The 56,817-nt window shown below is 65.0% G+C and carries 50 protein-coding genes; 27 read left to right on the forward strand and 23 right to left on the reverse strand.

What is annotated here, in order from left to right; all coding sequences use genetic code 11:
* Positions 1-188 precede the first annotated feature (188 nt).
* Positions 189-1,676 (reverse strand): helicase HerA domain-containing protein, encoded by a 1,488-nt coding sequence (locus MTR64_RS11835; protein WP_243994070.1) that lies wholly within the window; start codon positions 1,674-1,676, stop codon positions 189-191.
* A 133-nt stretch (positions 1,677-1,809) separates the two neighbouring features.
* Between MTR64_RS11835 and MTR64_RS11840 the strand changes: the two genes are divergently transcribed.
* A complete protein-coding gene (locus MTR64_RS11840; protein WP_243994072.1) occupies positions 1,810-2,676 on the forward strand; it encodes an NTP transferase domain-containing protein in 867 nt (288 codons plus the stop codon).
* Between the two features lie 78 nt (positions 2,677-2,754).
* Entirely contained in the window at positions 2,755-3,363 is a 609-nt protein-coding gene (locus tag MTR64_RS11845; RefSeq protein ID WP_243994075.1) for a hypothetical protein, read from the forward strand.
* A gap of 96 nt (positions 3,364-3,459) precedes the next feature.
* Here MTR64_RS11845 and MTR64_RS11850 read toward each other — a convergent pair whose 3' ends face one another.
* Positions 3,460-3,897, reverse strand: a complete 438-nt coding sequence (locus MTR64_RS11850; RefSeq protein WP_243994077.1) for a nuclear transport factor 2 family protein — start codon at positions 3,895-3,897, stop codon at positions 3,460-3,462.
* Positions 3,894-4,433 (reverse strand): c-type cytochrome, encoded by a 540-nt coding sequence (locus MTR64_RS11855; protein WP_243994079.1) that lies wholly within the window; start codon positions 4,431-4,433, stop codon positions 3,894-3,896. Before MTR64_RS11855 ends, MTR64_RS11850 begins: the two co-directional genes overlap by 4 nt.
* Before the next feature lie 218 nt (positions 4,434-4,651).
* On the opposite strand from MTR64_RS11855, the gene MTR64_RS11860 reads away from it, so the two are divergent.
* The 4 genes from MTR64_RS11860 to bla all read left to right on the forward strand — a co-directional run bounded on the left by MTR64_RS11860 (position 4,652) and on the right by bla (position 9,512).
* Entirely contained in the window at positions 4,652-6,031 is a 1,380-nt protein-coding gene (locus MTR64_RS11860) for an MATE family efflux transporter (RefSeq protein WP_243994082.1), read from the forward strand.
* A 166-nt stretch (positions 6,032-6,197) separates the two neighbouring features.
* Positions 6,198-6,482, forward strand: coding sequence for a co-chaperone GroES (locus tag MTR64_RS11865; protein WP_243994084.1), 285 nt, complete (start codon positions 6,198-6,200; stop codon positions 6,480-6,482).
* Between the two features lie 45 nt (positions 6,483-6,527).
* The gene (groL, locus tag MTR64_RS11870) at positions 6,528-8,180 is read left to right on the forward strand and encodes a chaperonin GroEL (protein ID WP_243994086.1); all 1,653 of its coding nucleotides are present in this window, start codon (positions 6,528-6,530) and stop codon (positions 8,178-8,180) included.
* Between the two features lie 342 nt (positions 8,181-8,522).
* Positions 8,523-9,512: a class A beta-lactamase gene (gene bla, locus MTR64_RS11875; RefSeq protein WP_243994344.1), complete on the forward strand. Its 990-nt coding sequence runs from the start codon at positions 8,523-8,525 to the stop codon at positions 9,510-9,512.
* Between the two features lie 141 nt (positions 9,513-9,653).
* On the opposite strand, the gene MTR64_RS11880 is transcribed toward bla, so the two are convergent.
* On the reverse strand, positions 9,654-9,977 hold the full coding sequence (locus tag MTR64_RS11880) for a hypothetical protein (RefSeq protein WP_243994088.1): 324 nt from the start codon (positions 9,975-9,977) through the stop codon (positions 9,654-9,656).
* 207 nt (positions 9,978-10,184) lie between these two features.
* On the opposite strand from MTR64_RS11880, the gene polA reads away from it, so the two are divergent.
* From polA to MTR64_RS11905, 5 genes are read left to right on the forward strand one after another with little or no spacing between them, the layout of a single operon-like run.
* The gene (polA, locus tag MTR64_RS11885) at positions 10,185-13,025 is read left to right on the forward strand and encodes a DNA polymerase I (protein WP_243994090.1); all 2,841 of its coding nucleotides are present in this window, start codon (positions 10,185-10,187) and stop codon (positions 13,023-13,025) included.
* An 8-nt stretch (positions 13,026-13,033) separates the two neighbouring features.
* Positions 13,034-13,417, forward strand: coding sequence for a ribonuclease HI (locus MTR64_RS11890; protein WP_243994092.1), 384 nt, complete (start codon positions 13,034-13,036; stop codon positions 13,415-13,417).
* A 54-nt stretch (positions 13,418-13,471) separates the two neighbouring features.
* Complete coding sequence (locus tag MTR64_RS11895; protein ID WP_243994094.1) at positions 13,472-14,617, forward strand: mechanosensitive ion channel family protein; 1,146 nt, start codon at positions 13,472-13,474, stop codon at positions 14,615-14,617.
* A gap of 31 nt (positions 14,618-14,648) precedes the next feature.
* Positions 14,649-15,791, forward strand: coding sequence for a mechanosensitive ion channel family protein (locus MTR64_RS11900; protein WP_243994096.1), 1,143 nt, complete (start codon positions 14,649-14,651; stop codon positions 15,789-15,791).
* A gap of 58 nt (positions 15,792-15,849) precedes the next feature.
* The gene (locus MTR64_RS11905) at positions 15,850-16,635 is read left to right on the forward strand and encodes a glutaminyl-peptide cyclotransferase (protein WP_243994097.1); all 786 of its coding nucleotides are present in this window, start codon (positions 15,850-15,852) and stop codon (positions 16,633-16,635) included.
* A 45-nt stretch (positions 16,636-16,680) separates the two neighbouring features.
* Here the strand turns inward: MTR64_RS11905 and MTR64_RS11910 are convergent, their stop codons facing one another.
* The 3 genes from MTR64_RS11910 to MTR64_RS11920 form a co-directional block, all read right to left on the reverse strand.
* Complete coding sequence (locus MTR64_RS11910) at positions 16,681-18,996, reverse strand: CDC48 family AAA ATPase (RefSeq protein ID WP_243994346.1); 2,316 nt, start codon at positions 18,994-18,996, stop codon at positions 16,681-16,683.
* Positions 18,997-19,536: 540 nt separating this feature from the next.
* The gene (locus MTR64_RS11915) at positions 19,537-20,319 is read right to left on the reverse strand and encodes a universal stress protein (protein ID WP_243994099.1); all 783 of its coding nucleotides are present in this window, start codon (positions 20,317-20,319) and stop codon (positions 19,537-19,539) included.
* Between the two features lie 119 nt (positions 20,320-20,438).
* Positions 20,439-21,320 (reverse strand): LysR family transcriptional regulator, encoded by an 882-nt coding sequence (locus MTR64_RS11920; protein WP_243994101.1) that lies wholly within the window; start codon positions 21,318-21,320, stop codon positions 20,439-20,441.
* A 91-nt stretch (positions 21,321-21,411) separates the two neighbouring features.
* On the opposite strand from MTR64_RS11920, the gene MTR64_RS11925 reads away from it, so the two are divergent.
* The 4 genes from MTR64_RS11925 to MTR64_RS11940 all read left to right on the forward strand — a co-directional run bounded on the left by MTR64_RS11925 (position 21,412) and on the right by MTR64_RS11940 (position 24,456).
* On the forward strand, positions 21,412-22,131 hold the full coding sequence (locus tag MTR64_RS11925; protein ID WP_243994103.1) for a CoA transferase subunit A: 720 nt from the start codon (positions 21,412-21,414) through the stop codon (positions 22,129-22,131).
* Positions 22,131-22,766, forward strand: a complete 636-nt coding sequence (locus MTR64_RS11930) for a CoA transferase subunit B (RefSeq protein ID WP_243994105.1) — start codon at positions 22,131-22,133, stop codon at positions 22,764-22,766. The genes MTR64_RS11925 and MTR64_RS11930 overlap by 1 nt, the downstream gene beginning before the upstream one ends.
* A 114-nt stretch (positions 22,767-22,880) precedes the next feature.
* Complete coding sequence (locus MTR64_RS11935) at positions 22,881-23,837, forward strand: NAD-dependent epimerase/dehydratase family protein (RefSeq protein WP_243994107.1); 957 nt, start codon at positions 22,881-22,883, stop codon at positions 23,835-23,837.
* A 73-nt stretch (positions 23,838-23,910) separates the two neighbouring features.
* Entirely contained in the window at positions 23,911-24,456 is a 546-nt protein-coding gene (locus MTR64_RS11940; protein WP_243994109.1) for a glutathione peroxidase, read from the forward strand.
* Positions 24,457-24,462: 6 nt separating this feature from the next.
* On the opposite strand, the gene MTR64_RS11945 is transcribed toward MTR64_RS11940, so the two are convergent.
* Positions 24,463-25,314: a sulfurtransferase gene (locus MTR64_RS11945; RefSeq protein WP_243994111.1), complete on the reverse strand. Its 852-nt coding sequence runs from the start codon at positions 25,312-25,314 to the stop codon at positions 24,463-24,465.
* A 226-nt stretch (positions 25,315-25,540) separates the two neighbouring features.
* On the opposite strand from MTR64_RS11945, the gene MTR64_RS11950 reads away from it, so the two are divergent.
* Complete coding sequence (locus MTR64_RS11950) at positions 25,541-27,592, forward strand: S46 family peptidase (protein ID WP_243994113.1); 2,052 nt, start codon at positions 25,541-25,543, stop codon at positions 27,590-27,592.
* Between the two features lie 83 nt (positions 27,593-27,675).
* Here MTR64_RS11950 and metK read toward each other — a convergent pair whose 3' ends face one another.
* From metK to hisS, 6 genes are all read right to left on the reverse strand, one after another.
* Positions 27,676-28,899, reverse strand: coding sequence for a methionine adenosyltransferase (gene metK, locus MTR64_RS11955; protein ID WP_243994115.1), 1,224 nt, complete (start codon positions 28,897-28,899; stop codon positions 27,676-27,678).
* A gap of 52 nt (positions 28,900-28,951) precedes the next feature.
* Positions 28,952-30,607, reverse strand: a complete 1,656-nt coding sequence (gene lnt, locus MTR64_RS11960; protein WP_243994118.1) for an apolipoprotein N-acyltransferase — start codon at positions 30,605-30,607, stop codon at positions 28,952-28,954.
* 73 nt (positions 30,608-30,680) lie between these two features.
* Positions 30,681-31,490 carry a DUF4167 domain-containing protein gene (locus MTR64_RS11965; protein ID WP_268740882.1) on the reverse strand — a complete coding sequence of 270 codons (810 nt, stop codon included), beginning with the start codon at positions 31,488-31,490 and terminating at the stop codon, positions 30,681-30,683.
* A 233-nt stretch (positions 31,491-31,723) separates the two neighbouring features.
* Positions 31,724-32,575 carry a peptide chain release factor N(5)-glutamine methyltransferase gene (gene prmC, locus MTR64_RS11970; RefSeq protein WP_268740885.1) on the reverse strand — a complete coding sequence of 284 codons (852 nt, stop codon included), beginning with the start codon at positions 32,573-32,575 and terminating at the stop codon, positions 31,724-31,726.
* A 2-nt stretch (positions 32,576-32,577) separates the two neighbouring features.
* The gene (gene prfA / locus MTR64_RS11975; RefSeq protein WP_243994121.1) at positions 32,578-33,648 is read right to left on the reverse strand and encodes a peptide chain release factor 1; all 1,071 of its coding nucleotides are present in this window, start codon (positions 33,646-33,648) and stop codon (positions 32,578-32,580) included.
* Complete coding sequence (gene hisS, locus MTR64_RS11980; RefSeq protein ID WP_243994124.1) at positions 33,645-34,889, reverse strand: histidine--tRNA ligase; 1,245 nt, start codon at positions 34,887-34,889, stop codon at positions 33,645-33,647. The genes prfA and hisS overlap by 4 nt, the downstream gene beginning before the upstream one ends.
* Before the next feature lie 104 nt (positions 34,890-34,993).
* Here hisS and MTR64_RS11985 point away from each other — a divergent pair, with 104 nt between their 5' ends.
* Together MTR64_RS11985 and ppa are read left to right on the forward strand one after the other, a co-directional pair.
* A complete protein-coding gene (locus MTR64_RS11985) occupies positions 34,994-36,937 on the forward strand; it encodes a M61 family metallopeptidase (RefSeq protein WP_243994126.1) in 1,944 nt (647 codons plus the stop codon).
* Between the two features lie 110 nt (positions 36,938-37,047).
* Positions 37,048-37,587 carry an inorganic diphosphatase gene (ppa, locus tag MTR64_RS11990; RefSeq protein WP_243994128.1) on the forward strand — a complete coding sequence of 180 codons (540 nt, stop codon included), beginning with the start codon at positions 37,048-37,050 and terminating at the stop codon, positions 37,585-37,587.
* Positions 37,588-37,723: 136 nt separating this feature from the next.
* Here the strand turns inward: ppa and MTR64_RS11995 are convergent, their stop codons facing one another.
* The 6 genes from MTR64_RS11995 to MTR64_RS12020 all read right to left on the reverse strand — a co-directional run bounded on the left by MTR64_RS11995 (position 37,724) and on the right by MTR64_RS12020 (position 43,877).
* Positions 37,724-38,473, reverse strand: coding sequence for an SDR family NAD(P)-dependent oxidoreductase (locus MTR64_RS11995; RefSeq protein WP_243994129.1), 750 nt, complete (start codon positions 38,471-38,473; stop codon positions 37,724-37,726).
* Between the two features lie 87 nt (positions 38,474-38,560).
* A complete protein-coding gene (locus MTR64_RS12000; RefSeq protein ID WP_243994132.1) occupies positions 38,561-39,481 on the reverse strand; it encodes an alpha/beta hydrolase in 921 nt (306 codons plus the stop codon).
* Complete coding sequence (locus tag MTR64_RS12005) at positions 39,478-40,641, reverse strand: LLM class flavin-dependent oxidoreductase (RefSeq protein WP_243994133.1); 1,164 nt, start codon at positions 40,639-40,641, stop codon at positions 39,478-39,480. Before MTR64_RS12005 ends, MTR64_RS12000 begins: the two co-directional genes overlap by 4 nt.
* Positions 40,642-40,645: 4 nt before the next feature.
* On the reverse strand, positions 40,646-41,464 hold the full coding sequence (locus tag MTR64_RS12010) for an SDR family NAD(P)-dependent oxidoreductase (protein ID WP_243994135.1): 819 nt from the start codon (positions 41,462-41,464) through the stop codon (positions 40,646-40,648).
* Between the two features lie 41 nt (positions 41,465-41,505).
* On the reverse strand, positions 41,506-42,705 hold the full coding sequence (locus tag MTR64_RS12015) for an amidohydrolase family protein (RefSeq protein ID WP_243994137.1): 1,200 nt from the start codon (positions 42,703-42,705) through the stop codon (positions 41,506-41,508).
* A gap of 110 nt (positions 42,706-42,815) precedes the next feature.
* A complete protein-coding gene (locus MTR64_RS12020; protein WP_243994139.1) occupies positions 42,816-43,877 on the reverse strand; it encodes an AraC family transcriptional regulator in 1,062 nt (353 codons plus the stop codon).
* 120 nt (positions 43,878-43,997) lie between these two features.
* On the opposite strand from MTR64_RS12020, the gene MTR64_RS12025 reads away from it, so the two are divergent.
* From MTR64_RS12025 to MTR64_RS12035, 3 genes are all read left to right on the forward strand, one after another.
* Entirely contained in the window at positions 43,998-45,047 is a 1,050-nt protein-coding gene (locus tag MTR64_RS12025) for a hypothetical protein (RefSeq protein ID WP_243994141.1), read from the forward strand.
* Between the two features lie 105 nt (positions 45,048-45,152).
* The gene (locus MTR64_RS12030; protein ID WP_243994143.1) at positions 45,153-45,785 is read left to right on the forward strand and encodes a DUF1326 domain-containing protein; all 633 of its coding nucleotides are present in this window, start codon (positions 45,153-45,155) and stop codon (positions 45,783-45,785) included.
* Between the two features lie 50 nt (positions 45,786-45,835).
* Positions 45,836-46,621 (forward strand): DUF2182 domain-containing protein, encoded by a 786-nt coding sequence (locus MTR64_RS12035; protein ID WP_243994145.1) that lies wholly within the window; start codon positions 45,836-45,838, stop codon positions 46,619-46,621.
* A gap of 4 nt (positions 46,622-46,625) precedes the next feature.
* Here the strand turns inward: MTR64_RS12035 and add are convergent, their stop codons facing one another.
* On the reverse strand, positions 46,626-47,753 hold the full coding sequence (gene add, locus MTR64_RS12040; RefSeq protein WP_243994147.1) for an adenosine deaminase: 1,128 nt from the start codon (positions 47,751-47,753) through the stop codon (positions 46,626-46,628).
* A gap of 188 nt (positions 47,754-47,941) precedes the next feature.
* On the opposite strand from add, the gene MTR64_RS12045 reads away from it, so the two are divergent.
* On the forward strand, positions 47,942-48,268 hold the full coding sequence (locus tag MTR64_RS12045; RefSeq protein WP_243994149.1) for a WYL domain-containing protein: 327 nt from the start codon (positions 47,942-47,944) through the stop codon (positions 48,266-48,268).
* A 9-nt stretch (positions 48,269-48,277) separates the two neighbouring features.
* Here the strand turns inward: MTR64_RS12045 and MTR64_RS12050 are convergent, their stop codons facing one another.
* Both MTR64_RS12050 and MTR64_RS12055 read right to left on the reverse strand, forming a co-directional pair.
* Positions 48,278-49,171, reverse strand: a complete 894-nt coding sequence (locus tag MTR64_RS12050; RefSeq protein ID WP_243994150.1) for a fumarylacetoacetate hydrolase family protein — start codon at positions 49,169-49,171, stop codon at positions 48,278-48,280.
* Between the two features lie 112 nt (positions 49,172-49,283).
* Positions 49,284-50,735 carry an NAD-dependent succinate-semialdehyde dehydrogenase gene (locus MTR64_RS12055; protein ID WP_243994152.1) on the reverse strand — a complete coding sequence of 484 codons (1,452 nt, stop codon included), beginning with the start codon at positions 50,733-50,735 and terminating at the stop codon, positions 49,284-49,286.
* Positions 50,736-50,985: 250 nt separating this feature from the next.
* Here MTR64_RS12055 and MTR64_RS12060 point away from each other — a divergent pair, with 250 nt between their 5' ends.
* Genes MTR64_RS12060 through MTR64_RS12080 form a run of 5 tightly spaced genes read left to right on the forward strand, consistent with a single transcriptional unit; the run spans position 50,986 to position 56,657 of the window.
* Positions 50,986-52,425: an aldehyde dehydrogenase family protein gene (locus tag MTR64_RS12060; RefSeq protein WP_327194274.1), complete on the forward strand. Its 1,440-nt coding sequence runs from the start codon at positions 50,986-50,988 to the stop codon at positions 52,423-52,425.
* A gap of 22 nt (positions 52,426-52,447) precedes the next feature.
* Positions 52,448-53,248 (forward strand): SDR family NAD(P)-dependent oxidoreductase, encoded by an 801-nt coding sequence (locus tag MTR64_RS12065; RefSeq protein WP_243994156.1) that lies wholly within the window; start codon positions 52,448-52,450, stop codon positions 53,246-53,248.
* A 4-nt stretch (positions 53,249-53,252) separates the two neighbouring features.
* Positions 53,253-54,569 (forward strand): cytochrome P450, encoded by a 1,317-nt coding sequence (locus MTR64_RS12070; RefSeq protein ID WP_243994158.1) that lies wholly within the window; start codon positions 53,253-53,255, stop codon positions 54,567-54,569.
* A gap of 8 nt (positions 54,570-54,577) precedes the next feature.
* Positions 54,578-55,603 (forward strand): NADP-dependent oxidoreductase, encoded by a 1,026-nt coding sequence (locus MTR64_RS12075; RefSeq protein ID WP_243994160.1) that lies wholly within the window; start codon positions 54,578-54,580, stop codon positions 55,601-55,603.
* A 31-nt stretch (positions 55,604-55,634) separates the two neighbouring features.
* Positions 55,635-56,657: a DUF2889 domain-containing protein gene (locus MTR64_RS12080; RefSeq protein WP_243994161.1), complete on the forward strand. Its 1,023-nt coding sequence runs from the start codon at positions 55,635-55,637 to the stop codon at positions 56,655-56,657.
* The last annotated feature ends 160 nt before the right edge of the window (positions 56,658-56,817 follow it).

The raw sequence follows: 56,817 nt of genomic DNA on the forward strand, positions 1-56,817 counted from the left end.
TTGTCCGCCGCGCGGGCCCTGGCCTTGCGGGCCATCCTCAGGTTGACGATCTCGGCCATGATGGTTCCTTGGTGAGCGGCACCGGCCCTCGCCCCCACCCGGCCTCCCATGAGAATACCCTGTTGGGAGGCCGGGTGGGGGCGAGGGCCGGTGCCGTCATTCGGCGTGAGCCGAACAGACAAGTGATATTACGCTTCCACCGCCGCCGTTGTCACGCCGAGATCGGGCAGGCCGACCGAGCGCTTGCCCGAAAAGTCGGTGCGCACCACGATCAACCCGTCCTTTTCGAGGTAGTCGAGCAGGCGCTGCACGCGGCGCGGGCTGCTGGTGCCGTAGATCTTCGCGAGTTCCACGTCGTCGGGGCAGGGCTTGCCGTCCATCGCCGCGCGGGCGATCACGTAGAACGGCGCCAGGGCATCGTCGGGCACATGCTTGGCGAGGTTCTGCAGGTCGAACCAGCGCTCGTCGTCCGGGTCCTCGATCCCGGCGATGGCGGCGGCGAAGCCCCGGCGGAACATCGTCGCGTCGAGCCCGCGCACCGAAATGCCCTTCATGCGGCAGCGGATGGTGAAGTCCTGGAACAGCGTGGTGGCGGACTGGAACGTGCAGTCTTCTTCCTGCGCCATCGTGTTCATGATCTCGACCATGGCCGCGCGGTTCTCTTCCGGATCGGCCTCGGCGCGCTGGCGTTCGGCCTCGCGTTCGCGCGCCGGGCCGCCGGTGGGCTCGAGCATTTCGCTGGCGGCGATGCGCCGGGCGACCGATTCGGCATCCTCCACGCGCGGGGCCGGGCGCGGGAACTCGGGGCGCGAGGGTTCGACATGGAGATTGTCGTGCAGCAGCTCCCGCATGTCTTCGGTCGTAGCGGTGGGCAGAGGGACGAGGCCGGGCGTCACGGACTTGGCGCCCGTGCGCACTGCGCCGATGTTCACGGAGACCGGGCGGCGCGCGATGGCAGGGCCAAGGCCGAGGAACTGGCCGCGCGCGAGATCGCGGATCGCCTCGGCCTGACGGCGCTCCATGCCGAGCAGGTCCGCCGCGCGCACCATGTCGATGTCGAGGAAGGTGCGGCCCATCAGGAAGTTGCTGGCTTCCGCCGCGACGTTCTTGGCCAGCTTGGCGAGGCGCTGGGTGGCTATCACGCCGGCCAGCCCGCGCTTGCGGCCGCGGCACATCAGGTTGGTCATGGCCGCGAGGCTGACGCGGCGCGCTTCTTCCGACACTTCGCCGGCGGCGGCGGGCGCGAACATCTGCGCTTCGTCCACCACTACCAGCGCCGGATACCACTGCTCGCGCGGGGCATCGAACAGCGCGTTGAGGAACTGCGCGGCACACTTCATCTGCTGGTCGATTTCCAGCTCGTCAAGCGCGAGCACGACCGAGGCGCGGTGCTGGCGGATGCGCGCGCCAAGCCGGGTGATCTCGGCCTCGCCATAAGCGGCGCCGTCGATCACCACGTGGCCGAACTCCTCGGCGAGGCTGACGAAGTCCCCTTCGGGGTCGATCACGACCTGCTGGACGATCCCGGCGCTTTCTTCGAGCAGGCGGCGCAGCAGGTGCGACTTTCCGGACCCGGAATTGCCCTGCACCAGCAGGCGGGTCGCGAGAAGTTCCTTGATGTCGATCTCTATCGGCTCCCCGCGCGGGGTGTCGCCGATGACGATGGATGCGCTCACGCATCGCTCAGTGCCAAAACCGGGCGGGGAGGCGCAAGGCGCGCCCTCGCTTTTTCCATAGGCTGGCGCGTGGAACGGACGAAATACGTGGATGTTTCACGCGCCTGTCACATGATTGCGCAAACGATGCCGCATGGGAAATCAACTGGCAGCCTTGCCCGATAGCGCCTCCGCTCTGCGGATGGTCGTGCTGGCAGGGCAGAGCAAGGACGCGTCCGATCCGCTGGCCGAGCGATTTGGACAGAGCCACCGCAGCCTGATTCCGCTCGCCGGGCAGCCGATGATCGCGCATGTCCTGCGCACCGCCTCGCTGCACCCGATGGTCGAGAGTCTGGCGATCTGTATCGAGCGCGAGGCATTCGGGCCGGTCTGGGACGTGCTCACCCGCCTGCCCGGGCGCGGCACCGTCGCGCTGGTAGAGGCGCGCGCGAATCTGGCTGACAGCGTGCGAGACGCGGTGCAGGGCTGGGATGGCCCGGTGCTGGTGACGACGGCCGACCACGCCCTGCTGAGCGCGGAGGCCATAGACGCCATGGCGGCCGCGCTGGCAAAATCGGAGGCGGTGATCGCCCTTTCGCCGCGCGATTGCGTGGAGGCCGCGCACCGGTCGGCGCCGCACCGTTTCCTCTCGCTGCGCGATGGCGACTATGCCCCCTGCGATATCTATGGTCTGTCGGGCCCGCGCGCGATCGGCGCGGTCGAGGTGTTCCGCGGCAATGGCGGGTTCGACCGCAGCGGCGCGCGGATCCGCCGTGCGGCGGGCGTGCTCGGGCTGCTGATGATGCGCTGCGGGATGCTGACGCTCGCCGGGGCCGTTGAGTTGGCCTCGCGCCGCCTGGGCTTGCGGCTGGGCGTAGTCGTGCTGCGCGACGGCGGGCAGGCGATCGATGTCGATGATGACCGCAGTTACGCCGTCGTGCGCGACTTGCTCGAAAGCCGGGGATCGGCCGCTGCAGCGCCTGTCGCCCCGGATGCACGGCGCATCGCGGGCAGCAGCTGATCCGTAATCGGGGGTTCAGGTTCGAAGGAGCAGCTTCCCTTCTCGCAATGGGACGAGTCACGAAGGAGGATACCCCCAATGCGAATGCCCCCCCGCAAGTATCTGCTCGGCGCCGCCGCTTTGGCCGTCCTGGGCGCTGGAGTGGCCGAGGCCGCTACGGCAAAATTCCACACCATGAAACTGGATGCCCCGGACGGTTCGGTGGTCGAGGTGCATTACACCGGCGACGTTGCGCCCAAGGTCCAGGTCGTGCCTGCTGATCAAGTCATTATGCCGGTAGCGATGGCGCCGGTCATGGCTGACCCCTTCGCCGAAATGGCGCGCGTTTCCGCCACCATGGACGCGCAGATGCACGCGATGATGCAGCGTGCCGCGCTGCTCCAGCGGCAGGCGGCACAGATGCAGCAGGAAGCCGTTGCGCATGGCAGTGATGTGCAGGCCGCGCCGGGCTTCACCGTCGCGGGAGACATGCCCAAGGGCATGCACGTGACGTATTATTCGTCGTCGACCGATGCGAATGGCTGTACCCGCACGGTGTCCTACAGCTCGGATGGCTCGGGCGCGGCGCCGAAGCTGACCAAGGCGTCGTCGGATGCCTGCGATGCGGCGCAGCCCAAAATGACGGCGATTCCCGCCAAGGTGGAAAAGCCTGCGGCACAGCCCGTAGCGCCCGGTCAGAAAGTCTGACCCTTTGTGTCATCCCCGTGCTCCTGGGGATGACGGCCGAGGGGGCGGTGCCGTCTGCAGTCCGGCGCCGCCCCTTTCCCGTATCCGGTGTGAGGATCAGCCGCGGCCGTGCAGCACGCTTGCCGGGCTGATCCACAAGGTGCGCGGACGCCGGTGGGCGATCAGCCAGGCGCCGTTCTCGCGGCGCAGCTTGTCCACGTAGAAGCCGTTGTGGTCGAGCCCAGCCGCACTCGTTACCAGCCAGTAGGTGCGCGCCGTCGCGCTGTCCGGGCCGGTGAAATCGACATGGCAGGTCGTCAGGTGGTGGCTGATGAAGCCGGGCGTGCCGCCTGCGGGCTGAGGAATGACCGAGGGAGCCGTCATCCATGACAGGATGGCTTCACGCCCTGCAATCGTCTGGTTGTCCAGTTCCAGAATCCCGTCACGGGTAAAGCAGGCGGCGTAGTTTTCCGCCTTGCGCGCATCTCCCGCCTGCGTGCAGGCGGCAAGGCGCTGGTGGATCTCCGCCAGCGCCGATGCGTCTGTTCCGGTCACTTCAGGGTTTCGAGATAGTCGATGATGGCCTTGCGCTTGGCAGCGTCAGGCACGGTGATGACCATCTTGGTGCCGGGCACCATCTTCATCGGACCTTGCAGCCAGGTGTCCAGCTTCTCGCGGTCCCAGACGATCCCGGACTTCTTGAGCGCCGGGCTGAAGGCGTAGCTAGGCACCTCGCCGGCCGTGCTGCCGACAATACCATGCAGCGTCGGGCCGACGCCGTTCTTGCCCGGCTCCACCGAGTGGCATGCGCGGCACACCGCGAATGCGGCGGGGGCCGCTACGGCAGCGGCCGGGGCTGCGGCCGGGGCTGCGGGCGCGGCAGCAGGGGGCGCAGGGGGTGCGGCTGCGGGAGAAGCTGCCGGTTCGGTTGAGGCTGTTTCGGCAGGGGCCGGAACGGCGGCCTCCGGTGCCGGCGCTACTGTCGCGGGGACAGTGCTTTCGGGTGCCGCAGTGTCATCGTTCGCACCCGAACCGCCGCAAGCGGCCAGCAGGGCGATGGGGGCAATGACGGTCACACTTCTGAAATGCATATACCTTCTCTCTCGAACCCGAATTTCCAATTGGCACTGCAGCTACTGCAGATTGCCGAGTTAACGCAAATGCCGGATGGCAAAAAAGCGCAACGGGGCCGGGCGTAGAGCAGGCAGGCGCAACGATCCCGCCTGGCGGCGTGAATATCCGAATACCGGTGACCGGCCGTGCGAATCCGCTTTCGTGCGCGCAGCATTGCCCCTAGGGCTCGCGCGCCATGTCTGCCGCTGTCCTCCATCCTTTCCAAGCCGAATTGCGCGCGACCCTGCGGCTTGCCGGGCCGCTGGCGCTGGCGAACCTGTTGCAGATGGCGGTCTTTGCGACCGACGTGATGTTCGTGGCGCGGCTGGGACAACAGGCGCTTGCGGCATCGAGCCTCGCGGTGGCGCTGATTGCGGTGCTGATGATGGGCCTCAATGGTGTGACGGGCGCCTGCGCCCCGCTGATCGCGGCAGACATCGGGCGGCGCAGCAATGCCGTTCGCGAAGTGCGTCGGTCCACCCGGATGGCCTTGTGGCTGGCAGTGGCGCTGGGGCTGGCGGGGATCGGCCTGTGCCAGTTCGCGACCGGATTCATGCTCGCGACCGGCCAGGAGCCCGAACTGGCACGCGAAGGCGGCAAGTTTCTCGGCATCCTGTCGGTGGCGATGCTGCCGATGGCGGTGGCCAATGTCTTGCGTACGTTCGTCTCGGCGATGGGGCGGCCGGTGTTCGCGACGGTTATCACCGCGCTGTCGATTCTCGTGAACATCGCGGGCGACTACGCTCTGGTGTTCGGCCATTTCGGCGCTCCCCGGCTGGAGCTGACCGGCGCGGCCATCGCGAGCATCATCACGGCTTCGAGCACGGTGGTGGCTTATGTGGTGGCCATCCTCACCGACCGGCGGCTGCGCCGTTTCCATGTGTTCGGCCGCTGGTGGCGTCCCGAATGGCACCGGCTGCGCCGGATGCTGGTGCTGGGCCTGCCGATTTCCGGAACCCTGATTGCCGAGGGCGGTCTGTTCAGCGGCGCGGCTTTCGTAATGGGCCGTGTCGGCGAGGCGCAACTGGCGGCGCATACGGTGGCGCTGCAGATTGCCGCTTTCGCCTTCCAGGTGCCGTTCGGCATCGGCCAGGCGGCGACGATCCGCGTCGGCTATCACTACGGCGCGGGCAACCGCGAGGGCGTCGGCCACGCGGGCTGGGCCTCGATCGCGGTCGGCATGACATTCATGAGCGTGTCCGCACTAGCCATGTTTACCATGCCCCGGCTGATCCTCTCGGCCTACGTAGACGTTTCGGACCAGGCCAACGCGGCGATGGTGGGCTATGCGCTCAGCTATCTGTTCATCGCGGCGATCTTCCAGCTGACCGACGGGCTGCAGGCCGTGGCCGCCGGAGTGCTGCGCGGCATCCAGGATACACGGGTGCCGATGCTGATTGCCCTGACCGGTTACTGGCTGGCCGGCTTTGCGACGTCCGTCGCGCTGGGCCTGTTCACGCGGCTGGGGGGAGTCGGCGTCTGGATCGGACTCGCGGTGGGCCTGACGGTCGCGGCTGCCCTGCTGGTAGCGCGCTGGCACCGGCGCGGGCACTTCGCCGGGCTGGCCGCGGCCTGATTGTCCCGCTTTGGGACCGGTTCATCGCGAAGCCACCCTGCCTTGAAATTTTTTGCACGTGAAGCGCTTGACGGCTCCGGGGGGCAGGACCATATCCGCGCCCGTTGGCACTCTGGTCAATAGAGTGCCAATTACAGTTTTCTTACGTAGGATAAGGGAGAATCCCATGTCATTCCGTCCGCTGCACGACCGAGTTCTCGTGCGCCGCGTCGAGGCTGAAGAAAAGACGGCCGGCGGCATCATCATTCCCGATAGCGCCAAGGAAAAGCCTGCTGAAGGCGAGATCGTGGCTGCCGGCAACGGCGCCGTGGTCGACGGCAAGATTCAGGCGCTCGACGTCAAGATTGGCGATCGCGTGCTGTTCGGCAAGTGGTCCGGCACCGAAGTCAAGGTCGACGGTGAAGACCTGCTGATCATGAAGGAAAGCGACATTCTCGGCGTGATCGCCTGAGACCGATCGCTCTCATCTATCTGAAATCCTGAAAGGAATTATCCAATGGCAGCCAAGGACGTAAAGTTCTCGCGCGACGCTCGTGAGCGCATTCTCGCTGGCGTCGACACTCTCGCCAACGCCGTGAAGGTGACCCTCGGTCCCAAGGGCCGCAACGTCGTCATCGACAAGAGCTTCGGCGCTCCCCGCATCACCAAGGATGGCGTCACCGTCGCCAAGGAAATCGAACTCAAGGACAAGTTCGAGAATATGGGCGCCCAGATGCTGCGCGAAGTGGCCTCGAAGGCCAACGACGCAGCTGGCGACGGCACCACCACCGCCACCGTTCTGGCTCAGGCGATCGTGCGCGAAGGCATGACTGCCGTTGCCGCCGGCATGAACCCGATGGACCTCAAGCGCGGTATCGATCTGGCCGTCGCCAAGGTCGTCGAGAACATCCAGGGCCGTTCGAAGGACGTTTCGGGCACTGCGGAAATCGCTCAGGTCGGCATCATTTCGGCCAACGGTGACACCGAAGTCGGCGAGAAGATCGCCGAAGCCATGGAAAAGGTCGGCAAGGAAGGCGTCATCACCGTGGAAGAGGCCAAGGGCCTCGAATTCGAACTCGATGTCGTTGAAGGCATGCAGTTCGACCGCGGTTACCTCTCGCCCTACTTCGTCACCAACCCCGACAAGATGACGGTCGAGCTCGACAGCCCCTACATCCTGATCCACGAAAAGAAGCTCTCGAACCTGCAGTCGATGCTGCCGGTGCTCGAAGCCGTGGTGCAGTCGGGCCGTCCGCTCCTCATCATCGCCGAGGACATCGAGGGCGAGGCTCTGGCCACGCTCGTCGTCAACAAGCTGCGTGGTGGCCTGAAGGTTGCTGCCGTCAAGGCTCCGGGCTTCGGTGACCGCCGCAAGGCCATGCTGGGCGACATCGCCACGCTGACCGCCGGCGAGATGATCTCCGAAGACCTCGGCATCAAGCTTGAGAACGTGACCCTGAACATGCTTGGCGAAGCCAAGAAGGTCACCATCGACAAGGATAACACCACCATCGTCGATGGCTCCGGCTCGGCTGACGAGATCAAGGCCCGCGTCGAGCAGATCCGTGCGCAGATCGAAGTCACCACTTCGGACTACGACCGCGAGAAGCTGCAGGAGCGTCTGGCCAAGCTTGCTGGCGGCGTGGCCGTGATCAAGGTCGGCGGCGCTTCGGAAGTCGAAGTGAAGGAGCGCAAGGACCGCGTCGACGACGCGCTACATGCGACCCGCGCCGCGGTCGAGGAAGGCATCGTTCCGGGCGGCGGTACGGCGCTGCTCTACGCCACCAAGGCTCTCGAAGGCCTGAAGGGTGCCAACGACGACCAGACCAAGGGCATCGACATCATTCGCCGCGCGATCACCGCGCCGGTGAAGCAGATCGCCACGAACGCCGGCCACGACGGTGCGGTCGTCTCGGGCAACCTGCTGCGTGAGAACGACGAGACCCAGGGCTTCAACGCCGCGACCGACACCTACGAAAACCTCGTGGCTGCCGGCGTCATCGACCCGACCAAGGTCGTGCGCACTGCCCTGCAGGACGCGGCTTCGGTCGCCGGCCTGCTGATCACCACCGAAGCGGCGATCAGCGACAAGCCGGAAGACAAGGCGGCCATGCCGGCAATGCCCGACATGGGTGGCATGGGAGGCATGGGCGGCATGGGCGGCTTCTAAGCCACCCCATCGTCCAACTGACGGAATGCGAAGGGCCGGGGAGCGATCCCCGGCCCTTTTGCGTGACTGTCTCGGCGAGTGATTCGCAGAAACGGCCATCGCAGGTGAATTGCGCGCGCGATGTGTTTGAATCGGTCGGTTTCGGGAAACGAACGTGCGTTTTCCGGCAATTACCGCAAGTTCCCTGCAATTCATCGCGTGGCTCTGGCGTTTTGTCTCCGTGTCGTTAACTTCAACCGAATTCAAATGGGACTACATCAGGACTGCATGACCGGGGCAGATAACCTACTTTCGCGGTGCCGTGCCGGCACCAGGCGTTTCATCGGGCTAGCGGCTGTGACCATGGCTGCGGCTTCGCTGGCGGCGAGCCCCGCGCAGGCCGGGACGGCCGCGCCGATGGCACAGCCCACGCAGCAGGTCGTCGACGTCCAGAATTCCTTCGATTCGGTATTTGGTACCGAGTTGCGTGGTCCGCGCACCTATGCCTCGCCGCTGGGCCAGCGGCTCGCCAGCGTTGCCGAGGCTTCGCAGGGCCGCATCGGCGTTGCCGCACTCGATCTGGCGAGCGGTCGCGAGGTTGACGTACTGGGCGACCAGCGCTTCCCGATGGCCAGCACCAGCAAGGTTGCGATTGCCGCGGCGTTTCTAGAAGGCGTCGATCAGGGCAAATGGAGCCTGACCAGCGAATTTCCGATGATGATCCCGGTGCAGTCGGCGCCTTTTTCGACGGCCGTCGCCCCGGTTCGTCCCGGCGCCTACATGAGCGCAGGCAAGCTGCTCGATCTCATGCTCACCCGGTCCAACAACTATGCCACCGATGCTCTGCTCAAGGTCGTGGGCGGACCTGACGCGGTCAACGCCTGGGTGCGCCGTGCCGGAATCGAGGAGTGGCACATCGACCGTGACATTGCGACGCTGGTGCGTGACGATGGCGCCATCGATCCGGCGCAGGTGATCGACAAGCGCGACAGCGCCACGCCGCTTGCGATGGTCAAGCTGCTGAGCGGCATCTACCAGGGCAAGTGGCTGACCCCGTCAAGCCGCCAGACCCTGCTCGACACGATGAGCCGCTGCCTTACCGGCAAGCGCCGCATCCGCGCGGGCCTGCCGGAAGACGTGCAGGTGCTGCACAAGACCGGATCGCTGCACAACACCTCGAGCGATATCGGTATTATCGAGGCTCCGGATGGGCGCGTGTTTGCCGTCGCCATCTATGTCACTGGACAGGGCAGCCGCCCGAACCGTGAAGCGCGCATCGCCAGCATCGCCCGCACCATCTACAGCGGCTATCTGGCTGAGGGTCCGGCATACCGCCACACCGCCTCGCGCTGAACCGGTGCCTGCCACGCGGGCTCCTCTGATATACAGTCAGCCATGGAAAAAGCGCCCCGAATGGTTCCGGGGCGCTTTTTCCATGGAACGATGGGAAGGGCCGGTCCCGTGCGGTGGTGCGGTCTGACCGGCCTGGAGTCGTCAGTTGGTCTGCTGATTGCCGTCCGTGTGATCCGCCAGCTCGTTGGCGGCGTCGTTGGCGGCGGCCTGAGCAGCGTCAGCGGCGCTTTCGGCAGCGTCCTTCGCGTCGGCTGCTGCATCCGCCATCGCGTCACCTGCGTTGCTGGCGGCTGCTGCTGCGTCGTCGCTCGCGTCGTTTACCGCGTTGGCGGCATCGGTGGCCATGGCGCCCATGTCGTCAGCGGCCGATGACGCTGCAGCCTCGGTCGTGTCCTGCGTCTGCTGCGAGCAGGCGGCCAGCGAAAGGGCGCCGATGGCGGCGGTGGCGATAAGGATCTTGCGCATCTTTCAGTATTCCCTCGTTGCGAGTTGATCTGTCGGCGAAACGCCGCGTCAGCTTTCCAGCCTCGTAAACGGGCCGGGCGTGACGATTAATGATGTGGGACCGGCGTTTCAAGCATAGGGCACAGAACGCAGTGGACCGCGGGCAGTTCCCCGATTTTGTATTCTCCCGTGCTGACGGCCCGGTCCGGCGCTGCTAGGGCTGTCATCATGGAGCCCAAGCAGCATCTCTATCTCGTCGACGGTTCGGCCTATATCTTCCGCGCCTATCACCGCCTGCCGCCGTTGACCGATCCGGAAGGCACGCCGGTCGGCGCCGTTTATGGCTACACCACGATGCTTTGGAAGCTGGCCGACGATCTCCACAAGGCCGACGGGCCGACTCACCTTGCGGTGATCCTCGATGCCAGCGGCAAGTCGTTCCGCAACGAGATCTATGAGGACTACAAGGCCAACCGCCCGCCCCCGCCCGAGGATCTCAAGCCACAGTTCCCGCTGGTGCGCGATGCCACCCGCGCCTTTTCGCTGCCGTGCATCGAGGAGATGGGTTACGAGGCCGACGATCTGATCGCCTCCTATGCCCGTGCTGCGGCGCTGCAGGGGTGGAACGTGACGATCGTCTCGTCCGACAAGGACCTGATGCAGCTCGTCGGCACCTGCGAGCAGGGCGGCGGCAAGATCGACATGCTGGACACGATGAAGAACCAGCGGATCGACATTCCCGAAGTCGTCGAGAAGTTCGGCGTTCCGCCCGAAAAGGTGGGCGACGTGCTCGCGCTGATGGGCGACTCGGTCGACAACGTGCCCGGCGTCTTCGGTGTCGGCCCCAAGACCGCGACCAAGCTGATTCAGGACTACGGTGACTTGGAAAGTGCACTGGCGGCCGCGCCGGAAATGAAGAAGTCCAAGCTGCAGGAACGCCTGATCGAGCAGGCCGAGCAGGCGCGGCTGTCCAAGGTGCTGGTCACGCTCAAGGAAGATTGCGCGCTGCCGATGGCGCTGGACGAGCTGAAGCTCGACGCCATTCCGCCCGACCCACTTGCCGCGTTCCTCGGCAAGCATGGCTTCACCAGCCTGCTCAAGCGGCTCGATGGCGGGCGGGGCAGTCCCGAGCGGGCGACGCAGCTGCATCCGGCCAAGCCCGTCACGGCCGGCGCCGCACCGGGCGAGGGCGCGGCGCGCCAGCCGCTGCCCGAGATGCCGCCGGTGGATTATGCCGCCTATGAATGCGTGCAGACGGTCGAGGCGCTCGAACGCTGGATCACGCGCGCCCATGCCGCGCACCTGCTGGCGGTCGACACAGAGACTTCGGCGCTTGATGCGATGCGGGCGGACCTGACCGGCGTCAGCCTCGCGCTGGGCCCCAACGATGCCTGCTACATTCCGCTGGGCCACGGCGGGTCGGACATGTTCGCCGAAAAGCCCGAGCAGGTGCCGCTCGACACCGCCATCGCCCTGCTGAAGCCGCTGCTCGAAGACGATGCGGTGCTCAAGATCGGGCAGAACATCAAGTACGACCTCAACGTGCTGGCACGCTATGGCATCGCGGTTTCCCCGATCGACGACACCATGATCGAGAGCTTCTGCCTCGATGCAGGCCGTTCAATCGATGGCATCGGTGGCGGGCACGGGATGGACGAGCTTTCCGAACGGCATTTCGGCCACAAGCCGATGGCATTCAAGGATGTGTGCGGCACCGGCAAGAAGGCGATCCCCTTCGGCGAAGTCCCGCTCGACAAGGCCACGCAATACGCGGCCGAGGATGCGGACGTGACCTGGCGCCTCCATGCCGTGCTCAAGCCGCGTCTGGCCGAGGAAGGCGGCATGCGGATCTACGAGCGCGTCGACCGCCCGCTAATCCCCGTCGTCGCGCAGATGGAACGCCATGGTATCAAGGTGGACCGCGAACGGCTGGCGCACTTGTCCGGCGAATTCGCCGAGGCCATCGGCGCGCTCGAAGGTGAGATCCATGCGGTCGCCGGGCAGGAATTCACCATCGGCAGCCCCAAGCAGCTGGGTGAGATCCTGTTCGACAAGCTCGGCTACAAGGGCGGCAAGAAAGGCAAGTCGGGCCAGTATTCCACGGACCAGTCGGTGCTTGAACGGCTGGCGGTCGAAGGCGCGCCGGTTGCGAACAAGGTGCTCGAATGGCGTCAGCTGTCGAAGCTGCGGTCGACCTACACCGAGGCGCTGCAGGCGGCGATCAATCCCGATACCCGGCGCGTGCACACCAGCTACAGCCTTGTCGGCGCGCAGACGGGGCGGCTGTCGTCTACCGATCCCAACCTGCAGAACATCCCGGTCCGCACCGAGATCGGCCGCCAGATCCGCGAATGCTTCGTTGCCGAGTCCGGCAATGTCCTGCTCGCGGCCGACTATTCGCAGATCGAGCTGCGTCTTGCCGCGCACATGGCCGACGTGCCCAGTCTCAAGGAAGCCTTCGCCAACGGCGAGGACATCCACGCGCGCACCGCGACCGAGATGTTCGGCACGGTCGACCGCGACACGCGCGGGCGTGCCAAGACGATCAACTTCGCGATCCTCTACGGCATTTCCCGCTGGGGCCTCGCCGGCCGTCTGGGCGTCGAGGCGGACGAGGCGCAAGCGATGATCGACCGCTATTTCGAGCGCTTCCCGGGCATCCAGAAGTACATCGTCCACACCCTCGAGCAGGTGCGCGAGCGCGGCTATTCGGAAACGTTGTTCGGCCGCAAGACGTGGTTCCCGCGCATCAATTCGAAGAACGGGGCCGAACGACAGGGCAGCGAGCGCGCGGCGATCAACGCGCCGATCCAGGGCACCAGCGCCGACATCATCAAGCGCGCCATGGCACGCATGGGCCCCGCACTCGCCAATGCAGGGCTGGGGCACGTACGCATGCTGCTGCAGGTTCATGACGAACTCGTCTTCGAACTGCCCGAAGGCGACGTCGCGGCCGCTTCCCCCGTGATCGAGCGGGTCATGGCTGAAGCGGCACAGCCCGCCGTGACGCTGGACGTTCCGCTGGGGGTAGAGATCGGCTCCGGCCTCAGCTGGGGCGCGGCGCACTGACGAGCGGCATGGGACGCGGGCGCACAAAGGTCTATTTCGACGGTGGCTGCCGCCCCAATCCAGGCCCGGTCGAGGTGGCGGTGGTGGTGCGCGGGCAGGTCCATGTCTTCGACGATCTTGGCCATGGCACCAACAGCGACGCGGAATGGCTGGCGCTAATCCGGGCGCTGGAACTGGTGCAGGCGCAGGCGATTGCCGATGCTGAACTGATCGGCGATGCGCTGGAGGTGGTACGGCAGGCCAATGCTGCGCTTGCGGCGGGGCAGGCCGCGCCGGGTCACGCCCAAGCCTTCCTTACCCTTGCGGCGGCAGTTCGTCCCGCCCGCGTCCGCTGGATCAAACGCGCGCAGAACCTTGCCGGCATTGCGCTGGTCGCGCGCCATCCCCGGTAGTCCGAAATTTTCTTCGCACTTGCAACTGCTGCACTGCAGCATAGTTTGAAGGGAATGACCGATCTGCTGAGAATGCTGACCGGCGAATTGCCCAGCTGGCTGGAGCAGTCGCTGATCGCCGCTTGCGCCGCCGCCATTGCGGTCGCGCTGGCTCTGCTTGCGCATCATGTCCTGTTCCGGCTGCTCCGGCGCTTTGCCCGGGCCAGTTCGAGCGAGTCGGACAACCTCGTCGTAATGCGGCTGGTTCGGCCCACGCGCTGGGCGTTGATAGCATTGGCTCTGGTCATGGCCGCGCGCGAGACGCCTGCGCTCGACGCCGTGTGGGAACGCATCGGCAGCATCGTGATGCCGGCGCTGATCGGCTGGATGGCGGTGGCGATCCTGCAGGCCTTCGTCGAGGCCATGATCGTGCGCAACGACATCTCCATGGCCGACAACCGCCGCAACCGGCGACGGCGCACCCGGCTGGCGATCTTCGGGCGCATCGCGACGTTCCTGATCGTCTTCGTGACGGTGGGCCTGATGATGCTGTCGATTCCCGGCGTGCGCGACATCGGCGTGACGCTGGTGGCCTCGGCCGGACTGGCGGGGCTGGCGGTGGGCGCCGCGGCGCAGCCCGCGCTCAAGTCGCTGATCGCGGGCTTCCAGATGGCCCTGACCGAGCCGGTGGTGATCGGCGATGCGGTGATCATCGGCGGTGAATGGGGCTGGATCGAGGAAATCCGCACGACCTATGTCGTCGTGAAGGTCTGGGACGAGCGACGCCTTGTCGTGCCCACGGCCAAATTCCTCGACGAGATATTCCAGAACTGGACCAAGACCACTGCACAGCTTCTGGGTACCGTGCTGTTCTATGTCGATCCCACCACCAGGCTCGAGCCGATCCGTCAGAAATTCTACGAACTGGTCGAAGACAACGAGCGCTGGGACGGGCGGGTCAAGCACATGCAGGTCACCGAACTGACCCGCGATGCCATCGAAATCCGCTTCCTGATGACAGCGAAGGACTCGCCTACCCTGTTCGACCTGCGCTGCGACATTCGCGAGGCCTTGATCCAGTGGGTGGCCGAGGCGATGCCCGAAGCCATCGTGCGCAGCCGCATGCTGCCGATGGGGCCGCTCGACGTGAGCGGGATCGGACCGGTCTCGGGCGACGTCATGGCGCAAATGAACGGGCACGCCGCGGCTGCCACGGGTTGAATCTGGGCGGGGTGGCCATACGATAGGCGCCATGGCTGACTGGATCGAACAATTCACCGGGCGCCTGCCCGCTTGGGGCGAGCAACTCATGATCGCCGCTTTGGCTGCCGTGATCGGAATCGCCGTTGCCCTGATCGCCCATCGCGTGCTGTTCCGGATACTGCGCAAGGTGGTCAGCGGCAGCCAGAGTGAGACCGACGACATTCTGGTCAGGCGGCTCGCCCGGCCCGCGCGCTATGCCTTTGTCGCGCTGGGTGTCGCCTATGCCGCGCGCGAGACGGCTGTTTTGGACGTGGCCTGGCAAAAGGTGTCTGGCTTCGTCATGCCCTTCCTGCTCGGCTGGATTGTCCTCGCGCTGATGCGCAGTTTCGTCGAAGCGATGATGGTCCGCACGGACATTACCGTTGCCGACAACCGCAATGCCCGGCGGCGGCGCACGCGCCTTGCGATCCTCAGCCGCATTGGTACGTTCGTGATCGTGTTCATCACTGTCGCGCTCATGCTCTTCGCGATACCCGGAGTGCGCCAGATCGGCATTACCCTGATGGCCTCGGCCGGTCTTGCGGCCCTGGCTGTCGGCGCTGCCGCTCAACCGGCGCTCAAGGCGCTGATTGGTGGCTTCCAGATGGCCATGACCGAGCCGATCGCGATCGACGATGTCGTGATCATCGACGGCGAGTGGGGTCGGATCGAGGATATCCGCACAACTTATGTGATCGTGAAGATCTGGGACGAGAGGCGGCTGATCGTGCCGTCGAACAAGTTTCTCGAAAACACTTTCCAGAACTGGACCAAGCAGAGCGCGCAACTCACCGGCACGGTCATGCTCTATCTCGACCATGCTGCGGACGTGACGCCGGTGCGCGCCGAGTTCGAACGGCAGGTCACGGCCGATCCCCGCTGGGACAAGCGCGCGCAGGGCGTGCAGGTAACCGACATGTCAGATGACTCGATCGAAGTGCGCCTGCTGATGACGGCGCGCAATTCCGGCGATCTGTTCGACCTGCGCTGTGCCATGCGCGAAGGGATGCTTGCCTGGGTCCGCCGCGAAATGCCGGAGGCTCTCCGCCGTAACCGCACTTTGCCGACCGCGCCGGTGGAACTGGCGGCCAGCCCCTCGATGGCCGATGCGATCGCGGTCGCGGGCGAAGGCAAGCACACAGGATCGGGTTGAAAACGCTTTCGTTCGTGCGACTTGCCTCGCGAGCTGTATTTTGCCACCGCTGCCAATGATGGCTCGTTTCTTCTCCGCTTCGCGGCTTGCCCTTGCGGCCCTGTTCGTGGCGGCTGTTTCCGTAGCGCCTGCATCGGGCGCTGCGGCTCCGGTCTGCGGCTATCACGTCGTCAAGACGTACCCCCACGATGCCACGGCCTTCACTGAAGGCCTGTTCTATGCCGATGGTGCCTTGTTCGAGAGCACAGGCAAGCGCGGCGATTCGCGCATCTTCAGGCGCGCTCTGGCGGACACGGCTCCTCTGGTGGAAACCCGGATCGATCCTACGCTGTTCGGCGAAGGCATCGTGCTCTGGAAGGATCAGATCATCAGCCTCACCTGGCGCGACGGGCTGGGTTACCGTTGGGATGCCAAGACGCTGAAGCAGCTTGGCTATTTCTACTATGCGGGCGAAGGCTGGGCGATGACCATCCACGATGGCACGATCTATCAGAGCGACGGCTCCGCCAGCCTGCGCCTGCGCGATCCGGAAACGATGGCGCAGACCGGCACGCTGGCCGTCACCGACGACGGCAAGCCGGTGCGCAAGCTCAACGAGCTGGAATGGATCGGCGGCGAGATCTGGGCGAACGTCTGGCTGACCGATCGCATCGCACGGATCGATCCGGCGACGGGGCAGGTCAAGGCGTGGATCGATTTGAGCCGCCTCGGCGACGAGGCAGGCGCCAGCGACTATGACGCTGTCCTCAACGGCATCGCCTACGACCCGGAAGGCAAGCGCATTTTCGTGACGGGCAAGAACTGGACGAAACTGTTCGAGATCGTGCCCGATTGCGGGAAATGAGTTGATGCGGAAGGGTGCCGCCATCTTGCGGCACCCTTCGCGGCATCAGTCCCCGTGCTTCTTGTCGCGGGTGCTTTCGACCATGCCTGGTGTGATGAACCCGATCGGCGAGACTTCCATGGCGCGCTTCTTCAACTCGCCCTTCATCTTCGCGTATTCGGCTTCCATTTCCTCGGTCACGGTGGCGCGGCTGTCTTCGAGGGCATCCTCGAAATCGCCCATGGTCACCGAGTCCACCCCGGCACCGCGCTTGCGGATGGCGATCAGGCCGGCACGGCGGACCACGTCTTCCAGATCGGCGCCGGTGAAGCGCGCCGTGCGGTCGGCGATGGTGCCGAGCTGCACATCGTCGGCCAGCGGCATGGCCGAGGTGTGGATGCCGAGGATGTGTTCGCGCCCCGCCGTGTCGGGCGTGCCGACATAGACCAGCTCGTCGAAGCGGCCGGGGCGCAGCAGGGCCGGATCGACCAGCGCTGGCCGGTTGGTGGCGCCCACGAGCACGACCGACTGCAGTTCTTCCATGCCGTCCATTTCGGCGAGGATGGTGTTGACGACGCGGGCGGTCACTTGCGGTTCGCCCATGCCGCCGCCCATGCCGCGGGCAGGCACCAGGCTATCGATCTCGTCGATGAAGACCACGCAAGGTGCAACCTGACGAGCGCGGGCGAAAAGCTTCGCGATCTGCTGCTCGCTCTCCCCGTACCACTTGCTGAGCAGGTCTGACGACTTGATCGAGATGAAGTTCGCCTCGGCTTCCTTGGCGACGGCCTTGGCCAGCAGCGTCTTGCCGGTGCCCGGGGGGCCGTAGAGCAGGAAGCCCTTGGCGGCGCGGATGCCCAGCTTGTGGAAGGCCTCCGGGTTCTTCATCGGCAGTTCGATGCCTTCGCGCAGCGTGCGCTGCGCGTCGTCGAGCCCGCCGATATCGGCCCACCCGATGTTCGGTACCTGCACCATGACTTCGCGCATGGCCGAAGGCTGGACCCGCTTGAGCGCTTCGATGAAGTCCTCTCGCGTAACCGAGAGGCTTTCGAGCACTTCGGCCGGGATCGTGCGCGCTTCCAGATCGAGTTGTGGCATGATCCGGCGTACAGCCTCGATTGCGGCTTCGCGGGTGAGCGCGGCCAGGTCGGCGCCGACGAAGCCGTGGGTGGTGCGTGCCAGTTCCTTGAGGTCCACCTTGTCCCCCAGCGGCATCCCGCGGGTGTGGATGGCGAGAATTTCGCGGCGACCCGATTCGTCCGGCACGCCGATCACGATCTCGCGGTCGAAGCGGCCGGGGCGGCGCAGCGCTTCGTCGATGGCATCGGGGCGGTTGGTGGCGGCGATGACGACCACGTGGGCGCGGCTGTTGAGGCCGTCCATCAGCGTGAGGAGCTGCGCGACAAGGCGTTTTTCCGCCTCGCCGTGGACCTGATCGCGCTTGGGCGCGATCGAGTCGATCTCGTCGATGAAGACGATCGCGGGCGCGGCCTTGGTCGCTTCTTCGAAGACCTCCCGCAGGTGCTTCTCGCTCTCGCCATAGCCCGAACCCATGATCTCGGGGCCGTTGATCGAGAAGAAGTTGGCTTCGCTCTCGTTGGCGACGGCTTGCGCGAGGCGAGTCTTGCCGGTTCCCGGCGGACCATGGAGCAACACGCCCTTGGGCGGGGCGACGCCGAGGCGCGTGAACAACTCGGGATAGCGCAGCGGTAGCTCCACCATCTCGCGCAGCTGGCGGATGGTATCGCTCATGCCTCCGACGTCGTCGTAGTTGACGTCGCCGCGCGCATCCTGCGCTTCCTCGAAGGTCTCGCGCAGCTCGACTTCGGTATTCTCGTCGATATGGACGATGCCGCGCGGGGTCGTCGAGAGTACGTTGAGGCGGATCTGCGTCAGCGCATAGGCCGGCGCATTGAACATGCGGCGCAGTTGCGGGGGAATGTCAGCAACCTGCTGTTGGCCCGCTGTGGCCACGAGGTCGCCCTGCACCATCGGGCGGCCGAAGAAGTTGCGCTTGAGCGCGCCGGCGGGGCCCTGAAGGCGCATGTCCTTCTGCGCCGGCGCGAAGACCACGCGTTGTGCGGGGCGCGATTCGGCCTTGCAGACCGTGACGTGATCGCCCGAACCAACTTCGGCATTGCCGCGCTGGAGGCCGTCGAGGCGAATCAGTGAAAGCCCTTCGTCTTCCTCGAACGCGAGAACCGCGCGGGCCACCGTGACCGACTTGCCGGTGATTTCCAGAGTATCGCCTTCCATCGCACCGATGGCCGAGAGCGAAGCGCGAGAAAGGCGGGCAATGCCCTGGCCGCTTTCCTCCTGCCGCGCGGCAGCCACCTGCAGCTTCACCGTGCGCTGTTCCAGCTGGGTATCCCCGTCCGCCATGTCGTTCCTTTCCGGCCAATGGGCCTTGAACCGCGAAGCGGCTCCCGGCGCCTGTGCCATTAGGAACTAGGTATCAGCGATCGGGATTTCAAACGCTCGCACGGCATGCCGATGCGTAGGCCTTGGGAGCTTTGCGCTGGACAAGAAAAAGACCCGGTCGTTGCCGACCGGGCCGTGGAAGTTTTGGGAGAGGATGCCTGAAAGGCACTGTCTGTATGTCTCCCGGCCGGCATTTGTGCAAGTGCGAAATGTTGCTGAATGATTGCGAAAAATACAACTCCAGTTGCATGAAACCACATCGCTCAGACATTTTCCCACGAATACCCCGGAAATCCGTCCTTTCTGAAAGGCGATTCGAATTTACGATTGCATTCAAAGCAAGTGTGAGAAACAGACTTCCCAATACGGAAATCCGCGACCTGCTGCATTGCGCAATTTACTTAGCAAACTGAGTATTCGGTTGGGAAAACAGAAAGGTACGGACAGGCTTGCACCTGCCCGACACCTCAAGAGTGCTGGGCCGTCAGCGTAACCGTGGCTTCAATGGGCGAGAAGCAGCGCCGGCGCGTTCGCTTCGTCAAGGAAGTAGGCGGTCACGCCGCCGAACAGGAACTCGCGCATCCGGCTCTTGCCGTAGGCGCCCATCACCAGCAGTTCCGCGTGCGACTGGGCCACGGCGATGGCGAGTGTTTCCTCGGTCGACCCGCGCCTTTCGTGTTCCTCGTATTCCGCATGAATGCCGTGGCGCGAGAGGTAGCGCAGTGCGTCTGTGGCGGGAAAACCGCCGGGCTTTTCGATGACCGAGATGACTTTCACCATCTGGCAGCTGTCGAGCAACGGCACCGCGGCGCGCAGGGCCGAAGCGGCCTGTTCGCCGCCATCCCACGCAATGCAGGCACGGCGAACGGGCATTTCCAGCGTCTTGCTGTCGGGAAGGGCCAGAACCGGCGTGCGCGAGGCCAGCGCCAGTTCACCGGCAAGACCGCCCGAGCGGGACAGAACCACGAGATCGGCCAGCCGTGCGGCATTGGCCAGCGCGTTGACGGGATCGTCCTCGCTGCGCAGGATATCGAACGGCACGTCGTCGCGGGCCATGCGCGCTTCGAACTTGGCTGCTGCCTCGTCGTCTTCCTTGCGCGCTTCTTCCAGTGCGTCGGAAATCACGTAGCTGCCGCCCATAGGGTCCATCGCGATGTAGCGGGTCACCGGTGTATCGACCAGCACACTGAGGTGGCCGCTGAACCGGCGGGTAATATCGAGTGCCGTGTCGATCCGGGCATCACTGCCCGGTTTGCGATCGGCGTTGACGAGAATCGAGCGCATGATGTGTTTCTCCCTCTGATGCAGCGAAGGTAGCTCTTGGGCGCGCAATGGCCATGACAAAGATCAACCATCGCCATTGTATGGATATTTTGTGGGAGTCGCCCGCCCTTTTTCTGGATTCAATGCGGGGCAGTATCGATTTCCAGCCGGGCGGCGCGGGCGAACAGATCGAGGATCACCGGGTCGCGCTCGCGGCTGCGGATGGCGGCTTCGAAATGCACGGTGCGGCGCGGGCGAGGCAGCACTTCACGTAAAGTGCCGGCAGCCAGGTGTTCGCGCACCATCGTTTCCGGCAGCACGGCGGCGCCGGTGCCATTGGCTACGATCTCGATGAGCGTGCGCACATTGTTGCAGGTGTGAAGGGCGCGCGGTGTCAATTCCTCCGCTTCCAGCGTCGCCAGCGTCACGGCGTGGAGTGGTGAGTGATCAGGTAGCGACCAGACCGGCAAAGGTTGCGAAAAGCCGCCTGCTTCGGCAACCGCCGCGCCCGCCGCCCACACCAGCTCCACCGATCCGATCGGCGCGGTCCGCATGCCAGGGCTGGCGGCGGGCCCGGCGAGGAACACGATGTCGCGCGTTCCGGCGAGCAGCTGCTGCAGCAGCCGGGCTGTGAGGTCGAGTTCGATTTCCATCGTCACGCCGGGGCGTTCGCGCTCGATGGTCTGGATGAAGGCAGGCAGGCAGCTGGCCGCCGCGATCTCGCCCGAACCGATGCGCACCGCGCCGGTGGCACCGGCATAGTCGCTCGCTTCCAGCAGGACTTGTTCCAGCCCCCGGCACAGCGGTTCGCTCGCCTGCACCAGCCGCCGTCCGCGCGCGGTGAGCACCATGCGCCGTCCCTCGCGCTGGAACAGGGCAACGCCCAGCTGCTGCTCGATCTCGCGCACGCGTGCGGAAATGGCCGATTGCGTAGTATTCAGGCGCTGGGCCGCAGCGCCGAAAGTGCCGAGGCGGTCGATCCACATCAGTGTCTCGAGGTGGAAGAGCGCGATCCGTTTCATCGCTATTCCTTGTGAAATTCGATAAAAAATAATCGCTATTCGTAATCATAGGTTCTGTCTAGTTTCGCGCGGACATCCGGAAGGGAGACTCATGAACAAGCTCTATCCCAGTGCAGAGGCCGCGCTTGACGGCCTGCTCAAGGACGGCCTGCTGATTGCCAGCGGCGGCTTCGGCCTTTGCGGCATTCCCGAGCGCCTGCTCGACGCGGTGCGCGATTCGGGCGTGAAGGACCTGACCTTCGCCTCGAACAATGCCGGCATCGACAACGAAGGCATCGGCAAACTGCTGCGCACCAAGCAGGTGAAGAAGATGATTTCGTCCTACGTGGGCGAGAACAAGGAGTTCGAGCGCCAGTACCTTTCCGGCGAACTGGAAGTCGAGTTCTGCCCGCAGGGCACGCTTGCCGAGCGCATGCGCGCGGGCGGCGCGGGCATCCCGGGCTTCTACACCAAGACCGGCGTCGGCACCCAGATTGCCGAGAGCAAGGAAACCAGGGTGATGGAAGGCCGCAGCGGCCCCGAGGAATTCGTCCTCGAAAAGGGCATCTTCGCCGATCTCGCTTTAGTGAAGGCGTGGAAGGCGGACGAGAGCGGCAATGTGATCTTCCGCAAGACCGCGCGCAACTTCAACGTGCCCGCCGCCACGTGCGGCAAGGTCTGCGTGGTCGAAGTGGAAGAGATCGTGCCTACCGGCAGCCTCGATCCCGACGCGATCCACCTGCCCGGTGTCTATGTGCAGCGCCTCGTGATGGGCGCGCCCTACGACAAGAAGATCGAATTCGTGACGACCCGCGAAAGGGAGACCGTCTGATGCCCTGGAATCGCAATGAGATGGCCGCGCGCGCGGCGAAGGAACTGCAGGACGGGTTCTACGTGAACCTCGGCATCGGCATTCCGACGCTGGTGGCGAACTATGTGCCCGAGGGCATCACCGTGACGCTGCAGTCGGAAAACGGCATGCTCGGCATCGGGCCTTTCCCCTATGAGGGCGAGGAAGACGCCGACCTCATCAACGCGGGCAAGCAGACGGTCAGCGAACTGCCGCAGACCGCCTATTTCGATAGTGCTCAGAGTTTCGCGATGATCCGCGGCGGCCACATCGACCTTGCCGTGCTGGGCGCGATGGAGATTGCCGAGAACGGCGACATCGCCAACTGGATGATCCCGGGCAAGATGATCAAGGGCATGGGCGGCGCGATGGACCTCGTCGCCGGCGTCAAGAAGATCATCGTCGTCATGGAGCACACCTCCAAGGCCGGCGATCCCAAGTTCATCCCGGCCTGCACGCTGCCGCTTACCGGCAAGAACGTGGTCGACATGATCGTTACTGACCTCTGCGTGTTCCAGCGCCCCGATCACAACAGCCCGTTCAAGCTGGTCGAACTGGCGCCCGGCGTCACCGCCGAGGAAGTAGCGGCGAAGACGACGGCGCACTACGTGAGCTGACCTTTCGGCAGGCTCAGGGTGAGCGGGGGGCTGGTAATGGAACTCCGCTCGTGCTGAGCTTGTCGAAGCACGCTTCCGGCACCGGGCTGAAGCGGCGATCGCAAGGGAGGCGCCATGAAAATCCTGCTGACAGGCTCTTCCGGTTGGCTTGGCAGGCATCTGGTTCCGCTGCTGCAGTCGCGCGGGCATGAGGTTACCGGGCTCGATGTCGCGCCCGGCGAGTACACCCGTATCACCGGCTCGGTCGCGAACCGTGATCTCGTGTTCCAGGCGGTCGCGCATTACGGCATTGAGGCGATCATCCACGCGGGCGCGTTGCACCAGCCGGACATCGCCCGTTTCCCGCGCCAGGCCTTTATCGACGTCAATGTCAGCGGCACGCTCAACCTGCTCGAAGCGGCTGCCGAGGCGGGGCATTCGCGCTTTCTCTACACCTCCACCACGTCGCTGATGGTGCGCGCCGATGTCCGCGCCGGAGCGGGCGAGGCCGGGGCGTGGTGGATGGATGAAGACTTCGGCCCGCTGGAGCCGCGCAATATCTACGGCGTTACCAAGCTGGCGGCCGAGAACCTGTGCCGCCTGATGGCGCGCGAGAGCGGCATGGCCGTGGCGATCCTGCGCACCGGGCGCTTCTTTCCCGAGGACGATGACATCCTCGCCGTCCCCTCCGGCCCCAATCTCAAGGTCAACGAACTGCTCAACCGGCGGCTCACCGTGGGCGATGCGGCGCTGGCGCATCTCGCCGCGCTGGAACGGATCGAGGGGTGCGAGACCTTCGTGCTTTCGGCCCCGCCGCCGTTCGCGCGAGAGGATGCCGCCGCTCTTGCCCGCGACGCGCGCGCCGTGATCGCGCGGCGCTTTCCCGAGGCGGCAGCGCTCTATGACCGGCAGGGCTGGGTACTGCCCGAAAGGATCGAGCGGGTCTACGATCCGGCCAAGGCGGAGCGCTTGCTCGGCTGGCGGGCGCAGACGGACTTCGCCGCGGTTCTCAGGGCCTTGCGCGAGGGGACGGATCTGCCATTCGCGCACGATTCGGACTGGATCTCGCCGGTGCTCATGCGATCGTCCTGACGCTGCGGGCGGACTTGCCGCCGTCATGCGGCCGCCCCATACTCTCCTGCAAACAGCACGGGAGAATCCGAAAATGACCGACATCGCCGCCATTCCGCTGACCCGCATCGACGGCGCGTCCGACAGCCTTGCCGGGCACAAGGGCAATGTCCTGCTGGTCGTCAACGTCGCCAGCAAGTGCGGCCTCACCCCGCAGTACGAAGGGCTCGAAAAGCTCTACAACGAATACAAGGACAATGGCTTCGAGGTTCTGGGCTTTCCCGCCAACGACTTCGGCGCGCAGGAGCCGGGCACCCATGAAGAGATCATGGAGTTCTGTTCGGTCAACTACGGCGTGTCCTTCCCGCTCTTTGCCAAGGCCGATGTGACCGGCGAGGGCAAGCAGCCGCTCTATGCCGCGCTGACCGAAGCGCAGCCGGATAAGGTCGGGCCCTCGGCGGAATTTCGCGAGCGGCTCAAGGGTTATGGCATGACCCCGACCGAGGACCCCGAAGTGCTCTGGAACTTCGAGAAGTTCCTGATCGCCAGGGATGGCACGGTCGCGGGCCGCTTTGCGCCGGGCGTCGAGCCCGCCGCGCCCGAACTGGTCGGCGCGATCGAGGCCGAACTGGCGAAGTAAGCGTTCTCAGCCCTCGCCCGTCTCGACCGGACGGGCGGGGTCACAGATCCATTCGCTCCACGAACCCGGATAGATGCGGGGGCGCGGAAGGCCCGCAATCTCCATGGCTAGGGCGTTGTGGCAGGCTGAAACGCCTGATCCGCAGCTCAGGACGGCGGGTTTGCCGTCCAGCAGCGCAGTGAACGCGGCCGCAAGTTCGCTGGCGGGACGAAAACATCCGTCGGCCCCGACATTGTCGGCGAATGGGCGGTTGCGCGCGCCGGGTATGTGCCCGGCAACGGGATCGACCGGGTTCGGCTCACCGCGAAAACGCGCAGGCGCACGCGCATCGAGCACCTGGAATTCGGCGCTCCCGATATTGGTCAGGACTTGTGCCACCGTGACCGGCGCGGCGACAAGCGGTTCGTCTGCTTCGAAGTCGCCGGTCATGGCAGGGCCGGGCACGGCCGTTTCGAGCGGCAGGCCCGCCCGAACCCAGGCCGGTTTGCCACCGTCCAGCACCGCGACCTGTGCGTGGCCCAGCCAGCGCAGAAGCCACCATGCCCGTGAAGCCCACACGCCGCCGTCGCTGTCGTAGGCGACGACCTGCTGCCCCTTGCGCAGCCCCATCGAGCGTAGCCATGCAGCCAGAGCCACGCGCGCGGGTAGCGGATGGCGGCCATTGGTGCCGTCAGGCGGGCTCGCCAGATCGTCGTCGAGATGGGCATAGTGCGCACCGGGCAGGTGCCCTTGAGCATAGATTGCAGGGCCCTTGCCGGGATTGCCCAGTTCGAATTCGCAATCGAGCAGCAGCACATCGCGGCCCGACGCCAGCAGCGATTGCAGTTCGGGAACAGTGATCAGGGTTTCAAAGGACATGGGGCCGTCTCTGCCGGGTGCCGGGAAGTCGGCATTCTAAACCTTGAAGCTAGTGTCAGAATGCGCCGAAGCAAGCCTAAGCTTGTTGCTTGCAGAAGGGTGTGCGGCGTTCATCGATAACGTGGGCGGTGTGAATTCGGCAACCTTTTAAGGCCGGTCTGAATTTGGCTGGACAGTGCGGATTTCCTTGGGAAAGTCGCCGCAATCGGAACACAAGGTTACCGTCATGACCCCCCGTTCACTCTCGTTGCTAGCTGGCACTGCTGCATCGCTGGCGCTGGTTTCGTCCCCTTTACGTGCCGATGAGGGCATGTGGACTTTCGACAGCTTTCCCGCCGCAAAGATGAAGGCGGACTATGGCTGGGCACCCGATCAGGCCTGGCTGGACACCGTTCGCAATGCCGCAGTGCGTCTTACGGGCGGCTGCTCGGCCAGCTTCGTCTCGGGGCAGGGGCTGATCCTCACCAACCACCACTGCGTGGCCTCGTGCCTCTATGACAATTCGACCGGCGAAAACGACCTGCTCGATCACGGCTTCGTTGCGGCAGCGCTCAACGACGAGAAGAAGTGCCCCGGCCAGCAGGCCGAAGTGGTGACGAAGATCGCCGACGTCACCGCCGACGTGAAGAAGGCCATCGGCTCACTTACCGGTGAGGCGCTGACCAAGGCGCGCGACGCCCGGATCGCCGAGATCGAGGCCGCCAACTGCACCGACCGCGAAAAGACCCGCTGCCAGGTCGTCACCCTGTTCGGCGGCGGGCAGTACAAACTCTATACCTACCGCAAGTATTCCGACGTGCGGCTGGTCTGGGCCTCGGAAGACCGCGCCGCGACCTTCGGCGGCGATCCCGACAACTTCAATTTCCCGCGCTACGACCTCGATGGCGCCTTCCTGCGCGCATACGAGAACGGCAAGCCGGTCAAGACGCCGGACCACCTCAAGTGGAACCCCCGCTCGCCCGAGGAAGGCGAAGCCACGTTCGTTGTGGGCAATCCCGGCTCGACTTCGCGCCTTTTCACGCAGAGCCAGATGGCGTTCGAACGTGAAGTGCGCTTGCCGGTGATCGTTACCACCTATTCCGAACTGCGTGGCCGCCTGATCCGCGCGATGGAGGAAAGCCCCGATCATGAGCGCGAGGGGCTCGACATGCTCAACGGCGTGGAGAACAGCCTCAAGGTCTATATCGGCCGCATGAAGGCGCTGAACGATCCGGCGTTTACCGGCAAGCTCGCCGAGGCCGAGGCGGATCTCAAGGCCAAGAGCGCCGGCAACGCGGCGATCGGCGATCCCTGGGCGGAGATGGACAAGACCGTGCAGGCCTACCGTGCGCTCTACATGGCCTATCGCTTCATCAATCCGTCGGGTGAACTCTATGGTTATGCCCATACGCTGGTGATGGCGGCGGCCGAGCGTGCCAAGCCCAATGCCGAGCGCCTGCCCGGCTATACCGAAAGCGCCTTGCCGCTCACCGAAAAGCGCCTGCTCGATGCGGCGCCGGTCTATCCCTGGCTCGACGAGCTGCGGATGGAATGGAGCCTGTCTAAGGCGCGCGAATACCTCGGCGTCGATGATCCGGACAGCAAGCTGCTGCTCGGCAAGGAAAGCCCCGAGGTGCTGGCGCAGCGGCTGGTCTCCGGCACCAGGCTGGCCGATCCGGAATTCCGCAAGCAGCTTTGGGAAGGCGGCCTTGCCGCGATAGAGGCTTCGGACGATCCGATGATCGTCTATGCCCGCAAGCTGGAGGCGCGCCAGCGTGAGCTGGAGAAGCAAGTGGACGAGGCCTACTCCGGCCCGGCCACGGCGGCCGCCGCCAGGCTGACCGACGCGCGCTTCGCCGCTTATGGCGACACGCTCTATCCCGACGCGACCTTCACCCTGCGCATCAGCTACGGCAAAGTCGAAGGCTGGCCCGAGCGCGGCCAGCAGGTGCCGTTCGAGACGACCATCGGCGGCACCTTCGAGCGCGCGACCGGCGCCCCGCCATTCGATCTCGCCCGGGCCTTTGCCGCGAAGGAAGCGCAGATCGACAAGTCGGTGACGTTCAACTTCGTGACCACCAACGACATCATCGGCGGCAACTCGGGATCACCGGTGATCGACAAGGCAGGCACCGTGATCGGGGCTGCCTTCGACGGCAATATCCACTCGCTGGGCGGCAATTACGGCTACGACCCGGTGCTCAACCGTACCGTTGTGGTCTCGGCCGCCTCGCTGCAGGAAGCGCTGGAGACGATCTACCCCGCGCCGCGTCTGGTGAAGGAACTGTCGGTGAAATAAGCGCTGGTTCCGGACAAGGCTAAACAAAAAGGGCCGGGGTTATTCAAACCCCGGCCCTTTTTAAAACGGTGGCTGGCTTGGTCTCAGGCCAGCGCGGCCTTCAGCGCCTCGCCGAGGTCGGTGCGCTCCCACGGGAACAGGTCGCCTTCGGGCTTGCGGCCAAAGTGGCCATAGGCGGCCGTGGTGCCGTAGATTGGCTTGTTGAGGCCGAGGTGCATGCGGATCCCCCGCGGGGTCAGGCGCACGAGGCCGGGCAGGATTTTCTCCAGCTTCGCCTCGGTGGCACCGTTCTTTTCGGTTCCATGCAGGTCGACGTAGATCGACAGGGGCTCGGCCACGCCGATCGCGTAGGACAGCTGGATCGTGCAGCGGCGCGCGAGGCCGGCGGCGACCACGTTCTTGGCAAGATAGCGGGTGACGTATGCGGCCGAGCGGTCGACCTTCGTCGGGTCCTTGCCGGAGAAGGCGCCGCCGCCGTGCGGGCTGGCGCCGCCATAGGTGTCGACGATGATCTTGCGTCCGGTCAGACCCGCGTCGCCGTCCGGTCCCCCGATCTCGAAACGGCCGGTAGGGTTGATGTGATAGACCGTGTTTTCGGTCAGCAACTCGGCGGGAAGGACCTGTGCGATCACCGACTTCACATGGTCACGCAGTACGGCGTACTTGGCCTCGTCGCCTTCGCCGTTGTGGAAATAATAGTCCGGCGCGTGCTGGGTCGAAACCACGATGGCGGCTGCCTCGACGGGGCGCTCGTTCTCGTAGCGCAGCGTCACCTGACTCTTGGCGTCAGGCTCGAGGAAGGGAGCGGCGCCCGACTTGCGATCTTCAGCAAGGCGCTGGAGGATCTTGTGGCTGTAATCGAGCGTGGCCGGCATCAGGTCGGGCGTTTCGTCGGACGCATAGCCGAACATGATGCCCTGGTCGCCCGCGCCTTCGTCCTTGTTGCCCGAGGCATCGACGCCCTGCGCGATATGGGCCGACTGGCCATGCAGGCGGTTGATGAACTCGAAGGTTTCCCAGTGGAAACCGTCCTGCGCGTAGCCGATTGCCTTGACGACATCGCGCACGGTCTTCTCGATTTCCTCGAGCGCGCCCGGCGCCCATTCACCGTTTTCGTAGACGCCCTTGCAGCGGATTTCGCCGGCCAGGACTACCAGCTGGGTGGTCGTCAGCGTCTCGCAGGCGACACGCGCCTCGGGGTCCTTGGCAAGGAAAAGGTCGACGATCGCATCGGAAATCTGATCGGAGACCTTGTCGGGGTGGCCTTCCGAAACGCTTTCGGAAGTGAAGACGTAATCACTGCGCATGCATCACACCTGACATCAACATATAAAGAAATCTTTATGTCCGGTGTCCGATCTACCCGCGATGGCGATTCAGTGCAACCACGGAAAGGCACGCGAGGAACAAGATCCCGGCCAGAGCGAGCGGCAGCGCATTGCCATGGCGGGCGAAGGCGGTGGGCTCGTGCGGCGGTGGGATGCGTCCGTCGATGCGACCGGCCGTATGGTAGGCCACCGCGTTGCGTACGAGGCCGTCAGCGTCGATCACTGCGCTGATCCCGGTCGTGGTCGAGCGCAGGATCGGCAGGCCTTCCTCGATCGCACGCAGGCGAGCCTGCGCCAGATGCTGGGGTGGGCCCCATGTGCCGAACCAGCCGTCGTTCGAAGGGTTGTAGATGTAGTCGGGCCGGTTCAGCGGATCGACGACTTCGCCGCTGAAGACGATTTCGTAGCAGATCTGGATGCCTGCCTTGCCCCAGGTGCCGAAGTCGTAAGTGCGCGCGCCGGGGCCCGGCCAGAAATCGAGTGCACCGGCCACAAGACGCGAGGCGCCGAGTGGTTCGAGCAGCCAGCGCATCGGCAGGTACTCGCCGTAAGGAACGAGGTGCGCCTTGGAATAGCCGGCGAGGATACTGCCCCGGCCGTCAATGGCGGTGACGGAATTGCGTGCGGCTATGGCGTCGCCATCCTTCATCACGAGGTCTACCGCGCCGGTGAGCAGCAGGCCGTAGGGACCAATTACCCGGCCGATGCGCGCGCGGGCGATCTCAGGATCGGCAGCATAAGTATAGAGGCGATAGAGGTAGAGCGGATAGCCGTCGCGCAAGTAGTCACCGAGGCCCGATTCCGGCCAGAAGACCATGCGCTTCTGGCCTGGATCGCGCGACAGCGACAGACGCGCCATCTTCTGGAAACTGGCCTCGTACCAGCGCGGATCGTCGATGATCTCCTGCCGCAGGTCGGGCTGGATCAGGGTGAAGCGGACAGCACCTTCCTCGCGCCGGACCCACGGGTCGGACACAGTCATCAGTGTGCCCAGCGCGGCAGCAGCGGCCAGCACAGGGATGGCCCAGAGCCAGCGCTTCGCGCCTGCGGCGCGCGCGCCCGGCCGGGCGAACAGCCCCGGAACCCCGGCCAGCAGCACCAGCACGCCGGATAGCCCGTATGTGCCGATCCACGGCGTCAGCAGCGCGAGCCCGCGTGTCTGGAACTGGCCGAGAAGGGCGATCCCGAGAGGGTTCCAGGCAAAGCCTGTGAACACCCATGCGCGCATCCACTCGGTGATGATCCACGCTGATCCGAAAGCGAGCACGAAGGCGGAGAATGGCGTGCGGGCTCGGTCCGGCCGCGCCAGAAGCCAGGCCGCGAGCGTTGCCAGTGCCGGAAAGACAGCGAGGTAGAGCGAGAGCAGCGCGACTGCGATGGCGCCCAGCCACACCGGCATGTTCGCCTGATAGGTGAAAGCCGTTGCGATCCAGTTGTTGCCGAGCGTGAAATGCCCGAGGCCGAAGTACCAGCCGATCAGAAAGGCCCCGCGTCCCGTGCGCGCCCGCATCACGAGTTCGATCAGGAAGGCCACTGCCAATAGCGTGAGGGGCCAGAGCGAGAGGGGCTGAAACCCGCATGCGGCCAGCGCACCGCTGCCGGTGGCGGCAACGGCTACGGTGAGCCGGGGGCGCTCAAGGGTTTTGGGGATCTTGAGGAAGGGCATAGGGCGCCGGAGAGACTGCATCGGCGCCGGTTTGTAAGCTCGCCCGGCAGCGACGCAAGCGAAGTTGCGCGCGCCGGGCAAACTTGTCGTATTGTCAGCCGTTCACGGCTTCGAGCGAACCGTTCGCGTCGTCTGCCGGTGGTGCCGCCTTGCGGGTAGTCCGGCGGCGCTTGGGCTTTTCCCCGGCGGCCTCGTCACCAGCTGCGGGCTTTTCGGACGCCTTTGCAGAAATCGAGGGCGGTAGCGTGGCGGGGTCGAAATTGCCCGAGCCGGCTTCCTGATCCGATTCTCCGCCATCCGAGGCTTCACCATCGTCGTCGCGGGATTTGCGGCGCGGCTTGCGGGCCTTGGGTGCGCGGGTGCTGGTGCGGTTGTCGCGAACGAAGGGATTTTCGTCAGGTTCATAGATCGAGCGCGGCTCGGAACCCGTTTCATCCTGTCCGGTGTCAGTGGCTCCGGCGCTTTCGGGCTGCTCTTCTGACGATCCCCTGGCGCGGCTTTCGCGCTCGCCGCGCGGTGCACGGTCTTGATCGCCGTTGCCGCCCTGATGACCGCCTTGCTGGCTGCCGGAATGACCGTTGTCGCCGTAGGTGTCATCGTCAGAGCCGTAGTCGTCGCTGCTGTCCTGCTGCTGCCGGTCGTCGCGGCGCGGCTGGCGGGATTCTTCCTGGCGCTGCTTCTGGTCGGCAAGGACGCGGAAGTAGTGATCCGCGAACTGGAGGTAGTATTCCTCCTGGACACGGTCGCCGTTGAGGTGCGCGTCATGGGCGAGCTTCCGGTACTTCTCCAGCAGCTGCGGAGCATTGCCCCGCGCCCTGCTGTCGATGCGATTCATCTGCTGGCCGCCCTGCTGACGGTTATTGCCGCGGCCACGCCTGCGGTTATTACCACGATTGTTATTCAAGGATTACTTTCCTCAAAACCCCTGGCACGCGTCCGAACGCTGAGCCCGGACTGCCGTATGTCTATGATCACGGCTAACCCCCCGGCTGCCGAGACTTCCACATCTGCCTTGTCACGGCGCCCCGACCGCGACCGCATGCAAATAATGGAGGTGGACCGGGAATGGGAAGTTCCGTCCATTAACCGGTACCACTTAATCCTTAGGGTCTCCGGGGGCGGATTCCAAGCGAAAACTTACGCGGCCGCGCCATTATCAACCGAAAATGCGATGATTCTCGGGCGTCCGCCCAGGTCATGATGGATTGCGGCAGCCAGTCCGGCGGCTTCGCCGATGGCGCTGACCGCCTCCGCTTGCCGGTAGCCGATTTCGACCAGTGCCAGACCGGAAGCTGCCAGAAGGCCAGGCAACTGGGGGATCAGAATCCGATAGGCGTCGAGTCCTTCCGGCCCTGCGAAAAGCGCGCCGTGCGGCTCATGATCGCGCACGCCCGGTTCGAGCGACGCGTCGTCTTCGATGTAGGGCGGGTTGGCCAGGATCAGGCCGAAAGGCGCGCCAAGGCCCTCGGCCCAGCCCGGCTCGCCCCAGTCCCGCAGGTGGAATTGCGCACGGTGGTCCAGCCCGAGCTTTGCCGCGTTGCGCATCGCGACCGCCAGTGCCTCGCTGCTGCGGTCGATGGCGGTGCCACGGGATTCGGGAAAGAGGCTGAGCGCGGCGAGCAGCAGGGCGCCGGACCCGGTGCCGCAATCGAGGATGCTTGTCGGCGCCGTGCCATCAAAGGCTTCGCGGGCGGTCTCGATGGCGGTTTCTGAATCGGCGCGGGGGATGAGGACGGCCGAATCGACCTCGAATTCGAGGCCGTAGAACTCGGCCGTGCCGACGATGTAGGCCACGGGCTCGCCTGCAAGGTGCCGCGCGAGCAGGTCTTCGAACGCTTCGGGGGCAGGATCGCGCATGTGCCGCAGCAGCAGATCCGAACGGCGGCAACCGAGAGCGGCCGCCATCAGAACTTCGGCATCGAGGCGCGCGGTGGGATTGTCCGCCCCGAACATCTGCGCGGCTTCGCGCAGCCGCGCGCCGACAGTCAGGGTCACGAATCCATCGCCGCGAGGCGCTTGGCTTCGTCCTCGGCGATCAGCGCGTCGATCAGTTCGGCAAGACCCGGCCCCTCGAGCACTTCGGGCAGGCGGTGCAGGGTCAGGTTGATGCGGTGGTCGGTCACGCGCCCTTGCGGGAAGTTGTAGGTGCGGATGCGCTCGGAGCGATCGCCCGAACCGACCATGGCCTTGCGGGCCTCGGCTTCGGCGCCCTGCGCCTCGTCGCGCATCTTTTCGTAGAGGCGCGCGCGCAGGACCTGCATCGCCTTGGCCTTGTTCTTGTGCTGGCTGCGCTCGTCCTGACAGATCACCACAAGGCCGGACGGCAGGTGGGTGATGCGCACCGCCGAATCTGTGGTGTTGACGTGCTGCCCGCCCGCGCCCGATGCGCGGTAGATGTCGATCTTGAGGTCCTTGTCCTCGATCTGGACATCCACTTCGCTGGGTTCCGGCAGCACGGCCACGGTCGCGGCCGACGTGTGGATGCGCCCGCCCGATTCGGTCACCGGCACGCGCTGGACGCGGTGCACGCCGCTCTCGAACTTCAGCTTGGCGAAGACGCCGGTGCCCGCGACGTTGGCGACCACTTCCTTGAACCCGCCGAGGTCATTGGCATTGGCGGAGATCATCTCGACCTTCCAGCCCTGCTCGGCGGCATAGCGTTCGTACATGCGGTAGAGATCGGCTGCGAACAGCGCGGCTTCGTCACCGCCGGTGCCTGCGCGGATTTCGAGCATCGCCGGGCGCTGGTCCGCGGCGTCGCGCGGCAGCATGGCCACGGCGAGCTGGCGTTCGAGTTCGGGCAGCTCTTCCTTGATCCGCGCGATTTCCTCGGCCGCGAGCGCCCGCATCTCGGGATCGGGATCGTCGAGCTTCTGCAGGTTGGCCAGTTCGCTGCGCATGTCTGCGACTTCGCGGGCCACCTTCGCGACCGGTTCCAGCTCGGCGTAGTCACGGCTTGCCGCCACGAAGGCATCGCCTTCGAGCGTACCCGAGGCAAGACGCGCCTCCAGTTCGGAAAAGCGGTGCCCGATCTGGGCGAGGCGTTCGTCGGACAGGCTCACGACTGCAGCGACTGGATGACCTGCTCGACGGCAAGGTATTCGGCGGTGGGCTCTGCTGCGCGCAGGTTGGCGACGGGCACGCCGTCACGCATCACGAACGAGACGAGGACCTTGGCGCCCAGCTTCACCGCCTTGTCGAAGCGCTTGCGGGGCGAACCGGTGGCGATCATCTCGGCATCGATGCCCTGGTGGCGCAGTGCAGTAATGGTCTTCTGCGCGTAGCCCAGCGCGGCATCGTCCTCGACCGCGAAAATGCAGGTGAGCGCAGGTTCGCTCGAAATGCCCGCATCGGCGACCAGCATTGCCAGCCGCTCGATCCCAGCTGCCCAGCCGACTGCCGGCGTGTGCGGGCCGCCGAGCGCCTCCAGCAGACCGTCGTAGCGGCCGCCGCCGAGCACCGTGCCCTGTGCGCCGAGCCGGTCTGTTACAAATTCGAAAGCAGTGTGCCGGTAATAGTCGAGCCCACGCACAAGGGCCGGGGCACGGACGAAGTCCACCGAGGCAGCCTCGAGCCCTTGTGTCACCGCACCGAAGAAGTCCTGCGCTTCGGCCGACAGGAAGTCGTCGATCCTCGGCGCATCGGCCGTGAAGGGTTTGTCGCGCGGGTCCTTGGAATCGAGAATGCGCAGTGGATTGCGCTCCAGACGGTCCTGCGAGTCTTCGCTGAGTGCATCCTTGTGGTCGCGGAAGTACTCGATCAGCGCGGCGCGCCAGGCTTCGCGGCTCTCTGCATCACCGAGCGTGTTGAGCTGCAGCGTCACGCCTTCGGCAATGCCCAGTTCCTTGAGCAGCTGATCGGCCATGACCAGCAGTTCGACATCGGCCATCGGCTCGGCTGCGCCGATGATCTCGGCATCGATCTGGTGAAACTGGCGGTAGCGGCCCTTCTGCGGGCGCTCGTAGCGGAACAGCGGCCCGTGCGTCGCCACCTTGAGCGGGGCAAACTGCTTCCAGCCGTTGGTCAGATAGGCGCGGGCGATCCCGGCGGTGAACTCGGGGCGCAGGGTCAGCGATTCGCCGCCGCGGTCGTCGAACGAGTACATTTCCTTGGACACGACGTCGGTCGTCTCGCCCAGCGAACGGGAGAACACGGCGGTCTTCTCGAACACCGGCATCTCGGTGCGGCGGAAACGGTAGAGCTTGCGGACGCGCTCGAAGGTCTCGACGACGTGCGCGAAAGCCTCGGCATCGGCGCCGAAAATGTCCTGGGTTCCGCGAATGGCCTGTGGTGTACTGCTCATGACGCGCGCGCTTAGCCCGAATGCGCGCCGCGATAAAGTGGTCCCCTCGCATCGTTCCTATTGGATGGTTGCCAAATCCGGTAACGCCCGCATAGATACGCGTAATGAAATATCTTTCTGCGGTTGCGACGCTCTCTGCCCTCCTGTCCCTTGGCGCTTCGGCCATGGCGCAGGATCCCTCCCGAACCACACCGATGGCGCCCGCGCTGCCGCCAGCCATCCCGGCTGCGCAGGACGTGCCTTATCCGGGCACGATTGCGCTGCAGATCGATGCCAGCGACACCGGGCGCGGCGTGTACCGCGTGACCGAGCGTATTCCGGTAACACCCGGAACCGGCACGCTGACGCTGCTCCAGCCTGGCTGGCTGCCCGGCAATCACTCGGAAACAGGCCCCTATTCGCTGCTCGCCGATTTTCACTTCTATGCCGATGGCAAGGAAATTCCCTGGGTGCGCGATACCGTGGCGGTGAACGCATTCCACCTTTCGCTGCCGCAGGGCACGACGGAAGTGACTGCCAAATTCGCCCACACCTCGCCGGTGCGGACCAGTGAGGGCCGCATCACGATGACGCAGGAAATGCTCAACCTGCAGTGGGAGAAGATGAGCCTCTATCCTGCCGGCCATTACGTGCGCGGCATTCAGGTGAAGCCCACTGTCACATTCCCCAAGGGCTGGACGGTTTTTACCGCGCTCGACGGCATGGCGCGGCAGGCCGATACTGTCACCTGGACCGCGACCGACTACGAACGGCTGGTCGATTCGCCGATCTTCGCCGGTTTCCACGCCAAGCGCTGGGACCTTGGCCATGACGTGCATCTGGACGTCGTGGCAGATGAGCCCGAACAACTCGCCATAGAGCCTGAGCATCTCAAGACTTACCGCAACCTTGTCGATCAGGCGCTGCTGACCTTCGGCGCGCGGCACTTCGATCACTACGACTTCCTGCTGGCACTGACCGACCGCATGGGCGGCATCGGGCTTGAGCACCACCGTTCCAGCGAGAACCAGTACGAGCCCAATTCCTGGACCGACTGGGACAGCATGGACTGGGACCACAACGTGATCCCGCACGAGTTCACGCACAGCTGGAACGGGAAGTACCGCCGCCCGGCCGACCTGTGGACGCCGGACTACCAGCAGCCGATGCAGAACACGCTGTTGTGGGTCTATGAAGGCCAGACACAGTTCTGGGGTTACGTGCTGGCCGCGCGCTCGGGTGTGCAGAAGAAGGACACCGTGCTCGGCATGTTTGCCAGCGCAGTGGCCAAGTACGCCGAAGGCACGCCGGGCCGCGGCTGGCGCTCGGTGGAGGACACCACCGCTGCACCGCAGCTCGCCCGCCGCCGTCCGCTGCCCTATGTTTCGCTCACCCGCAGCGAGGACTACTACGTCGAAGGTGCGCTGACATGGCTGGAAGCCGATCAGATCATCCGCAAGGGCACCGGCGGCAGCAAAGGGCTCGACGATTTCGCCAGGGCCTTCTTTGGCGTGCGTGATGGCGACTGGGGTGAACTGACCTATGACTTCGACGAAGTCGTGCGCACGCTCAACGGCGTTTACGCATATGACTGGGCGAACTTCCTGCGCACCCGGCTCTATGAGACCAACCAGCCCGCACCGATGAACGGCGTGCGCATGGCCGGGTACAAGCTGGTGTGGAAGGAAGAGCCCAACGCTTTCGAAAAGGGTGTGTCCGATGCGCGCAAGACGCTGGACCTTACCTATTCGCTGGGCTTCTCGCTGAACAAGGACGGGGATGTCACGTCGGTGTTGTGGGATGGACCGGGCTACAATGCCGGGATCGTCAACGGCGTGAAGATCGTGGCCGTCAATGGCCGCTCCTATTCCAAGGCAGGCATGCAGAACGCGATCAGCGCCGCGAAGGCTCCATCGAAGCAGCCGGTCACCCTGCTGGTGAAGCGGGGTGAGCGCTACGATACCATCGCGATCGACTATTATGGCGGGCTGCGCTGGCCCTGGCTGGAGAGCGCGACACCGGGCAAGGATACCGGCCTGGACCGCCTGCTGGCGCCCCGGCGCAACTAAATTTCACGGGCACCAGAAGGCTGTTGCGGTGCAATAAAGTCAAGGCTAAGTCGCGCGCATCTTGATCCCATCGGCAACTATTCAATGCTTGCCAATAGAGAAGGACCATCATGCGCATCGACAAGATTCCCGTTGGCGATAACCCGCCGGAAAGCCTCAATGTTATCATCGAGGTTCCTGTCGGCGGCGAGCCGGTCAAGTACGAGTTCGACAAGGAATCGGGTGCCCTGTTCGTCGATCGCATCCTGCATACGCCGATGCGCTATCCGGCGAACTATGGCTTCGTGCCGCACACGCTCTCTCCCGACGGCGATCCGCTGGATGCACTGGTTGTCGCCCGCTCGCCGTTCATCCCGGGCTGCGTGATCCGCGCCCGTCCGATCGCGGTGCTCAATCTGGAAGACGAGCACGGCGGTGACGAAAAGTTGATCTGCGTGCCCGTGGATAGTACTTTCCCGTACTACTCCGACGTGAAGGAAAAGGACGATCTTCCGGAGATCGTCTTCAAGCAGATCGAGCACTTTTTCACCCACTATAAAGATCTTGAAAAGGAAAAGTGGGTACGTATCGGTACATGGGGCGGTGCGGACGATGCGCGCCAGATCGTTGTCGAGGCGATCGAGCGGTATCAGGCCACGAAAACCGCCTGATTCGGGTTACCTATCGATGAGGTCCACTCCCCCATGTGGATCGGGGGCCGGCGGTGAAAGTCGCCGGCCCCTTGTCAATTGACCCGGAAACATTGGCCGGAAGTCATTTGATCTGCCGCAGGGGGAGTGAGACCCGTCAGGTGACGACGCGGCCGCCGTTGACGCCGATCGTCTGGCCGGTGACATAGCCGCTGCGTTCGTCGCACAGCCAGGCACAGGCATTGGCAATATCGTCCGGCTCGCCCATGCGGCGCACGGGGATCGTCTGCAACAGCACTTCGGTCGGGATCTGGAACCGCTCGCGGTTGGCTTCGGACATGATCGTGCCCATCACCGAACCCGGCGGGATATTGTTCACGGTGATACCCCAGGGGCCGAATTCCTGCGCCATCGAGCGGGTCATCGTGACCACCGCGCCCTTCGACGAGCTGTAGGGGATCATGTTGATCGCCCCCGTCTGCGCGCTGGATGACGAGATGTTGACGATGCGGCCCCAGCCCGCGGCCTTCATGTCGGGCAGGCATTCCTGCGTCAGGATGAAGATGCCGCGCACGTTGACCGCGTAAATGAAGTCCCAGCGCTCGTCGGTCAGTTCCTCGAACGGCGTGAAGTCGGTGACCCCGGCATTGTTGACGAGGATCGAGACCGGGCCGAGCTGCTCGCGAACCTGCTCCAGCGCAGCCTTGACCGAGGCCCGGTTCGATACATCGGCGCCGACTGCAATCGCCGTGCCGCCCGCGTCCTTGATGACCTTGACGGTATCGGCGCAGCGCTCGGCGTCGAGGTCGAGCACGGCGACGGCCACGCCCTCTTTCGCGAGGCGCCTGGAACAGGCCGCGCCGATCCCGGCGGCGGCGCCGGTGACGATGGCAACTTTGTAGCTCATGGAAATGCTCTCCCGGTCACGTCAATTGAATGCCCAAGGGCTAGGCGACAATGCGGCCGTGAGAAAGACGGTATTTTGAACGCGTGTTCAGTCTTCGCCGGGGCGGGGTGCGCGCTCGAGAATGCCATCCACGAAACTGGTGATTGCAGCGAAGGTCTCCGCCGAACCGGGCAGATCCCGCCCGCGCACGACGGCGACGTGCTCCATACCGTCGAGCGCCACCAACCGGCTGTCTCGTCCCAGAGCATTCAGCCGCGCGTGGAAGCGCCACGAATCGTCCAGAAGGACCTCCCCGGTTCCCACGCTGATCAGGCAGGGCGGGTAGTCCTGCAGATCCCGGTCACCGGCAAAGACTGGTGAGGCAAGCGGGTGTTGCGGGTCGAATCCCTGAAGATAAAGGTCGGCTGCCACTCGCGCGGATTTGGTGCCGAACAGCGGATCGCTGGCGGCATTGGCGGCGAAACTGGGTGCGGTGACGGTAAGGTCCAGCCAGGGTGAGAGCAGCACGAGGCCGTCCACTCGCGAGGTGAGGCCTGCAGCCGTCATCAAACCGATGCTGGCGGCAAGTCCGGCGCCCGCGGAATCGCCCGAGACGATCAGCGGCGCCTCGTCCGCCTCCTCGCTCAGCGCCTGCAGCGCCTGCAGCGCCGCGAGCGCATCGTTGAGACCGCCGGGGAAGGGTGTCTCCGGCGAGAGCCGGTATTGCGGCACCACAATCGTCACACCGCATCGAGCCGCCAGTGCTTCGGCGAAAGGTCCCTCAAACTCGGGGCGCCCGATCCGGAAGCCGCCGCCGTGGAGTTGCAGCACATAGCCGCGCGGAGTCCCCGGCGGATCGAAGCGCAATGTGCGCAGGCCCGCCAGTTCGGTTTCCAACGGCGGCACCATGGTGGCGAACATGCCTGCGGCGATCCCCGCCGCCATCTGCGCGCGCCGCTCGGCCAGATCGGGCGGCGCCGGGTAGCCGGGCCGCTCGATAGAGAGTGCCAGTCCGGTCTTCAGCGTCATTCGGCCGCCTGCAGGGCTATGGCCTGTTCCAGCCCTTGAGCAGTGCGCTGCGCGCCCATCGCCTTGAGTTCAGGGATTACGTAGTCGCCCAGCAGGGTGATCGCTTCCAGCACCGCTTCCTGCGGCAGATAGCCGAAGTTGACGTAGCACAGCACCTGATCGACACCGGCGTCCTCGTACTTGAGGAACTTCTTCAGGCATTCCTCCGGCGTGCCGATGATCACCATGTCCTGCTCATCGAAGGAATGAATGTCGAAATCGCCATCGGCCTGCTTCTTGAGCAGGGGGAAGGCCTTTTCCTGCGCCTCCTTCGGCAGGTGCGCCATTTCCCACTTGAGGATGAAGGCCGCGCTTTCGCGGTACCACCACCACATCGAATCCCAGACACGGTTGGTCTCGAACTTGCTGCGGCTCTCGGTGCAGTGGACGAGCGTATAGACGCCGACCTTGTTGGTGTGGACGTGGCTGACCGGCACCGCGTTCTTCTGTTCCTCGCGGTAGATGTCGATCAGACCGGCCAGCTTTTCGAGCGGCTGCATGATCGAGAAGCACAGCAGGCCCAGGCCGTTTTGGCCGGCCATGCGAATCGTTTCCTCGGATGATGCCGCCATCCAGCAGGGCGGGTGCGGATACTGGTAGGGCTTGGGCGTCACCATACGCTTGGGGAACTGCAGGTACTCGGAGTCTTCCTCGTAGTATTCCTCGGCCCACATGCCCGACACGGTCTTGCAGGCCGCCAGCATCTTCTTCTTCGATTCGGCTGCATCGACGCCGAAAGCGATCTGCTCCATCGGCGTGGAACGGCCCATGCCCCACTCCGCACGGCCCCGGCTGAGCAGATCCACCGTCGCAACCTTTTCGGCGACGCGCACCGGGTGGATGAACTCGTGCGGCATCAGCGTGACGCCAAAGCCGAGGCGGATGTTCTCGGTGATCTGCGAGAGCGCGCCCAGCACCACGTCGTTGCAGGGCATGTGGCTGCGCCCTTCGCGGAAGTGGTGCTCGACCAGCCAGGCGGTGTGGAAGCCCTTCTTGTCGGCCAGCGCAATCTGCTCGATGCAGTTCCTGTAGGCCTGTCGCTCCTTGGTGCGCTGGCCCCAGGGGTGTTCGCCTTCCCAGGGCTTGGGGGCTTCGAATTCATAGAGAAGTCCGAGTTCCATGGTGTCAGGCCTCCTGCTTTTCGGCTTCGATCTGCTTGCGACTCTTGCGTGCGCCGGCGCAGAACTTGGTGGAAAGCGAGCGGTCGACCGTCAGGCTCTGGCCCGAGATGCCGCTAGCAAGGTCGGAGAGCAGGAAGACGATCGCGTTAGCCAGCTCTTCGGGTGGGCAGAAATTCTGTTCGCTGCCCTGCACGACGTTCTCGGACACGACGCGGGTTAGCACGCGTTCAGTCGCCACCGCGCCGGGCAGCACCGAATTGGCGCGGATGCCGAATTCGTGCCACTCGTTGGCCATGGTCCGGGTCAGTGCGGTGATCCCCGATTTTGCCGCACCATAGGGGCCGTGCCAGGGCGCCGAGGTCAGCGAGGAGACCGAGGAGACGTTGACGATGGCCCCGCGCTCCCCGCGATCGATCCAGGTCTTCGCGGCATCGCGGCATAGCGCGAAGATATAGCCGAGATTGAGCTGGAAGGTCTGCCAGAAGGCGTCGGTCGGCGTCTCGTCGAGCGGCATCCATTCGCCCTCGCGCGTGCCGCCCGCGACATTGGCAAGGCCGTCCAGTCCGCCGAAGGTGCCGAATATCTGCGCGATGACGCCTTCGCAGGCGGCCTTGTCCATGAGGTCGACCACCATCGGATGGATGGTGCCGCCCAGCGCTTCCACATCCTCAACAGTTGGCGCGATCAGCGCCGCATCCTTGTCGAGCGCGATAATCGTCGCGCCCGACCTTGCCAGTTGGCGGCACGTGGCGCCGCCGATCCCCCCGCGCGCGACGCCGCACACGAGGATGGTGCGACGGGTCAGGTCGATGGCTAGAGTCATGGCATTCTCTCCCCTTGCCCGCTCTTGCGGCGGGCCTCTGGTCAGATGTCGATGCGATAGAGTCTGGCCGCATTCCCACCGAGCACCTTGGCTATTTCCTCGTGCGTCAGGTCGCCGTAGCGGGTGTCGAGATTGTCGATCGGGTAGAGCCCGGTCGGGTGCGGGAAATCGGTTTCGAACAGCACGTTGTCGACGCCCACCTTGCGCACCATGTCGGCCGCGGCCTGGCCCTGCTCGAACCAGAAGCAGGCGAAGAAGTTGCTCTGGAAGTATTCGCTGGGCTTCTTCTCGAAGCTGCGTCCCTCTGCGATCTCGGTGAGCTGGTAGTCGAGCGCTTCCATCATGAAGGGCACCCAGCCGATCCCGCTTTCGACCGAGACGAACTTGAGGCCCCGGAACCGGTCGAGCAGGCCCGAATAGATCAGGTTGGCGACGACCTTGCCATTGTTGAAGAACAGCATTGCACCCGAAATGCCCGAGCGCAGGTCGCGCGTGAGCGAGGGCCAGCCCTGCTGGCCCATCCAGTCGATCGAGGTTTCCGAAGCGCCGATGTGGAAGTTCACCGGCAGCGCCATGTCCTCGCAGACTTCCCAGAGCGGATACCAGTGCTCATGGCCGAGATCGGGCAGGCGCTCTCCGCCCAGATCGACGAGGTGCGGGTCCGAATTGATGTTGACGCCGCGAAGGCCCATCGCCGCGCAGCGTTCGATTTCGGCGATGGCGAGTTTGACGTCCCACCAGGGCAGCAGCGCCATCGGGAAGAAGCGGCCATTCGATTCGGCCTGCATTTCCGCGACAGCATCGTTGTAGATCTTTACGCAGGACAGGCGCAGGTCGGCATCGACCTTGGCCGCCGCCTGTCCGCCGAAGCCGAGGATGTTGGGATAGACGATCTGGGCGTAGATGCCGGTCTCGTCCATCACCTGCAGGCGTTCCTTCAGGGAGGATGAGCCGGTGTGGACGTCCTCGAATTGCAGTTTCAGGAAATCGTCGAGCACGCGGACCTTGCCGCCGTCCTTGAGGATCGCGCTGTTGGGGTGAGCGCCGGTGCCGATCGACTTGTCGCCGTCGATCACCCAGCAGCGCTGTCCGTTCAGCATCTTCACCTGCGGCACGCGGTCTCGGATCGAGGCCGGGGCGCGGCTGGTCCACATGTCGTGGGGTTCGGTCAGGTGCGTGTCGGCGTCGATGACCTTGTAGGCGCTCTTCGCACCCGGCCGGTCGAGGCTGGCAGTGGCCATGGCAGGTTCTCCCGTGATTTGGTTCTTGGGAGGATTGGTCGCTCAGGTGCCGGGCCTTGGGAAGCCCCGCGTCTCCACCTGCCTTGCTCGATCGTCCACGCCTCACCGTGTCAGTCGCGGCGTCCCTGCGTGAAGAAGATCTTGTCCGAAGGGATTGTCCCGGTGGTGGTGGCCGGTTCGGCGGTATTCTCCGACGCCCGAACGGCCCGGCTACGCGCGCCGGCGAGCAGGGCGCGAAAGCGCGGCATGGGCACAGCTTCCTCGCGCACGGCGCGTGCCTCTTCGCGCATCTGGCTGGGGGTGATCCCGAAGTGGCGGCTGAAGCGGCGGCTGAACGCGGCTTCCGACCCATATCCCGCCATTTCGGCGATCTCGGCGACTTTCATCCGGCCCTGCCGCAGCAGGCTGGCGGCATGTTCCATGCGGCGTTCGGCGACCACTTCCATCGGGGCCTTGCCCACTGCCTGCGTGAAATGCGCTGCAAAGTTGGAGCGGCCCATGCCTACCGACCGGGCGAGCGATTCAACCGTCCATGCTTGCGCGGGGCTGGCGACGATCAACTGGAGCGCGTCCTCGATGGGATCGCGCGTCTCTGCGGACAGGATGCGGCGGCAGCCCGGATCGGCGCGCAGGGCCGCGATCAGCAGGGTTTCGGCGATCCGGGTCAGGAGCGCCGCCGATCCCGCGCCCATGCCCGACAGAGGCATGGCATCGGACTGGAACAAGGTGGTGCCCGTCCTCAGCAGCGAGGGCAGGGCGGCACGCGAAACGTCTCCGGGCCACTGTGCCTGCAGGCGCCCGCTCAGCACCCGCGCCGTGACGCGCGGACCGTCTCCGAAGGCCATGGCGGGCGGGACATCGCACCCGGCGGAACGGCGCAGGCCCTCGTGTGGCTGGGCTCTGGCACCCGGTGCGGTTCGCAACGCATGGGCTTCGCCCGAAAGCACCATGGCCACATCGCCCGGACCCAGTTCGGCCATGGCGCCACCGGTGCACGCCAGCCGCAACTCGCCATGGATGACGGCGTGGATGAACACGGCATCGCCTGGAGCCACGGCGCAACCGGCTTGCCCTGCGAAGTCGCCATAGACCCAGGTCTGGCCTGACAGGCGTACGTCGGCAAGCAGGTCCGAAAGGCTGCGCGAAACCGCTTTTGGGGGCTTGTCCGGCACCTGACGTATTACTCCCGTTATGCCGATCCTCTGGACGATCGATCATGAGGAGCCGAGAATATGGGATTGCCCCGGCTCGTCAATCCACGCATCAAGCGCTTGATTGGGAGAAGACAAACATTGCGGCAGATAGAACTTGCCATCGACGTCAGTGATGCCGTGGGACTGGGCATGCCAGCCCGGATCGCCGCGACCGTCGTCCTGCCCGAACCGGAGGCCCTGCCGGATCAGGCCGTGGTTTGCGTCGCGCTGCCGAGCAGCAGCTATGCGCGCGGCTATTACACCTGCGACTTGCCGGGCGCGGGCAGCGGGGCACAGGCAGCGTTTCATGTGGAGCGCGGCTGGATCGTCGCCGCGCTCGACTGGCTCGGCTGCGATGACGCCTCGGGCCTTGATCCCGAAGACCTCGGCTATGCCGCGCTGACCGCTGCCGCGCACGCAGCGCAGGCGGAAATCCTGTTGCGGCTGGAAAACGGCGTGCTGGCGCCCGGCTATCCGCCGGTGGGGCGGCCCTGCGTGATTGGTATCGGCCAGTCGCTGGGCGGCGGGCTGCTGATCTACCAGCAGGCCCGGCACGGCAGCTTCGACGGGATCGGCGTGCTGGGGTTCAGCGCGATCCGCTCGCATCCCGCGACTCCACCGGGTGGCGAGCCCGTCGTAGTAGCCTGGTATCCGCGCGATGCCGGGTTGGAGGAATGCCGCGAGCCGCTCAATGCGGCAGCCCTCTCGGGCTCGCAGTCGGCGCAGGAGCAGGCAGCGTGGGAAGCCGTGGCCTGGGGCTTCCACTACGACGACGTGCCTGCCGAGGTCGTCGAGCAGGACCTTGCCCATTACGAAGGCATCGCACGCGGGATCGACCCAGATGCGCCACTGCCGCCCTGGTATGCCCGCCGCACGCCTCAGCGCGCTGCCCGCTCGTCGCTGACGCCCGGTGTGGTGGCGTCGGAGGCAGCTTCGGTCACGGTGCCGGTGCTGGCGGCGATGGGCGTGCGTGATCTCGTGCCCGATCCGCGCAGCGAGCCGCGCGCCTTTGCCTCCGCGCGCAGCGTTGATCTCTTCGTCTGCCCGCGCATGGGGCACATGCACAACATGGCCGGAACCCGCGCTCTGCTGTGGGAGCGCATCCACCTGTTCGGCGAATGGTGCGCAGCGCTGAAAACTCAGGGGTGAGCATGCGCGGAAATCTGGCCTCCGGCCGCTCGAAATGTGCTATAGGAGTCACATCATAGTCGCATTTCAGACGACTCAATGCGTTGCTCATGGGGAGATGAGACAATGGCATACTGGAAACTCAAAGGGCGCGAACTCGCCAACTGCAATTGCGAATATGGCTGCAACTGCCAGTTCGGGGCACTGCCGGACAAGGGGCATTGCCAGGCTGTCTTCGGGATGGCGATCGACGACGGCTTTCACGGTGACACGGACCTTTCGGGCCTGAACATCGCCGCGGTGTTCCATTGGCCCGGGCCAATCCACGAGGGTCACGGTGAATGCGCGGCCTTTGTCGATGAACGTGCGAGCGAGGCGCAGCGCAATGCCCTGCTCACGATCATGACCGGCGGCGATACCGACCCGTTCGCGACCGTCTTCGCGGTTTTCGCCTCGACCATTGAAACGATGCACGAGCCCCGCTTTCTGCCCATCGAATTCGACGTTGATGTCGAGGGGCGGACCGGGAGGTTGCGCATCGAGGGTCACGTCGAGATGGATGGCGAACCGATCCGCAGCCGCGTCGACGGCAGCGAGATTCGCGCCCGGATCAATCTGCCGAACGGCTTCGAATATGAAATCGCGGAAATCGGTTCGGGGACCAGCCGTTCGTTCGTGCCGATGCAGCTCGATCATAGCGCAAGCTATGGCCAGTTCGCGCACCTGCATCTCGACAGCCACGGGGTCGTGCGCGCCTGATGGCGCCCGCGGAGGCGATACTCAGGCGGAATAGGGCCGTATCCATTGCCATGCTTGCCGTCCTGACACTGCTGGCATGGGCCTGGCTGTCGCTGGGAGCCGGGATGGGCATGGCGCCAGGGCTTTCCCTGCCAGCGCTCTTGCCGCATCATGCCGGCCAGCCAGCTGTCATGCCTGCCATGGAAATGGGCGGTATGCCGATACCGTCGCATGATCTCGCACCGTGGTGGACGGCATCGCGCTTACTTCTCACGTTTTCCATGTGGTGGGTGATGATGGTGGCGATGATGCTGCCATCCGCAGCACCGATGATCCTGCTTTACGCCCGGACTGCGGTTGCGGGCGGTGTCACGGTCTCCCCTGCGACCGGCAGTTTCCTTTCTGGCTACCTGCTGGTCTGGGGCCTTTTCTCGTTTGCAGTTGCTGCGCTGCAGATGCTGCTCGAACATGCGGGCTTGCTGGCCGGGATGGACATGGTGTCGGTCAGCCGTCCGTTCTCTGCAGCCGTGCTTGCCGCTGCGGGCCTGTACCAGCTCTCGCCGGTCAAGGAAGTGTGCCTTCGGCATTGCCGCAATCCCGCGCAGTTCCTGGCACTCCACTACCGGGCTGGCCGGAGAGGCGCGTTGCAGATGGGGCTGCGGCACGGGGCCTTCTGCGCCGGTTGCTGCTGGTTGCTGATGGCGCTGCTGTTCGTCGGCGGAGTGATGAACCTCGTCTGGATCGCGTTTCTGACGCTGCTCGTGGCGGCCGAAAAGATGCTACCCGTAGGCCGCTGGATTGCGGTTGCAGGGGGAATTCTCTGTCTTGTGGGGAGTGGCTATCTGTTTCTGGCCTGAGGGCCTAGGCCGCCGCACCCCACGTCTGCGCATAGGCATCCAGCTTTGCCAGATAGCCATCGCGCTGCTGCGCAGGAATCCACGCCGTCCCGAAGGCATTGCGCTCGATGCGGACGAGTTCTGCGGGTGTCAGCGCGCTGTCTTTCTGCGCGCGGATCAGCACTTCCGTGATGTATTCGCTGCCCATGTAGGCCGGATCGTCGGAATTGACAGAAACCTTGAGCCCGGCATCGAGCATTTCGCGCAGGGCATTGATCGGCTGCCCGTTCTCCATGACCTTGCCCGAGAACGTGGGGCAGACGGTGAAGGGAATGCCCAGGCTCTTCGCCAGCGCCACCAGTTCGGGGGACTGCACGATGTTGCCACCGTGGTCGATGCGCTCGGCCTTCAGGTCCAGCAGCGCGGTGCGGATGTGCTCGAGCGTGTTCTCCTGATTGACGTCGCAGTGCATCGTCACGTGGAGCCCCGCCGCGCGCGCCTTGGCGAAGTGCTCGGCGAACTTCTCGGGCGGATTGCCTTTTTCGTCCGAATCGAGCCCGACGCCCACCAGTTTGTCCTTGAAGGGCAGCGCGGCATCGAGTGCTTCCATGGCCGATTCGGCGCTGAGATCGCGCATGAAGCACAGGATCAGCTGAGACTGGATGCCCAGTGCCTTCGCCGCATCGCCGCGCGCGCGGGTGATGCCGCCGATCACCGCCCCGATCGGCACGCCGCGCTTGAGATGCTCCTGCGGGTCGAAGAACATCTCTGCATAGAGCACGTTCTGCGATGCGGCCTTGTTCAGGTAGCCAAAGGCCAGATCGTAGAAGTCCTGCTCGGTCAGCAGCACCTGCATCCCGTCGTAGTAGATCTTCAGGAAGCTCGGCAGGTCGTGGTAGATATAGCTGCGCTTCATCGCCTCGACATCGGCATAGGGCAGCTTCAGCCCGTTGCGCTGGGCCAGCGCGAACTTCATTTCCGCTTCCAGCGTGCCTTCCAGATGGACGTGGAATTCCGCCTTGGGCAGCCCGGCGATGAAACGGGCCATGGTGGCCTCGTCCGCAGGCGGGGTGGCCGCGCGGGCCCAGGCCGGAAGTGCGCCAGCCAGCGGCGCGGCCATTGCGGCGCGGATCAGCATTCTTCTGTCGAGCATGTGCGGTCCTCTGGCGCCGAAAGGACACCCCGGCGCGACAGGAACACTATCCCGCCCAGACCATGACGCTGTCCAACGGTGAAAAGTCTACAGACTGTTCCAAAAATTGCAGCAGTTTAGCCTTTTCTGGCCGCAGACTAGCAGTTTTCCGGCTTGCGGGACGCGCGCGGTCCCGGCATTGTGCTGCGATGCACAATGCTTCTGATGCCCTGGTTTCCCCTGAGCGCACGATAATCGAGGCGATTGCCCTCAAGCGTGCGATCAGTGCCCGCTATAACAGCGCAGAAATGCTGCTGGCCCCCCACCGCCTGTTTTCGCGGCATGGGGAACTGTTCCTCAGCGCTCTCAACTTGCGCAAGAACTGGCGTTCCGAAGAGGAACGGCGCCTTGGCCATTTCAAGCTCGATGGCCTGTCGGACACGGCGATTACCGAAGACGTCTTTGAACCGCTGCCCGCAGATGACAATGGCCTGCCGCGCGAAACCGATCAGGAAGTGTTCTCGATCTACTCCTGACGGGCGGAGCTAACCTGTTGCCGTTTCCGCTGGCTCCATGCCGTCGAGAGGGGTCTTGCGGCCCGGGCCGCCGCGCACCTGCACGGTCATTTCGCCCAGGCCTTCCATTGCCGCATGCATGACGTCCCCGGGTGCGACAGGCCCGGTTGAACGAGGCAGAGTGCCGGAGAAGATCACGTCACCGGGGTATAGCGTCATCACCGAGGCGGCATGTTCCACCAAGCCGGCAATGCCAAGCACGAGATTGGCGGTGGAATCGACCTGCCGGTCCTCGCCATTGACCTTGAGGCAGTAGGACAGGTTGTCCGGATCGGCGATCTCGTCGCGGGTGGTGAGCCAGGGCCCCATCACACCGTAAGTGTCGAAGCTCTTGCCGAAGCTGGGGAACTCGCTGCCCTGCATGGTCATGTCGAGGCCGATGCAGTACCCGGCGACGTAGTCGAGCGCCTCGCTGGCCGGGATCTCGGTGCCCTGCTTCCCGATGACGATGGCGATTTCCATTTCGTGGAAGGTGGTGCGCTCGGGCCAGCGCAGGGTGACGCCATCGGCGGGACCAGCGGCGGCGTTGGTCATCTTGAACAGCAGGCCCAGACGGCGGGGGTGGCCGCCCATTTCGAGCACGATCTTGTGATTGCCCGCCCCGCACAGGAACTTGCCCGGATTGGCGACGGGATTGCGGAGCAGGACTGAGGCCACGGGCACGTCGGGGGTCTTTTCGGCAAGGTCCTCCATCACCGGCCGCAGGCGTTCGAGATTCGTGATGAAGAGGTCGCCCGGCGGGTAGGGCCAGCGCACATCGGGCAGCATGTCGGCCACGGACGATACGTCGTGCACCCGGTTACCGCGCACCACGCCGATCTTCACCGGGCCGTCCGGCGTGTCCTGATAGCGGCAGATCTTCATGCGATGTCCTCTCCCTGTGTGTTTGGGAGAGACCATCGGCCTGCCGGACGCCGGCTGCAAGAACCGGCTGTCCGTCAGGACTGCCCGAGCGTCCAGCCGGACACTCCGAGTGTCAGGCGGGGTCGATGCCCATGCAGAGGTACTTCACCTCCATGTAGTCATCGAGGCCGTAGTGCGAGCCTTCGCGACCGAGGCCCGACTGCTTGACGCCGCCGAACGGCGCGACGGCGGTCGAGATCAGGCCGGTGTTGATGCCCACCATGCCCGCCTCGATCGCTTCGGCCACGCGCCACACGCGCGACAGATCCTTCGAGTAGAAGTAGCTGGCGAGGCCGAACTCGGTATCGTTGGCCATGCGGATGGCGTCGGCTTCCTCGGTGAAGCGGATCACGCCTGCGAGCGGGCCGAAAGTCTCCTCGCGCGCCAGTTTCATCTCGGGCGTCACGTTGGCAACGACGGTGGGGCAGAAATAGGTGCCGCCCAGCTCGCTGCGCTTGCCGCCTGCCAGCAGGGTGGCGCCGCCGCCCAGCGCGTCCTCAAGGTGTTCCTCGACCTTCTCGACCGCCTTTTCGTCGATCATCGCACCGATCTGCGAGCCCTCGTCCATCGAATAACCGACCTTCATCGCATTGACGCGCGCGGCGAGCTTGGTGACGAACTCGTCGTAGACGCCGTCCTGCACGTAGAAGCGGTTGGTGCAAACGCAGGTCTGCCCGCCATTGCGGAACTTGGAGATCATCGCGCCTTCGATCGCAGCATCGACGTCGGCATCGTCAAACACGAGGAACGGCGCGTTGCCGCCCAGTTCCATCGAACACTTCTTGATGGTCTCGGCGCACTCGCGCAGCAGGTCGCGGCCGATCTCGGTTGAACCGGTGAAGGTGACCTTGGCGACTTTCGGGTTGCGGGTGAGTTCTGAACCGATCTGGCCCGCGCTGCCGGTCACCACGTTGACCACGCCCGCCGGGATGCCCGCCATCTCGCACAGCTGGGCGATGGCAAGCGCCGAATAGGGGGTGGCCGAGGCCGGCTTGATCACGACGGTGCAGCCCGCGGCCAGTGCCGGGCCGAGCTTGCGGGTGATCATTGCGTTGGGGAAGTTCCACGGTGTGATCGCGGCGACGACGCCGACCGGCTGCTTCAGTACGACGATGCGCTTGTCGCCCTGATGGCTGGGGATCACGTCGCCATAGGCGCGCTTGCCCTCTTCGGCGAACCATTCGATGAAGCTGGCGCCATAGACGATCTCGCCCTTGCCCTCGGCGAATGGCTTGCCCTGTTCGCGGCTGAGCAGTTCGCCCAGTTCGTCCTGGTGCGCCATCATCAGGTCGAACAGCTTGCGCATCATCCCGGCACGTTCGCCGGCAGTCCTGGCGCGCCAGGCGGGAAGCGCGGCTTCGGCGGCGTCGATCGCGCGAGCCGTTTCGGCTGCGCCCATCTTCGGCACCGTGCCCAGAACCTTGCCCGTGCCGGGATCGACGACGTCGAACGCGGCTCCGGAATCGGCATCGCACCACTTGCCGTCGATGTAGCACTGCTGCTTGAGGAAGTCGGTGTAAGCCATGTCTCGCGGGTCCTCTTCTGATTCCTGCCCACCCATCCTTTGCGGGATAGCGGTTTCGGCGATTGGCATAGGGATGACCCCTTGCCGTGACAACTGCCCAACTAGGGTGAGCCGGTCTCTCCTGCATCCCCTGACAAGCGAGAGGTTCGCCGATTGACGTGTGGCCGCAGCTCGGCTAGTCTCCCATCCGAATAATAATTCACAATCCCGAATTAATTGAGGGAGAGGACCTCTGGATTACGCAGCCTATATTGACGGTGCCTTCGTCAAGGGCGAGGGGACGCGCTTCGTGGTCGAAAACCCGTCGGACGAATCAGTCGTGGCCGAAGTGCAGGGCGTCTCCGCCACACAGGCCGATGCGGCGATTGCCGCCGCGCGCCGGGCTTTCGATGACGGTGGCTGGTCCGGCCTCCCGATGAAGGAGCGCGCCGTTTACATGACGCGCTATGGCGAAGCGCTGCGCAAGCGTACCGACGTGCTCAGGGACTGTGCCGTTGCGGAAGCCGGGTGCCCCGTTTCGTCGATGGTGATGGGCGCGCAGGTTCATGCGCCGCTGCGCATGACCGACGAGATCATCGACCTGTTCCTGCGCCTGCCCGAGCATGAAGAAAACCCGCTGCCGATGCACGAGCGGGCGAATGCCTATTTCACCGTCCAGAGCCTGAAGCGCTGGACCCCGCTCGGCGTGGTCTCCGCGATCAGTGCCTACAACGTGCCGTTCTACACCGCCTTCTGGAAAGTCGTGCCCGCGCTGATGGCGGGGGATACCGTGATCCTGCGGCCCAATCCGCTGACGCCGATTTCCTCGATGGTCTTCGCCGAGGCCGCGGACGAGGCGGGCCTGCCCAAGGGCGTGCTCAATGTGATCGTCGAGCAAGGCCTTGAAGGCGGGCTTGCCATGACCACGGACGACCGCGTCGATATGGTCAGCTTCACCGGATCGTGCACCGTGGGTGCCAAGGTGGCCGAGCAGACCGCGCCCACGCTCAAGCGGCTGGTGCTCGAACTGGGCGGCAAGTCGGCACAGATCTACTTGCCCGATGCAGTGGGGCGGGCTGCGTCGGCTGCGTTTTCGGTCTGCACGGCGCACGCGGGGCAGGGCTGCGTGCTCGGCACGCGCGTCTTCGTGCCGGAAGAGAACAAGGCAGAGGTGCTCGACGGCATGGCGAAGATGCTCTCCGGCGTGAAGATCGGTCCGGCCAGCGATCCCGCAACCCAGCTTGGGCCGGTTATCAGCGCCGCCCAGCGCGACCGCTGCGAACACTTCACGAACGCGGCTGTCGCGGCGGGCGGCAAGGTCGTCTGCGGCGGCAAGCGGCCCGAAGGCCTGGACAAGGGGTACTATTGGGAACCCACCGTGCTCGACCTGCCCGACAACAGGAACCCCGCCGCGCAGGAGGAGATCTTCGGCCCGGTGATCGGGGTGATCGGCTACCGCGATCTCGACCATGCGGTGGAGATGGCCAATGACAGCAAGTTTGGCCTGTCCGGCTGGGTGCACGGGGCGGACAAGGTGAAGTCACTCGAAGTCGGCCTGAAGATCCGCAGCGGCGCGGTGAACGTCAACGGCGCGGTGATGTCGAGCTATGCCAGTGGCGGCGGGATCAAGATGAGCGGCATTGGCCGCGAGCGCGGCATCGAAGGCCTGCGCGAATTCCAGATGATGACCACGCTGAACATCGGCGGGTAACAACACAACAAGGGATGGGATGATGGAAGGACTGGTTCAGGGCAAAGTGGTGCTCATCACGGGCGCGGGCTCGGGTGTCGGGCGTGCAGCGTGCCTGCTGTTCAGCGAGCATGGCGCAAAGGTCGTCGCGGCTGACATCAATGGCGGCAACGCCGGGGAAACCGCGCAGGCAGTGCGCGGTGCGGGCGGCGAATGCGTTGCCGTGACCTGCAACGTGGCTGATCCGGCTTCGGTCGATGCCGCCGTGGCCAAGGCCGTGGACAGCTTCGGGCGGCTGGATGCGATCTACAACAACGCGGGCATCACCATTCTGCCGGTCCCGGGCAAAGGCATGAAATCGCTGGTCGATTGCGATCCCGAAGAGATGAAGCGGGTTGAGGACGTCAACATCAACGGCGTCATCTACGGCAGCCAGGCGGCGATCCGCCAGTTCGAGAAGCAGGGGACCGGCGGAACCATCGTGAGCACCGCGTCGGTGGCCGGCCTCATGGGCTATGGCGGCGTGCTTTATGGCACCACCAAGGGCGCGGTCGTGCAGTTCACCCGCGCGCTGGCCATCGAAGTCGCCGACAAGGGCATTCGCGTCAACGCGGTGTGTCCGGCGGGGATGCTCACCCACTATGCAGGGATGGACCCCGACAGCGAGCACCGCGACCGTATTCTGGAAGGCATGGGCAAGGCCCATCCGCTGGGCAAGGCGATCGACGCGCGCGACACGGCGGCGGCGGCGTTGTTCCTCTGCTCGGATCTCGCATCGAATATCACCGGCGTGAACCTGCCGGTCGACGGCGGTCTCTACGCGGGCCGCAAGATAGGAGGCTGAAGCCATGGCAAGCTGTCCGGTAACCGGGAAGAACTCGAACGCGCTCGCGTCGCTGATGAGCGACAACCCGCGCTATGCCGAAATGTTCGACGTCGACAAGGAAACCGCCAACAGCGGCGTGGACCTGACGCGCGATTATACCGATGACATGAACCGGCTGCGCGACAAGGCGCCGGTGCAGAAAGGCTCGCTGCGGGCGCTGCTGGGCGCGCAGGACATCGACCACAACGATGTCCCGCGCGATCAGTACACCTTCTTTTCCTACCGCGCCTGCGAGATCGGCTTCCGCGAGAACCAGCTGTTCTCCTCGGAAGGGTACAACGAAAGTCCGGGCGTGCGCACGGTCGGCACCACGATCCTGTCGATGATCGGCAAGCCGCACAAGCGCCTGCGTTCGGCCGCGCAGCCGCTGTTCAAGCGCCCCAAGGTGCTCGACTGGTGGAACAAGCGCTGGATCGGGGAGACGGTCGATGCCCTGCTCGACCGCCTGCTTGACGAGGACGCGGTCGATCTCAACACCGAGCTGTGCGCGCGGCTGCCGATGGCGATCGTCACGCGCGCGATCGGCCTCGAAGGCGAGGACGTGATCGAATTCCGCTACCAGCTCACCCGCGCCACTTTCGGCGCGGCGAAGCTGCCGCCCGAGGAAGCCGCGGCGTCGCGGGCGCTGGTCGACAAGACCCTGCGCGATCTCATCGCCGACAACGCGCGCCAGCCCGGCGACAACCTGATCGCGGGGCTGATCGCCGCCGAAATCGTCGACGAGGATACCGGCGACAAGCGCAGCCTGACCGAGGACGAGATTTTCGGTTACTGCAAGCTGGCGATCTTCGCGGGCGGCGGCACCACCTGGCGCCAGCTCGGCATCACCATCGATGCCCTGATGAACCACTACCAGTTCTGGGAAGCCTGCCGCGAGGACCGCAAGCTGATCGATCTCGCGGTCGAGGAATCGCTGCGCTGGCGCGCGACAGACCCGGTCTTCCCGCGCGTCTGCACGGCGGATACCGTGGTGGAGGGCGTGCCCGTGCCCGAAGGCGTGCGCGTGAACCTGTGCCTGGGCGCGGCGAACCACGATCCGACGGTGTTCAAGAACCCGGAAGCCTACGATATCTTCCGCAAGAAAGAGCATCACATGGGTTTCGGCTTCGGGCCGCACCGGTGCCTGGGCATGGATGTCGCCCGGCAGGAGATGATCGTCGCCATAAATGGCCTGATGGACCGCTTCCCGCACATGAAGCTCGACCCGGACAAGCCGAAGCCGGAATTCCGCGGCCTCGACCATCGCGGCATGTCGGCGGTCACGGTACGGCTCAAATGAACGGCACAATGAAGCAGGTCGTTCTGGCCGCCTACGCAAAAGGCAATCCCAAGCCCTCCGACTTCCGTATCGAGCAGGTGCCGGTTCCCGAAGCGGGCGACCGGGAAATCCTGCTCCGGACGCTCTACATTGCCGTCGATCCGCTGATCCGCTTTTCGCTCGATGAAAGCCTGTTGTCGGGTGCGAGCCGGATGGAGCTGGGCGCGGTGATGGTCGGTCCGGCGGTCTGCCAGGTCGTGGCGTCCAACCACCCTGACTACGCGCCCGGCGACTTCGTGGAAGGGCGCACGCCCTGGGCAGAGCAGGCTGTCGTTGCCCCCGACCAGTCGGACTATCGCGGGCCGCCGCGCAAGCTCGACCCGTCGCTGGCGCCCGTCTCGACCGCGCTTGGCGCGCTGGGCGGGCCGGGGCAGACCGCCTATGAAGGCGTGGTCAATGTCGGGCGGCTCAAGGCGGGCGAAACCATTGTCATTTCCGCCGCCGCCGGGGCGGTGGGATCGATGGCCGGGCAGATCGCCAAGGCACTGGGCGCCCGTGCGGTCGGCATTGCCGGAGGCGCGGCCAAGTGCCAGGCGCTGCTAGATCTCGGCTTCGATGCCGTGGCCGATTACAAGGCGCCCGATTTCGCAGACCAGCTCAAGGCGGCACTGCCCGAAGGCGCGGACGTCTATTTCGAGAATGTCGGCGGCGACGTGACCCTTGCCGTGCTGCCGCTGCTCAAGCGCGGGGCGCGGATGCCGATGTGCGGCTTCATCGCCTATTACGGTATCGGTATGGAAGGGCCAGGACCGGACCATCTGCCCGGCTTCTACCGCCACATCATGTCGAAGGGGCTCGAGATAAAGGGATTCGCCGGAATTTTTGCGGGCCAGAAGGGGCTCGACGATATCGCGGGCTGGATGAAAGAAGGCAAAATCCGCTTCCCCGAGTCCGTCGTCGAAGGCATTGACGCGGCTCCGCAGGCCTTCTCCAGTGTGTTTTCGGGGCATGACCACATTGGCAAGCTGTTGGTGCGTGTTGCACCGGACACTTGATTGACATTCGTCCAGGGGCCAGCTTGGCATGATGGATATCGAGACTCTGCCCCCGCCGCCGCGTTCCACGGCCAATCCGGCGCCGGTTCGTGCGGCCAATTCGGTGCGCCGCACTACCAGCATCGACGTGTCCTGGCCCGACGGGATCGATGGCCAGCGACTCTTCATTGGCGCCGCCCGCGACGTGCTGACCCCTGCCGGCGGCGGCGTGCCGCGCGTGGTTGCTCAGGGGGGCTATCGGGCGCGGCTCAAGGAAGACAAGACGATCACGGAGATCAGCACGGATCCCATCCACGAGGGCGTTCCGCAGCTGGTGGGCGCAAAGGCAGGCGGTCACTTGCGCATGCTGCTGGGCGAAGTGATGCCCGACCTGATCGCGCAGACCCATCCGCTCTATCTGGTGCTGGACGACTTGTCGGGCTCAGCGCTGGTTTCGGCCTTCGCCTGGTCGCAGTGGTATCCCGACTGGGCCGAGAAGATCCGTCAGCGCATTGGCGAGGAAGAGCACGCCAGACTGATGACCCAGCGCGTCAATGTCTGCTGGGGCCTGCAGGAAGGCCACAGCGGGGTGCAGCCCGGTGGGCCGCCGAAGAACGTTGCGGATGCCGACGCGGGCGATGTGCGCAATCCCGAGGACCCGCACGGCTGGCACGACCTGTCGGACAGCGAAGGCCCCGGCTTCCGCCGCGCGCGCCGCATTGACGTGGTGCGTGACGAGGCCGCGGGCGTCCTGCGAATCGACTCCGCCTTTCAGGACAGCGCCACGAAGCCCGATGGCGGACGCATCGCCATCCACGAATACCTGCTGCGCGCCACCGTCGATATCGACACGCTGGAAGTTCTCTCGATCGAGCCCGAGGCGCGCATTTTGCCGTTCTCCGAATGCCCGGGCGCGATTGCCAACACCCAGCGGCTGGTGGGCCGCAAGCTGCCTGACATTCGCGATGAAGTGTTGGCGCAGCTGCGCGGGCCGGAAGGCTGCACGCACCTCAACGACGCTCTGCGTGCACTGGCCGATGTGCCGGAACTGGCGGCGGAACTTCAGACGCAATAAACCCACCTCCAATCCCTCTCGCAAGCGGGAGGGGAGTGAGACTTGCCGAGCCGCAGGTGAGGCTAGTCGCGACGGGGTGGGCTTTTGCGCGCGCGTTCGCGCTCATTGCCGCAACCCCTTTTGACCGCCACGGCGCAAGGTCCGTGCAGCCCTTGCGCAC

It is taken from the genome of Novosphingobium album (ex Hu et al. 2023) (genome assembly GCF_022832385.1).
GTDB lineage: Bacteria > Pseudomonadota > Alphaproteobacteria > Sphingomonadales > Sphingomonadaceae > Novosphingobium > Novosphingobium album.

Bases quoted from the DNA above. Each gene is read 5' to 3' on its own strand.
- MTR64_RS12075 (WP_243994160.1), top strand. From the start codon at position 54,578: ATGAAGCAGGTCGTTCTGGCCGCCTACGCAAAAGGCAATCCCAAGCCC.
- MTR64_RS11915 (WP_243994099.1), bottom strand. From the start codon at position 20,319: ATGCGCTCGATTCTCGTCAACGCCGATCGCAAACCGGGCAGTGATGCC.
- MTR64_RS11950 (WP_243994113.1), top strand. From the start codon at position 25,541: ATGACCCCCCGTTCACTCTCGTTGCTAGCTGGCACTGCTGCATCGCTG.
- MTR64_RS11890 (WP_243994092.1), top strand. From the start codon at position 13,034: ATGGGACGCGGGCGCACAAAGGTCTATTTCGACGGTGGCTGCCGCCCC.
- MTR64_RS11930 (WP_243994105.1), top strand. From the start codon at position 22,131: ATGCCCTGGAATCGCAATGAGATGGCCGCGCGCGCGGCGAAGGAACTG.
- hisS (WP_243994124.1), bottom strand. From the start codon at position 34,889: ATGAGCAGTACACCACAGGCCATTCGCGGAACCCAGGACATTTTCGGC.
- MTR64_RS11920 (WP_243994101.1), bottom strand. From the start codon at position 21,320: ATGAAACGGATCGCGCTCTTCCACCTCGAGACACTGATGTGGATCGAC.
- MTR64_RS12005 (WP_243994133.1), bottom strand. From the start codon at position 40,641: ATGGAACTCGGACTTCTCTATGAATTCGAAGCCCCCAAGCCCTGGGAA.
- MTR64_RS11910 (WP_243994346.1), bottom strand. From the start codon at position 18,996: ATGGCGGACGGGGATACCCAGCTGGAACAGCGCACGGTGAAGCTGCAG.
- MTR64_RS12035 (WP_243994145.1), top strand. From the start codon at position 45,836: ATGCTTGCCGTCCTGACACTGCTGGCATGGGCCTGGCTGTCGCTGGGA.
- MTR64_RS12045 (WP_243994149.1), top strand. From the start codon at position 47,942: ATGCACAATGCTTCTGATGCCCTGGTTTCCCCTGAGCGCACGATAATC.
- MTR64_RS11945 (WP_243994111.1), bottom strand. From the start codon at position 25,314: ATGTCCTTTGAAACCCTGATCACTGTTCCCGAACTGCAATCGCTGCTG.
- MTR64_RS11995 (WP_243994129.1), bottom strand. From the start codon at position 38,473: ATGAGCTACAAAGTTGCCATCGTCACCGGCGCCGCCGCCGGGATCGGC.
- MTR64_RS12000 (WP_243994132.1), bottom strand. From the start codon at position 39,481: ATGACGCTGAAGACCGGACTGGCACTCTCTATCGAGCGGCCCGGCTAC.
- MTR64_RS11855 (WP_243994079.1), bottom strand. From the start codon at position 4,433: ATGCATTTCAGAAGTGTGACCGTCATTGCCCCCATCGCCCTGCTGGCC.
- MTR64_RS12070 (WP_243994158.1), top strand. From the start codon at position 53,253: ATGGCAAGCTGTCCGGTAACCGGGAAGAACTCGAACGCGCTCGCGTCG.
- MTR64_RS11860 (WP_243994082.1), top strand. From the start codon at position 4,652: ATGTCTGCCGCTGTCCTCCATCCTTTCCAAGCCGAATTGCGCGCGACC.
- lnt (WP_243994118.1), bottom strand. From the start codon at position 30,607: ATGCAGTCTCTCCGGCGCCCTATGCCCTTCCTCAAGATCCCCAAAACC.
- MTR64_RS11900 (WP_243994096.1), top strand. From the start codon at position 14,649: ATGGCTGACTGGATCGAACAATTCACCGGGCGCCTGCCCGCTTGGGGC.
- MTR64_RS11840 (WP_243994072.1), top strand. From the start codon at position 1,810: ATGGGAAATCAACTGGCAGCCTTGCCCGATAGCGCCTCCGCTCTGCGG.
- MTR64_RS11880 (WP_243994088.1), bottom strand. From the start codon at position 9,977: ATGCGCAAGATCCTTATCGCCACCGCCGCCATCGGCGCCCTTTCGCTG.
- MTR64_RS11865 (WP_243994084.1), top strand. From the start codon at position 6,198: ATGTCATTCCGTCCGCTGCACGACCGAGTTCTCGTGCGCCGCGTCGAG.
- MTR64_RS11925 (WP_243994103.1), top strand. From the start codon at position 21,412: ATGAACAAGCTCTATCCCAGTGCAGAGGCCGCGCTTGACGGCCTGCTC.
- metK (WP_243994115.1), bottom strand. From the start codon at position 28,899: ATGCGCAGTGATTACGTCTTCACTTCCGAAAGCGTTTCGGAAGGCCAC.
- MTR64_RS11935 (WP_243994107.1), top strand. From the start codon at position 22,881: ATGAAAATCCTGCTGACAGGCTCTTCCGGTTGGCTTGGCAGGCATCTG.
- MTR64_RS12015 (WP_243994137.1), bottom strand. From the start codon at position 42,705: ATGGCCACTGCCAGCCTCGACCGGCCGGGTGCGAAGAGCGCCTACAAG.
- MTR64_RS12055 (WP_243994152.1), bottom strand. From the start codon at position 50,735: ATGGCTTACACCGACTTCCTCAAGCAGCAGTGCTACATCGACGGCAAG.
- MTR64_RS12065 (WP_243994156.1), top strand. From the start codon at position 52,448: ATGGAAGGACTGGTTCAGGGCAAAGTGGTGCTCATCACGGGCGCGGGC.
- MTR64_RS12080 (WP_243994161.1), top strand. From the start codon at position 55,635: ATGGATATCGAGACTCTGCCCCCGCCGCCGCGTTCCACGGCCAATCCG.
- MTR64_RS12050 (WP_243994150.1), bottom strand. From the start codon at position 49,171: ATGAAGATCTGCCGCTATCAGGACACGCCGGACGGCCCGGTGAAGATC.
- MTR64_RS12010 (WP_243994135.1), bottom strand. From the start codon at position 41,464: ATGACTCTAGCCATCGACCTGACCCGTCGCACCATCCTCGTGTGCGGC.
- groL (WP_243994086.1), top strand. From the start codon at position 6,528: ATGGCAGCCAAGGACGTAAAGTTCTCGCGCGACGCTCGTGAGCGCATT.
- polA (WP_243994090.1), top strand. From the start codon at position 10,185: ATGGAGCCCAAGCAGCATCTCTATCTCGTCGACGGTTCGGCCTATATC.
- MTR64_RS11845 (WP_243994075.1), top strand. From the start codon at position 2,755: ATGCGAATGCCCCCCCGCAAGTATCTGCTCGGCGCCGCCGCTTTGGCC.
- MTR64_RS11905 (WP_243994097.1), top strand. From the start codon at position 15,850: ATGGCTCGTTTCTTCTCCGCTTCGCGGCTTGCCCTTGCGGCCCTGTTC.
- MTR64_RS11940 (WP_243994109.1), top strand. From the start codon at position 23,911: ATGACCGACATCGCCGCCATTCCGCTGACCCGCATCGACGGCGCGTCC.
- MTR64_RS11895 (WP_243994094.1), top strand. From the start codon at position 13,472: ATGACCGATCTGCTGAGAATGCTGACCGGCGAATTGCCCAGCTGGCTG.
- MTR64_RS12030 (WP_243994143.1), top strand. From the start codon at position 45,153: ATGGCATACTGGAAACTCAAAGGGCGCGAACTCGCCAACTGCAATTGC.
- add (WP_243994147.1), bottom strand. From the start codon at position 47,753: ATGCTCGACAGAAGAATGCTGATCCGCGCCGCAATGGCCGCGCCGCTG.
- bla (WP_243994344.1), top strand. From the start codon at position 8,523: ATGGCTGCGGCTTCGCTGGCGGCGAGCCCCGCGCAGGCCGGGACGGCC.
- ppa (WP_243994128.1), top strand. From the start codon at position 37,048: ATGCGCATCGACAAGATTCCCGTTGGCGATAACCCGCCGGAAAGCCTC.
- MTR64_RS11985 (WP_243994126.1), top strand. From the start codon at position 34,994: ATGAAATATCTTTCTGCGGTTGCGACGCTCTCTGCCCTCCTGTCCCTT.